This window comes from Burkholderia sp. PU8-34 (assembly GCF_053427725.1).
The window spans coordinates 341,010-397,127 of the sequence record NZ_JBSAXC010000003.1 but is presented as its reverse complement, the minus strand read 5'-3'; the positions used below and the strand labels follow the sequence as shown (position 1 = coordinate 397,127).

Here is a 56,118-nt window from a genome sequence, read left to right as displayed (position 1 = left end):
GCTCGTCAGCGCCCATTTGAACTGTCGCACGAACTCCTCCAGGTGATGCTGCACAACCCGGTACAGATTAATCAGCTCACCGTTGACATCGTTGACCACCTCGACCTTCGCGGGCGGACGGAGAAAGTACAGCGCCGCACCGCCCGCGAACACCTCGACGTAACAGTCGTGTGCAGGAAAACGCGGAATAAGATGGTCTGCAAGACGACGCTTGCCGCCGATCCAAGGAATGATGGGAATTGCCATTGTGAAAGCCGTTTTTAAACTTGGTGTAGAATCCGGCCCGCCTACGTAGGTAAGCAGGGCCTTGGCCGATTCACTGGCATAGACAGTGGAAAGGCGACCTGGAGGTGTGTTCCCGCACGTCCTCCGGTCGCCCTGTTTCTTCTCAAACTCTTGTAGAATCACGCCCGCCCGTACGGAGGAGATCCTTCCTCCAGGGTAGTCAGGGCGTTGCTCGCTCATTGTGAGAGCGGTGAACGAGTGGCCGGACGTCGGGCTCTCTCCAGCACCGTCCGGTCGCCCTGTTCTCTCAGCGCTACGCCACCATCACGGCACTCTGTTGACGGATCCCAGCGAAACCGCCTTCGGGTCGATTGGCCCGCCCGTCACCGTGATATCCGGCGACACAGCGAACTGCGTGATGCGGTCCGCCTGCTTGTCCGCCCGCGACGACGATCCGAAGAAATACTCCTTCGAGCCGATCACCATCGTGATCAGGACGCCGAGCAGCGTGTCGAGCGTGCTCTTCACGACGTCGGGCATCTTGATCTCCCCGATTGCCAGATAGAACTCCAGCCCGATCACCACGAACAGCGCCATCGTGTACATGTAGGCGAGGTTCCGCGCGGTATGGTCGTGCTCGGCCGCCGCGTATTGACGCGCGCTCGCGCGGTCGTCCGCCGCTACCTTGTCCGCCTGCACTTGGATACCCGCCATGCTTTCCGCGTGCGCGAATCCGGCCTGCCGCATCTTCAACTCGAAGTCCGCATCGGCCTGTTTCAACGCGAGTAACTGCTCTGGCGTCACCGACTGGCCGGCGAGCGTCGCCTTCACGGCATCCACCGATCCGTCGGCGAAACCGAGCTTGTCCGCGATCGTCGACGCAGCCATCGCCGCAATACCAGGTACGCCACCAGTCAGCGCCGTGACGAGCCACGGCGCAACAGTCTTGAGAATGTCGAGCATCGTTACACCCCCAGCGCACGATTTAGCTGCCACCCGTATTCGAACGTCTCGTTTTCCGGGCGGCGCTCGGCCAGCTCGATGTAGAACACGGACTGCTGCGAGGCAATCATTCCGTACAGGACGCGATGCCCGTCAGCACCTCGCTGCTGCAGAAACGCCTTCAGCGCCGCGATCGTCATCGGCCCGATGCCGCCGTCGACCGAGATGTCCGGGAACGCCTTGCCGTTCTGGTTCAGCACGTTCAACGCCCGCTGCAGGAACTTGACGCCCGTCGCCGGGCCGGCGTTCACGCCGATGTCGAACAGCTTCTCGGCGAGCGTCGACGAGATCGTATCGACCTGATCGAACCTCGGCCGCCGCCAGTACCGCGACTCATAGATCGCGGCGGCCATCACGCGAGGCATATCCATCATCCGCCCCGTATACCCGAAGGCGCGCGCCTCGGCGGCCGTCACGCCCCACATGGTTCCCTCGAGTTTCCCGAGATACCAATTTCCGCGATCGTTCGGATCGTTCGAGAACCCGCCTTCGCGCCCGATCAATGCGTCGATCTTCGAAGTAACGTTCATTGCCTCCCTCCTCGGCCCAAGGCCTGTTCGAGCAAATCGATGCGCTGCTGCTGCAGCCGGTTGAGCGCATCTCCTTCGTTGATGTGCGTGAAGACCCAGACGATCGCGCCAACCAGAAACGTCTGCACCACGCCCAAGCACACGCCGAGCACCCACATCGCGCCCGTCGCTTTGTTCTTCATCGCGTCGACCTTCCGGTCGACGTCCGCGACCTTGGCAGCCAACTCGCCGCGCGCACGCTCGTCCGCACGCGAGCGCCCCCAGAGCAGATTGACGTCGTCGCGCATCGTCTCAGCACGCACCGCCATCTCCGCGAGCCGCCGGTCGAGATCTGCGAACGGCTGCACCGATCGCTTGATGTCCTCGACACTCGTCGCGATGGACCGCATTTGTTGCGTCAACGTCGCAATCTGGACGGCAAGCCCCTCCTGCTTTTCGTCACCCATCAAATTCCCCGTCAAAAATGAAAAAAGCCGCCCGAGTTACCTCGAGGCGGCTGCCGATATCGACGCGTACGTGAATGACTACGAAGGCGCCGGCACTACCAGATCGATCTTCTTCGTCGGTTTCTTGCCATGACCGACCTTCGCCTTACCCTTGTTCCCTCCATTCAATGTCACGACCGTGATCCACCCGCGCGACGCGTACGTGTGCTCAACCGACTCGATCAGGAACTCGCCGTCAACGCCGGTCTTGAACCCCTTCAGCGCGATCGTCTTTTCCGCCGACAGATCTGCCCGGCCGCGCATCGTCAGCCGGCTCGTCGACGTGTGACGATTGAGCGTCGCCAATCGCGACGTCGCCCCCGCTGTCGCGGCCTCCGGACTGGCGAACGCGTGGCGCTCGGTATGCACCGCGGATGCACCTGGCGGAGCATCTGGATTTGGGATCGTGAGATCGATCTTCTTACCTGACTTGCGGTCGTGTACCTTTGTGCGAACGGCCGCAAAGCTCGCGCGGTCCGGAAAGTTGATGTCGTAGTCGAGCAGATCGCCGGGCGCGAGCGTCACTGCCGGCAGCGGCTTACCGCTCGCGCTCTTGCCGCCGCCTCGCGGCAGCACGATCAGCTTTCCGGCCTTGACCGTCGCCGTCGCACCGTACTGCCGCGCAACGCGCGTGATGAAATGCAGATCGCTCTCGCCGAACTGGTCGATACGCGGCACGACGACGTCGACGTCACACGCGACCGCCCATTTGTTGCGACGCGCGACGTCCCCGACGATGTCGGCCAGCTTCGCGTTCGACCAGCTCCCGTATCGCTGCGTCTTCGACGTCGCGCGCATGTTCGCCGGCTTCCCCCGGATCACGACGCTGGCCGGGGGGCCACGCACGCCGACCTCGTCGACGGCATACTCGCCGAGCATCGACAGCCCCTGCCCCTCCCATCCGATCGACACCATCAACGTCGCGCCCTTCGGCGGAAACTCGATGCGGCCGTCGCGATCGTCGAGCGTGATCGTGCACTCGTCCGCGTCTAGACCGGGTTTGTCGACCGCGCGGATCTCCAGCACGCGATCCTGAATGACCTTCGTCACGTCTGCGCCGTTCGCGACGACCTGAAAAATCGCTTCCATCGCACCCCGCTATGTCCAGAGCTGGACCGATTCAACACGCGGCGCGTCGAGATCCGGCAGCAGGATCTCGACGCCGGCCGGGAACGGCTGCGGCCGAGCCGCAAGCCCCGGATTCGCGTCGTACACGGCCTCGACCGTTCCCTGCAGCGTTCCGTAATACCGAAAGCAAAGCGTGTCGAGCACGTCGCCATCAGACGTTCTTAAAGTCTTCGCCATAGCGACCGAACTCCACCGAAAATGTTTGCTTGCGCGGCAAGCCGTCGACGAGCAGCGCGTCCTGCTCCTCCTCGATCGACTGCAACAGCCAGCGGCCCAGCACTTCGCCGTCGCCCGTCGTGAGCTGAACGGGCTTCATACGCCCGCCGATTGCCCGCAGTCGGTTGATTTGCTTCGTACCGGCCCCGAGCGTCGGGAACACGACGCCCGACAACGTGATGGTCTCGCCCCCAACGCTTACCGCCTGCAACGCATCCTGACGGTTCAGGCGCTCCTGCGATGCCACGCGATACCGCGTCGCCCGTCGCAGCTTGTCGTGAGCAGCCGTCGACAGATTGAAGTGGAACGCGTCGCCCGCATCCGTCGTCATCGACATGAGGTGCGGCGTGCTCGACGACGCTTCGTCGAACAGTCCAGACAACATCGAACCGACACCTGTCGACGTGATGACGTCCATCACCGCCGAGTCCTTCAGACCGACCGCCGCGTTGAACTGATTCCACGCCCCGCCAAGCGCCGATTTCACGCTGTCGGCGGCAGCCCGCACAAGGGGGAAATTCGATCCGTCGACGGCCTTCAAAATCGAGCCGATAGACGCCTGCGTCGCGTTGAAGCTGCGCACGACCGCGCCGACCTGCGGAAACAGGTCGGACGCCACGGACAGCGCGCTCGTCGCGCCTGTCAGCAGTTCAGCCGCACTGTTCAGATTGCCGGTCGCGAGACGCTGCAGCACGTCGACCGTCGACATGCTCGCCGCACGATTCCGCTCGAATATGCGGACCATCTGACGCACGCGCTCGGTCGCGATCCCTGCCTGCGTCGCAGCTCCCGTGATCTTCCGAATCACATCCATATCGCCTCCCTTACATATGCGGCGAGTCGAACATTGCCGTCCGACTGTTCGCCTTGCGTTGATGCTCGTCCATCATGCGCGTCAACAGCGGACTGACCTGCGCGAGGAATTTATTGGCCGCGTCGGCATCGCTCGCTTCGATCTTCACGTGGAAGACAGGCGCAAATGTGTTCGTCTGCTCGATGCGCGGCCCCGGTCGAGCGCCGACACCCGCCCCGTCTGGCACGAGCGCCTTCGCTTTCGCGAGCGCGGCGACTTTCGCTGGCGACTCCTCGGGCTCGCGATCCAGCACCTTGCGCGAGATCGCGCTGAACAGCTTGTCTCCGGCAAACGTCCCGACAGCGCCGCCGATCACGCCGAGCACCGCCGAGCCAATCGGTCCGCCGAGTGCGCCGACCATCGCGCCAACCTTCGCGCCCATCACGCCACCGGCAAGGCTGCCCGCGATACCTGCGAACCGGTTCGCCTTCTGCGTGTTGGTATCCGTGCTCGACGCGACCGCGTACGCTTCGCGCGCCGCAAGGCCGACCTTCAGCACCGTGCCCGCCACCGCCAGTTTCCCGGCGTACGGAGCGACCCGACCGAACAACGCACGCCCCGCGTTGAAGATCCGCCCAAGCCTTCCGCCCCGAGCCGCCGCACGACGCGCAGCTCGACCGGCACGCCCGCCCCCCATCAGATCACCAGGACCGCCACCATCGACGCCCCCGCCGGGCATGTTCACGACGAACACGCGCTGCACGCCACCAGCGGCACCCGCAGCCCCGCCAAGCACGTCCAACGCGCGCCCGACTCGACCACCTGCCCCGCCCGAGCCTCCGGCAGCCCGACCACCGCGCGCGAGGACCGTGCCCCGCGCAATGTCGAACACCCCGCGCCCGATGCTCCAAAGTGCCTTTGCACCGCGCATAGCGAGAACTGCGCCCGCGACGCCGACAACCGCAGCCGTCGCCTTCGGTGCGCCATCCGCAGCGGACTGGATGCCGCTCCCTAGCCGTTTTGCCCCTTCGCCGACGCGATCCGTAATCGGACGCAGCGCGTCGCCGATGCTGCGCATCGCGTCGTCCCATCGCTGCCCGACCTCGCTCCAGATCTGCTTGGACGTCTCGCGACGGGCCTCCAGATCCTTTTGGATCTCGCCGCTCGCCTGCTGCGCATTGCGCTTCAGGTTCGTATACAGCTCCGCGTTCTGCATGTACGCCGTCAGCGCTGCCTTGACCTGCATGTCATTGAAGAGGTCGCCGGTCTTCATCGTCTCGGCGAACGCGGCCATCTGTGCCTGACGCTTAGCCGGGTCCATCTCGGAATTGAACTGCTTCGCCGCCGTCGCGAGCTGCTTCGCCTTGGCCGGATCGACACGCTCGATGTACGCTCGCGCGAGCACGAACGACGCTTCCAGCGTCGACCAGCCCTTGCCGATCGCCTCGCGCATCTTTGCCTGATAGTCGACGCCGGCCTTCGCGTAATTGCGCTCGGTCTCGCCTGAGCCGATCTTCGAGAACCAGTTTTTAAGGTTGTTCGCCGCTTCGTCCGAACTGCCCGCCGTCTTCATCTGCACCTGGAGCATGGCCCCGAGCTGCGTCACGGAATCCTGCCCTGTGATGCCGATCTTCTTCATCTCGGCGAGCAGCACCGGGAACCATCGCGCCATGTCGACGGATTCAAACGACCCTTCCTTGCCGAGATACGCGATCGCTTCGAGCGCCTTCGCCATCTGGCGCGGGTCGACGATCTCCGCGTTTTGCTGCAACGCTTGGATCATCTTCGCGGTCTCGACCGTCGTCGCGCCTTGGCCGATCGAGAACTTCGCGACCAGCGGAGCGAAGTTGAGCGCCCGATCGAGATCCATACCGCCCGCGACCATCTGATTGACGGCGTCGGCCAGCTCGTTGCGGCCGATACCGTTTGCCGCTGCGTCACGACGGATTCGCACGCCCATCGCGGCCTCTTCCTGCGTGCGCGCGACGCCGGCCTTGATCGCGATGTCGCGAATAATCGCCTGATAGTTCGCGGCGATCGTCGCCGGTACCGCGACCGCCGCTGTCAGCTTCATCGCATCACCGATCACGCCACGTCCGGCCTCTTGCCCGGCTGCCAGCCGCTCGTGACCGGCCGCCTTCAGATCCAGCCCCCGAGCCGCCCGGCCGAGCCGCGCATAGGCGCGATCGAGCCGGTCGACCTCGATGCCCGCATCCCGTAGCGACTTCAGGTTACCGTCCAGCTTGCGGCGGATACCGTCCGCCGCGCTGTCGCCCGCCAAGTGCAGCCGGCGGAACTCGTCCTGCAAGCGCATCGTCTCGCCGATCTGGCGCTGCCAGAGCCGAGAGTCGTTCGCTCGCTTCTTCATCGCGTCGATCTTCGACGATGTGTCGGTGATCGCCTTCCCGAAGGTTGCCGACACGGCCCCGCCGATCACGATGCCAAGTGCTAAGTCTTTCGCCATCTCGGCCTCCTTAGTCCGTCAACCACCAGAGCATGTCGTCGACCGTCATCTCGTCGATCGACGTCGGCGACATGCCGTACTCACGCACCAGCCGATTCGCCAGCGCCTTGAGCGTCTTTCGGTCCAGTTTTGCGTACGGATCGAAAGGAGTAGTAGGCGTCCTGCACGCGCTCATAGTCGGCCATGTCCATCGCATCGAGATCGCTCGGCGCAACATCAGCGAGCGACGCGAAGAGGATCAGCTCCTGTTCCTCGGTATCGTTGGGCGCGAGCTTCTGCGCACCGCGCATATCGCGCACCTTCGGCCGGCGCATCGTGAAGGTGTCGCACTCGACACCGTTAAGGGTGATCGGATAGTCGAGCTTGATCGCGACCTTTTCCATTGCGGCTCCTGAAATGAAAAATGGCAAGCCGTCGGCTCGCCATTGATTGAATAAAGTAGCTTTGCTGCGTGCCCGTCGAATGACGGTTACATTCCGAGTCCCTTACGGACCTCCGCGAGTTGATCGACGCCGTTGATCACGCGCTTGCACGCGAAGATGTCGATCTCATGCACGATCGCTCCGGCGACCTCCATCTTGTAGTAGTCGCACGCAACGCTGAACTTCGCGTCGACCTTTTCACCGGGCTTCCATTCGCCCGGATCGACTTCGTACAGCATGCCGCGCAAATACACGGCGACATTCTTCGTCTTGCCGCTACGATCCATGAAGACCGCGCGGAATACGCCGTTGAATGCCCCCTGATCCACTAGCCCGAAGAAGCGCAGCACCTCGTATTCCATCGTCGCCATCGAGAACGACGCTTCGAGCGCTTCCATGCCCTGATCGACCTTGGCCGTCCCGTCCATGCCGCCCGCGCGGAAGTCGTCCGTCTTGATCTTCAGCTTCGGCGGCGTCATGCTCGTTGCGCGGCCGGCGTATCCCCGCCCGTCGACGAACGCATTGCAGTTGTGCAGAGTTTCCGGAATCATCACCCCTCCCTTAGATCTGGTTATCGAGCACTTCGGTCAGCCACTGATTCGTGACCTCGAAGCGGAAAATCGGGTTCTCGGCCGGCGGGACATCCGTGAAGCGAATGTTCCAGTACACCTTGCCGTCTTCGAGCTGGCTCGCCGTGTTCAGCAGCGGGTCCGGATAGACCTCGAAGTTGATCACTGCGCCCTGACGCTTCAGGTCGCGCATGAACGCCTGCAGGCCCTCGGTCACGTCGCTGACGTACGTCGCCGTGATGCCACGGTCCACCGCCCACTTGTGGCCGGCTTGAACGGCGTCCATCACGATATCGAGCGTCCGCACGCGCGTGACGAACTTCCATTTCGGATCGGCCGACAGCGTGCGGTTCCCCCACAGGCGATACCCGCCGTCACGAATGATCGTCGTGATGTTTGCGTTGTTCAGCAGGTTCGCTCGGCACGTCTCGTCACCGTCGAGATATTCGATCGGTCGGCCCGTGCCCGTGATCTCGACGATCTCCTTGTTCGACGGCGACGCCCAGAAGCCGATCTTCGCGTCGGTCTGGCAGAACAGCCCCGCCGCGTACGTCGACGCAGGCAGCGAGATCTCACTGTTCGTCGTATTACTCCACGCCTTCGCGCCGGGGTCGACCATGTACAGGCGCTTGCTCCCGAAATTCTTCGCGTATGCGATCGCCGCCTCGTCGTCTGCGTTCGGACCATCGATCACTGCGATTGCGCGCAGCTTGCCGGCGAGCGAGTCGGCTGCCGTTGCGACCGGCTGCTTGGACGAGTGCCCAGGTGCGATCAGCAAACGCGGTTGCGTGTTGAAGCGCGACTTCGCGTCGAGCAACGCCTGCATGCCGGTGCGCGCACCGCCGGCCGAAACGCCGCCGATGATCGCCGACGTGAGCTGCGCCGCGTCGGCCGCTGCAGGCACACCGACGGCGACGATGACAGCGCTACTCTGTGCATAGATCGCGCGTGCTGCCCGTGCAATTGCGCTCTTCGCGCCGAACGCTCGAACCGCTTCGCCGTAGCTCGTCAGTTGCACCGGCACATTCGGCTGCGCAAGATCAGGGCCGGGCGTGTAAGTGTCGGCCATGCCAATGACCGACGACGACGGCACCGCAATCGTGCGCGGGCCGCTATCGACAATGGTCGTCGTGATGCCGTGAAAAAAGGAAGTCGCTCCCATGCGGATCTCCGGAAATAAAAAAGCCGCTCATCAGAGCGGCCGGAAATGAAACGACGCGGACTGCGCCGGCAAAGCTACTTTTTGACAGGCGCGTTCCCCACCGGTACCTGCTCCGGCTCGACCGCACGGTCCTGCATCGCGACCTCAGCCGCAACGCGGTCCGCGTCGGCCTGCTGCGCTTCCGCTTCACGCTGCGCCGCTTCCTCGGCCTCGCGTGCCGCTTTCTCCGCACGCTCCGCCTCGACTGCAGCGAGAATTGCTTTCGGATCAGGTTCGGACGGCCAGACGATGTTATTGGGAAACGTCGGCGATTCGACGACATGAGTCAGCGCAACCTGATAGTCGGTCCATGCGTCGAATGTTGCCTCTTCGAGATCCGACAGCCTTCGCGTTACGCGCGCATCCGACTTGCCGAGGTTCTGCTGTCGGGCCTTTTCCAAGCGGGCGAAGAAGTCGTTCATCGCCGCCTCACGCACCTGTTCGGCGACGGTCTGCTCGTCGACTGTCCACGTCTCGTCACGCCAAACATGCTCCTCAGACGGGCGCGGCATTTCGGTCAGCCCGGCTTCTTCAGGCTTCACTCCGGCCACAGTAATCTCCGCGGCGGCACCGGAGTCGGTCCGATAGAGACGCACTCCCCGATAGTCGGGCAGCATCTCCCACCGGTCGTCGCGCCAGAACGGCCAGGTGCGCGGCTCACGTTCAGGAATCGGTTCGAGCGTGCAGAAGGCCGGAACCAGAAAGCGCGTGGAATTCATCGGGTCGACATCGGCGAGAAAGCTCACGATGTACTGCCCCGTCAGACTGTCGTATTGATTGCAAAGCATGCTCTACCCCTTTAATTAGAAGGCACGGATCATGGCGAGCACGGCGATGTTGCGCATGCGCGCCTCTGCGCCCCCATCGACCGCGATGCTGATCGTGTGCGAATGTGCACCGGCCCCGCCGATGCCGACGTTGTGCCCATGCGCGCCGTCTCCGGCGATCGAGATCCCTGTGCCGGACGCGGTCGACCCGAAGGTATCGCCCCTATCCCAGTTGTAGGGGCCACTACCTTGGCCATAGCTCGTGGCAACCACACCGACGCGGCCGATGCGCGTCGCGTGCGCGTGGCCCGGATCGTTGACACCGTGACCGTGCCAACCCTGCGCATCAGTCCACGCGTGGTGCCCGTGGTCGCCAACTGCGCTGGCCGACGCACCGTGCGCGTGCGAGCGATTCTGGCTGTCCTGCCACGTCCCGACTCGACGGCCGGGATCAGCCCCTCGACCGACGTCGGCACACCGGATGCCTTCGCCACGAAACTCGGGAATCCGGAACGTAGTCGCCCCGTCGCCGTTCGAAAATGAACCGAAGTTCCAGTTCGCCCAATCTTTCTCCTCGACCAGAGCGCCACTACCTTGGGCGTACGCCCACAACGCCGGATAGTCGGCGCGATTCAGCACCGCTCCGTTCAACGTCAGGCATCCTGCGCGCGGCGCAGTGCGTGCTTCGAAAATGATCTGCCCGATCGACGCGGACGCAATCGCATCAACGACGAACGCCGTCGACGCCGCGTTGTTCGAACGATCACCCGCTGCAGGCGTCGGCACCTGCACCCCGCGATCAAAGATCGTGCCTTTGTTGGCCGTGAACCTCACATTGACCTGACCGTTGCACGTCACGCCGAAGTCGCCGTCTGCGATGTGGTAGAAGCCGGTATCCGGTGCGCCGTCCTTGTCGAACGCCAGTGACGGATTCTGCGGCGTGCCTTCAGACAGGAAAATCCGCGCACCCGCAGCCAGCCAGAGCGCCCCTTTGAGAGTCCCACCATTGTTCAGATCAAGCGGCGTCAGGTTTCCTGAGTGCCATACAGGCTTGCCGTTGACGCGAAAAGAGCCGTCGGCCGCGTAGAACTGGAACGACCCGGCGTTACCCCCCCACCAGCCTACCGAATTGGCATTTCCGTAAAAGTAGCCGTCCGCTGCACCGACCCGGATTTGACCTTCGCCAGCCCCCGGCCCCACGGACAACTGACCTCCGATCTTCGTCCCAGCGCCGGTTCCGTCGATGACGACATAACCGGTATCCAACGACCATGAAAACGGCCGGTACGTGTTCCAGGTGCCCAGCGGATCGCCCTTCTTCGTCTGCAGCCAGTAGACAGACGAGTCATCATGGCGCAGCAGCACCCCGTAAACGCCGCTGGCGGCCCGAAGTTGGCCCCCGTCACCCGAGTCCATTCCGGTAATCTGGATGCCGTTCGAAAACGACGCACGGTATGCAACTTGCAGGCCGTCCCGACCATTGTCAGCCATCGTCCCCAACAACACACGCCCCTGCGAAGTCAAACGCATCCGCTCGGCACCGCCCGAAATCAACGCGAGCCAACCATTCGCGCCCGCCGGTCCGACAAAACAGTTGCTGCCCCGTACCTCGAGGTGAGAAATCCCTTGTGCCCCGATCTGCAGGTACCCGTCTCGCGGCGAGAACATGCCCGTATCCGGATCGTTGTCAAAGCCGTAGCCGGCGTTATTGGCGTTATTCGGCGTGATTGCGCCCGTCTTCGCCATCAGCACGCCCTTCATCGTGCCGCCTGCAATCGGCAGGTTGTCGTTGCCGAGCGCGTCTACTTGCCTGCCAAGCGCGTTGACCCGCTTGTCGTTGGCATCCGCCCTCCTGTCGTTGGCGTCAGCCCGATCTTTGAGGTGCCGCGTCCGATTGGCAAGTTGCTTTGTCGGCACGTTGTCGACCCCATCAGGACCGCCCTGTACCGGATCCGACGTCTCGAACTGATAGACACCGTCCTCCCACTTACTTTCTTCTTCCAGATTGGCCATGTACCGATCATCCCTCGCGTAAATTGACCATTGCGCGTCGCGACACCGTTGTGTCGGATCGCGACCTCAGAAAAGTCGAGCCATGCGAGCCGGCTGCGAGCCGGCGCATAGCGCTCGATTGCCCGCTTCAGGTTCTCGCCCTGATCGCGTGTCACCGGCCGCCGCAGCTTCACGACGTACTCGGCCCACACCGTCGAACCACCGTGCAGATACCGACCGTCACGCATTGCCGAACCGTCGCGGCGCTTGATCTGCCGTCCCTCCTGAATGTCGATCTCGCCGAACCCGAGCCGCCGGACAATCTCGCGGATCGCCCACGGCGTACCCTTGCGCTGGTAGATCGCCAGCGACGACTTGATCAGCTCGCGTCGTGCGTCGTCGGCCTCGGCTAGCTCCCACCCGTCGACCGCGAGCGACCACGCGAGCCACGGCAAGAAAGCGACCGGGCAGCGATCCGCATCCCACAGCGTCCGAATCACATCCGGGTCAACGCTCGGTCGCATCACATGCGCGAGCGCAGCCTCTAGGCTCGTCTGGTTCGTTGGCAACAATGCTTCAGTCGTCATCGTTCACCTTCGAATTCAGCACGATCGACGTGCATCGCGCGAACTGGTCAACCGCGCACACAACATCTGCCGCAGGCGACTTCAAATCGACACGGACGACGCCCGACTCCTTCGGATGAAGTGCGCCCGTAACCGCCGATCGCGGCATGCCGACACGCAGCCCCTCGCCCGCAGCGACTGCGATATCGAGATCCGTCCGTCGAGCGGCAAGCACAACGCCGGGATCGGGACCACGACCGACATAGACATCCGCGACGATCGAGTAATTGACGGGCCGAGCGGCCACGACCAGCAGCGTGTCGTTAAGCGGTCGGCGATCTTCCGGCGAAAGCGCACGCCGCACCGTGTCGAGCAATGCAGCACTCGCGATTCCACCGTTCGAATACGACTTCACAACCACTCGCACCACGCCCGGCTCGAGACGATCGACGCGCACGTCGGCGACGTCCGCCGACGCGTCCATCGCAAGCGATCGATACGAGCCGAACGGCCCCGCCGTCGACGACCGCTCGATCCCCATCTGCGTGCGCAATCGCAAGCGATCATCGCGCTCGACCGTTGCTGGAACAGGCGGATGCGCCTCCGGATCGCCGGGATCGACGGTCTCCCGCCTCAAATTCCAGAGCACCGCGAGGTGTTCAAGGTCCGCGCCCGTTGAGTACGCCAGCAGCACGGCGCGACCCGCATCGTTGACGCGCGCTCGAAACCGAACGTCCTCGTATGCGGCCAGCTCCAGCAGCTTGACGACCGGATCGGACTCAAGCGCTGCCGACCAGTCCGGATAGATGCGCTTGAAGTGCTCCAGCTTGCGCTGATACACCTCCTCGAAGTCGAGCGTTTCGACGAGATCCGGCGGATCAAGCGCCGACAGATCGATCACTGTCATATCGTCACCTCGAATACAACATCGTCTCCGCTGTAGCGGCCGGCGATCCGAAAAGTTACTTTGCCGTCCACGACAGACAGCGCATTCACGCGATCAAGCGCGATGCGCGGCTCCCATCGGCCGATCGCACGAGCGGCTTCCGCCTGCGCGGCCGAGATCCACCCGCGCGTGACGGGCAAGTCGACCATCACGGGAAGATCCGAACCGTATTCGGGCCGCTCCCGTCGTGTCCCCTTGCGCGTGCTCAGAATGTCCGCGATGCTCTGCACTAGATGATCGAGTCCGCCGATCAGCCGGCCCGTACGTCGGCACATCCCGACCAACGCGACCATTACTGCACCCTCGTATCGACACGCTCGAAGTCAGCGTGAGAATCCAGATATTTGATGTGCGCCGGCTCCGTCACGGTCGCCTTGCCAGCCAGTACCGCAATATGCGAGCCGTCCGGAAACACCACCACGCGACTGCGAAACGCGGTATCGATGTACGTTACGGGAGTTGCCACCGTGCCTTGCTGTGCGTCTTTCGCCATAACTACCCCCACAAACGAAAAACCCCGCACGGGGCGGGGTCCAAAGTCACTTTGATATGTTCACACTGGCGGGCTGACCAGTTCGCCATCGCCTTGCTCACGGTGCCTGTGCTCGATCAGCGACTTACCACCCGCAACGACGTCGTCGGTGTATTCAGCACCGCCCGCGATCTTCATCGCGACACCGCCACCCTCGCCCGGCTTACCCTGCATGCCGCCGTTGAACGTCAGCAATTTCTCCGTCGTCTGGTTGCCGGTGAACGTCGAGTCCGGTACGTCGACTAGTAGCTTCGCGCTGCGCAATAGCGCACCGTCCGCCTTCAGCTCGAACTCGGTTTCGCCGATACGGAACACGATCCGACCACCGGCCGGCACCGACAGCATGTATTCATGACTCGCATGGTTGTACTGCTCGAACGCGCCGTCCGGGTAATCCGTCGACGTCTCGTCCGGACTGGACCGGCCCGAACCGCCGTGCTGCTCGGTGTAGTAGCCCGGCGCAACGAATGCACCCGCGAGATCGCCTGACGGCGCCCATAGAGCCACTTCCTCGTCGATCGACGGCGGCCGCCACTGCCTGACCTTGCCCGCAGCCCCGGCCTGCCATTTGAGCCAGTCGCTCACCCAATCGCCGATCCGGACCCTCACGCGCGGCGGGTCGTACGTGATCGCCTCGACGATGGCCGACTGCGTCAGGCACGCCATCCGGCGATCCATCTCGCCAAGCTCGAAGTCGCTCACACGTCACCTCGCATCCTGATCCGCCGGATTCCAATAACGGTCTTCGTGCCCCGGCCCGGTCTCCGGATCGAGACCCCACAACACCGAACGGCCCTTCGTCGGCGGCTCGAACACGTCGCCCAGGTCGAATTCGTGCACCCATTCGACGAGCCAGACGAGATACGTGTCCAGCTCCGGGCGAAACGGATCTTCGCCGGCAGACCCAACCTGTTTGCCGGGCGTCACGGGCAGCCCCCACGTTGTCCCATGCACCGTTTGCAGCACGCGGGCCGACAGCTCGCGCACCTGCAGGTCGCCATCGTCCACAAGCGGATCGACGATCACGCGGGCCTGCATGCGCGCGATCAGCGGCACACGGCCCGTTCCGTCATCGTGTCCCGGCTCCAGTTCTGCCAGCTCGATCGCGACGAACGGCGTTTCGATCGATTTGCCGATCTTCGGATACGCTTGGATACGCTCGAGATCCGGCAAGCGCGCACGCAGGCCGGCCTCGATTCCATCATGCAGTTGTTTCAGGTTATCGAGCACGGTTCGCCGCCTTCTGGATTTCGTAGTTCACTTCCTGACGCAGCACCGTCATCAGCCGCGCCTCGCACGCCTGCGCGGCCCGTCGAAACGCCGGATCACCAGTTTCCGACCACTCGACCGTCACTACCTCGAACGGTGTACGCGCCTTGCCGGTCCGCCGGTAGATCGGCCCGTCCGGCTGCGCCTTCGTCTTGCGCCACGCGCCCTCGAACAGCGACTTGCCGGCCCGGATGCCCTTCTTCGTGCGTCGGACCGAGCCGAGCCGGTGCGCCTCGATCGGGTTCAACCCGAGCCACACCTTCCCGGTATCGGCCGACCGCATGAAGAAGTACATCCGCTGCCGCAGCAGCTTCTGCTGGATGCCCGTCGCGTTGCCGACCTCCTTCGCGGTCTGGCTCCGAATCCACACGCCCGTCTTGCGCAGCGTCCGACGCCATGCCGCCTGCATCGCAGCAGGCGGCAGGCCCGCGAGCGCTTCGAGCGCCCCCTTCGCATCGATCTCGATCTTCAGCAGATCCATCCGTCACCTCAGAATCAGGACTGTCCAGCCCGTGCCCGTCGCATGAATCTCGAAGACACGGAATCGCTCGCCACCCGCGACAACGATGCTGCCCACGGATACATCCGCTGCATCGTCGTCGGTGATGTCGAGGATCGGCGCAACGAGCTGCGTGCGTTGCGTCCCGAGATCCGGGCCGAGCCAAGGGGCTTTGAACATGCCTTGCAGCGGCTTACCGTCGATCGTCACGTCGTCCGACAGGTCTCGCTTCACGGCCGTGTCGACGTCGGCCATCAGATCCCGGAATGCCATGTCACACCTTCAGCTTGACGATCGCCTTCGGGCGCGTGCACAGGTGGATCGGGTTCGACTGCGCCTCGATCTCGACACCCTTGCCGAAGTCCATCAGCTCCTGCTTCGCGTAGTACGGCAGCCCGGTCGTGTTAACTGCCTCGACGTAGTCGGCCGGCGCGAAGCGCGTGATAAACAGCTCCGGCACACCTTCCGGCACCGCATACGCCTCGTCGTCAGCCACATAGCCGATGTCGCCGACGCGACCGCGATAGCGCTCGAACGTGCAGCCGCCGAAGTCGAACGCTTCGCGCGCATCGCCGCGCAACTGCGCAGCCATTACCGAAGCGAGATACGTTTCCTTCACCGACTTCGCAGAGATCAGCTTGTTCCAGAAATTGCGGCCACAGAGCACACGCACTCCCGTGTACGCCGTCGCACCGAGCGCGTCCTCGATTGCGTCCTGGACCTCGACGCACTTCGTGCGAATTTCCGTGTCAGCCTTGCCCAGCTCGAACTGGATCACGGTCTGCTCGATGTTGAAGTACTTCAGCAGATCGATCAGCACCGTCTTGCCGTCCGCGTCGAGCACCGCACCCTTGATCGCGCCGATGCGATGGAATTCGTGCGTTGCATCGAGCTGGCGGCGCATCTTCGCGAGCCGGCGATTCACGACCGTTTGCAGCGCCTCCAGCTCGGTCTCCGAACCGAACGCGCGCAGGTTCTGGATCTCGTCTGCCTTGATAGCCGCGCGTTGCGGCAGGTGCACGGTATTGAACGGGATCATGCTGCGCTTGCTGCCACCCACGACGGCAGCCGGCGAACCGCGCTCGCCGGCCGCGACGAGCGACAGCGTGTCGCCGTCGCGCTCGATCTGGATCGTTGTCGTCGTGATGCCGTCCTCTTCGAACAGCCCGAGCGTGCCGATGCGACCGGGAACGTACGGCTGCTCGTTGATCGCAGCACTCAGGGACGACAGCGAAAACGCATCGTCTTGAAACAGGGCGATATCCGCCATACAACCTCCGACATGAAAATGGATACAAAAAAGGCCACGCGCAATGCGTGGCCTTGAATGGCGCCTGATGCGATCAGCGAACGATCACGTGCCGCTCGGCGAGATCACCGCGACCGGCGGCATCCAACCCGGCCAGCAGCCCGCCAGCGACCTCGGCGAGCCGGACGATCCCCGTCGCCGGACGGGACGATTCGGACGCCGCCAGCGGGGCGTAGAGAATTGCTGCCGCGACTTCAGAACCGTCATTTGCCCCGTTGTCGTACGGCGCATACTCGCCGGTACTCGTCACGCCGAGCACCTGCCCTGCCGGCAGCGCAGCGCCCGCCTTGACGACGATGCGCTCGCGCGAGATCTGTCCGTTGCCCTCCGACACGAGAAATTCGGCCGGCAGCACCCCTTGTTGCTTCACGTTCGACATGAGTTTTCCCCTCCTCGGGTTACGTCAAAGTTACTTGCCGCTCTTGCGAGCCGCGTAGATCGATGCCGCACGCGGCGCATTCGCGACCACGGACGCGTCTTGCGGCGCAACCGGGGCAGCACGATGGTTGATCGGCTTCTGCGACGCCGTCACGCGCTCGAACAGTCGCGCGCGAACCTGATCCGGCGTCAGACCGTCCGCGACGAAGCCGGCAGTCAGCTCGGTCAGGCTCGCGGCCAGACAGATGCCCGCGATGTCCTGTGCGCTGCGGATCGCAGCGTCGACCGTCGCGCGGTCGCGCAGGCCCGTCGCCAGCACGATGCCCTCGGCGCAGTGCTCGATCCGCGCATCACGACACGTCGCATACACATGCGACGCCAGCGCCGTCACGTCCGGCGTCTGTGTCGACTGCGGCGCAGGATCGGCCGGCGGATTGGGTTGCGGATCGGGCGGCGGCACCTCGCCGTCGTCCTCCAGCACTGCCCGGATCTCGGCAGGCACCGCCGAGAAGCGTGCTGCGAGCCGCGCTGCACCCGCGTACGCCGCGATGCGAATCGGATCGGCAATCGCGTCGCAAAACCCTTGCTCTTTCGCTTGCGCTGCCGTTAGCCAGGTCTCGGCATCCATGATCGCGCGGACCTCCTCCTCGGTCCGACCGCTGCGCTCGACGTAGGCCGCCAGCATGTTGTCGGACGTGCTATCGAGGAGATCGGCGAGCTTGCGCAAATCTCCCGCTTCGCCGGCCGCAACCGTGTGCGGGTTGTGAATCATCAGCATGGCGTTCGACGGCATCTCGATCGTGTCGCATGCCATCAGAATCAGCGACGCGGCCGACGCGGCAACGCCGTCAACGCGCCCCGTCACCTTGCCAGCATGCCGACGCAGCGCGTTGTAGATCGTGAACGCGTCGAACACGTCTCCGCCCATCGAGTTGATCGCGACGACGATCGATGTCGCGGTCGCCGCCACCTCGTCGAGCTTCGCAGCGAACAGATCAGCGTCGGTACCCCAAAATCCGATGTCACCGTAGATTTGAATCTCGGCCACCTCCCCGCCGTCCGCATTCGCTTGCGCACGGATGTCCCACCACCGTTTCTTCCCTTTCATTCGCCATCCCCACTAGAAAGATCGCCGGCCCCGTCGACCGGATCGAGCGTGTCATATCGAATCCCGAGCCGACGCTCCCGCGCGAGATCGTCCGCGTTCTCCTGGTCGACCTGCTCCGGATCGTCACCTCGCGCGAGCACTGCACCCGATCGGCTCGCCAGCCCGGAGCGGATCTCCATCCGCTTCGCGGTGACGTCCTGCACCGGATGGATATACGGCCAGCCCTGCGGCACCCATCGCACGCGCAGATAGTCGCGGCGGCTGCGGTAGTAGTCCGGCATCGGCATCGCGCCCGACAACGCGCACGCGTCCACCCACCAGCGCCAGACCTTCCGGCAGAACTGGTGAATGAACACGTTCCACTGGATCTGTTCGACCGATCGCCGGAACTCGTTCAAGATCACGCGAAGCACACGATCGCTGACATCACGCAGATCCCCCGTCATGACTTCGTACGGCATGCCGACCGATGCCGCAGCCGCCATAAGTTGCTGTCGCATGAACGGCCCGTAGTCGGTGCCTGCTCCCGGCGGCGCAGCAAATTTGACGTCTTCACCCGGAGCCAGCTCCTGCATGCTCCCCGGTTCGAGCGACACGACCGGCGAGAAGCCGTCAACGTCGTATTGCATTGCGCCACCCGTGACCGGATCACCCATCATTCCCGGTTCGGTCGGTGGCTTCGTGATGAAGCCGGCAAAGAGGTTGCTGACCTCCTGCCGAAACAGCACCGCGTCGTCGAAGTTGTCCAGCGACTTGAGCCGCAGCAGCACCGTCGACAGCTCGGGAACGCCGCGCACCTGTCCGGGCCGAAGCGCGAGGAAGACGTGTGCGATCTCGTCGGCCGGCACGCGAACCGTCTGCATGTTGTTCATCGACGCACGGCCATACTCGCCGGGGTGACGCTGCAACAGGTGATACGCAGCCCGTCGACCGTCTGCATCGAACTCGACGCCGTTGACGATCTCCCCGCCCGTCACGATCTCGTTCTTCTCCATCGGCAGCAGGTCGCCTTCGAGAAGCTGGATCTGCATTGGGACAGATAAACCGTCGCGCAGACTGCGCAACCGGCGACGTACCAACACCTCGCCGTCGCTGAAAAACGCGCGCGCGGCGAGCGTCTGCACCCCGGCGATGTCGAACAGCTCGTCCGCGTCGATCTCCTGCCCGCTGTCCTCCCAAAGTTGCTTTTGCATCTTGCGCACCGCATCGTTCGGATGCTGCGGATGCGCTTGGATGCCGTTGCCGATCGTGTTCGAGACGAGCCGGGTGATCGCCGTTTTCGCCCACGGGTCGTTACGGATCGCGTCGCGAGCGCGGGACCGCATCAGCGGCAAGCTTTGCACCGCCGCCGCATTCGGTCCCGCGCCCGATACCCGCCACGACTTCGCGCGTGCCCCGACCGTGCTCGCCGACTCGTAGGCCGCCGCCTTCAGCCGCGTCGGCACCACGAATCCGCGCTGCGCGAGTGACGGATAACCGCGCTTCATCGCACCCCCTTGCCCGCATGACGAATCCGGACGATCGACGAACGTCCGGCCACCCCATTCAGGTCTCGAATGATCTCGGTACGCGCTTCGCGCAGCTCGGCGATCGAGCGATACTTCACGCGCCGGTCGGCATACTGCACCTCCAGCTCGCCCTTCGCGATCGCGGACTGGATGCACTCCAGATCCTGCCTTGTGTATCCCATGAACGCCTCCTAGCGCCGCGTCAGATAGGTCGACCGTCCGATCCGACGCCCCTGAATACGCGAAACCCCGCTCAGTGGCGGGGTTTCGGCGGGTTTTGCTTCCTGCGGCGACGGCCGCGGAGCATCTGTATCTTCCGGTGCATCGGGTGGGTCCGGCAGCGGGTCAGCCGGCAATGCCGACGGCAGCGTTTCCAGCACAGGAACAGCGTCGAATAGCGACACCTGGGACAGGCGCTGCTGCTCGATCTGCCAATGCACCTCAGACATCAGGTGCACCTTGACGCAGCGAGCCGCATGCAACGCGTAGCCTTCGCAGTCCAGCGCCTCGTTTCTTGCACCGGCCTTCTTCTGCCACACGCGCTTGCCGCCTCGCGGCCCCGGCACCTTGACCTCGGCCGTGAGCTGCGACAGGTAGTCGGCCCGCACCTCGCGATACCAGTGCATGCGGCCCGGCCCATCGCCTTCGAGCTTCAGTCGATTTTCGAGTATCAGATCCTTTGCTCGGCTTACCCCGACCATGTAGGGACGCAGTCCGTACTTGGCCGCCTTGCTATTGTTCCGCGTCGAATCGATCGATGCCTTCGGTACGCTGAAGATCTCCGCGTCGACGTTGCTGCTACCTTTGACGGCCATGACGTTAAAGCCGGCCTGCTGCGCCGCTCGCACATACTTGTATACGGCGTCCGACGTCGAACCGTCCGACGAGTCGATCGACGTTGCTCGCACACGCAGCAGGCCGCCGTTTTCATGCCGGTATGCGTGCGTGAGAAGCGTCGTCAACGCGCCCCAAACACCACCCGTCAACGGATCTTCCTGTTGCTCGAGTACGTTGCCGTGGATCTCGCCCCACGCGACGAGCCAGCTTTCCTCACCGCGCCCCCATGCCCGCAGGATGATTGCGAGCCGGTCGTGCTGTACGTCGACGCCCAGCGTCAGCAACAGACCTCCTGCCGGCACCGTGAATGCCGCGTAAGGCAGCGCTCGCTCGGCGAGCACGTCCAGCTCCGGCAGTTCGCTCTTGTATTTGTACGGCCGCCCCTGCGAGTTGTTCACGAACGATCGCATCTTTGTGTCGTCGCCCTCGCGCAGCGCCTTCTCGGCCGTCAACCATTTCTTCACCAGCTCGGCCATGGTTGAGCCGGGGAACGGCGAGACCAGCTCGTTGATACGAAATCCAGCGACACCATGGAACGGCGCCGTCGCAACCCAGCGCCCACGACGTACCGCGCGAATGCGCATCGAATCGTCCCACAACGTACCGCAATGCGGGCAGGTATATCGGGCCGACCCAGGACGCGCCCGGCCGAAGACCTCGTGCGCGACCTCGGTGTCTTCGCTCCAGGTCACGTTCTCCCATGCCAGCTCATGTTCTTCACCGCAGTCCGTGCACGGGACCAGATAGACACGCTGATCCGAAGTCGAATACGCCTGCTGGATTCGCGACAAGCCGTCGACGGTCGGCGTGCCACCAAAGATGACTTTGCGGCGACTGGCCGAATAGCTCTTGGTCCGCTCCTCCAGCAGCGTGATCGAATCACCCTGATCACGCACGTTCGTGTTTGCGTCATCAGGTTCTTCGACCGCCACAACCGGGGCTGGGGTCGATTTGACTGCACTGGGCGAATTCGACGTCACGAACTTCAGGAACCCACGCGAGAACGTCTTGTGGTACCACAAGTTGTTCTTGTCCCGACGAGACTGGATCGGCAGTTTCGACAACAGCCGAGGCGTCACCTCGATCATCGGCGCGAATTTCTCCTTGCTGAAATCCTTCGCCGCCGCCTCCTTCGGGAACATCACGATCATCGGGCATGGATCGACGTCAATGCGCTTGCCAATGTAGTTCAACAGCACCCCGTCCGTCCAAGCAACCTGCGCCGATTTCATGCAGACCACCTTCTGCACGGTCGGATCGTCAAGCGCGTCGTGCATGCCAAATACCCACGGCGTGATGTTGGGGTTATAGCGCCCCGGCTTCGCCGCCGCTTTCGCATTCATCCGGCGATGCCGTCGTGCCCATTCCGTCGTCCCAATCCGTTCCGGCGGACGAAGTAATCGAGCGAGCCGGCGAATCACTGCTTGAACCGTCTGCGCCGTATCGAGATAGCTGCTCAAGAAATTCATAGATATGCTCGTTCAACCATTCAACGTCGACGTCGACGCCGTACAACGTTCGCAGCTCCTGAACCAGATTGTCTGGCAGCGCGAGCAGTTCGGTTTGAAATGCGGTAACCATCTCACCGTACGCGTGTTCGAGCTGCTTCACATTGACGAGCTGTCCCTTCTTCTCCGCCAGCGTGAGCAGCTTGAGCTGACGATCGACGCGCTCGGTCATCGCACGTTCGGCGACGAGATCAATCCCGGCTTCACTTCCACGGCCGGCGGCGATTTCGCGCAGGTGCCGGATGTACGCAACGCGGATCTCGTCGATCGACGCTGCACGGTAGTCGAGCCGGACCTTATCGACGAACCGCGAAACGGCCGACTGATCAAGGTCCAGGTGCTCGGCGATCTGCTGCTGAGTCGGCATGAATATGACCCCCTATGGAGACTCGCCAGTAGAGAAAAAGCGCGGGTCTGCAGCCCCGCGTCTCGGCGACCCCTGAGGGTCCCCGTCTGCTCAAAAAGTAGGCATCCCCGACTGGATCGTGAGATCCGCGATCGCGCGGTCGCCCGCACGGTCCAACGCCCACACGATGCGGTCCATCGCATCGTCAAACACGAAGCACCGCGCGGTGACGCGCCCCATGCTTCGATCTTCATCCCACGTCGACCAGACCTCACGCGGCCCGGCGCTCGCCGACTCGATTCGCATTTCAGCGCCCCAATACAAAAAGCCCCGAACGCGTTTGCGATCAGGGCCTGCTTGTCCGATTTATGAGATACCCATTCGGGCACCAGAATCCGCCGTGTCAGAATGCGACCTCGGGGCCAACCACACAACACCGGAGCAATAATGGATAAGCCGGAAATTGAGCAACTTCAGGCGGAAGTTCACCGACTTCGCGCCGAAGTACAACTACTCATCAAAGGTATGCAGCTTCGCGATGCGAATGTCGCAGCCACCACGACCATTGTGCAAGCGCTTGCGAATCTCACGATGTTGTCGCCGAACTCATGGGAGCCGCTAGCCGCCGTGCTTCGCGAAGCGTACAAAGTTCGCCGCGACCAGTCCGGTGTCACTGCTCTCTATCGAGAGCAGTTCGACGCCGCGTTCAGAGCGACGCTTCCTGATCACCTAAAACCGCTCGTGCTGAAAGATTAACTCTTTCCCGCACACGTACTTCACTTAACGCGTCTGCGATCAGCCCCGAGCAGACGCGCGCCCGGACCATGTCCGGGCCTTGACTGTCCCAGCGCGCAAGTTCGCACTCGGCGAGGCTCGCAGCGCACAATAGCGCTCCCATCACACGCACCAGAAACTCAGCCATATCAGCATCCGCACAATCCATCTTGAGATTGCCCATATTGCTGTCAAATGCCCAAACAGCCGAACGCTGACCATCAAAAATTTCTACTCGCACGATACCCCCAAATTCAAATGCCCCGAGCGAGTGAACGCTCATTACCTTTGGTTATTCATTTCTCACAGCACGGTGACAACGGCCCCGCCATCACGTCGTCGCCGCTGGTCGTCTTGCCGATCAGCTCAGATCAGATCCTCGACAACGATCTCGCGGTACGCGCGTAGCATCTGCGCAGCCGCCTGAACCGGATACATTCGCCCGACGCCGGTTCCCATACCTGGAGCGAGCAGGCTCTGCATTCCCCTCATCCGCGCAATGCGAAGTGCCGCGCGAAACGCACGATAGGCGTTATCGGTATCACCGATGAGCGCCGGGACGCGCATCGTCGGGGCTGCAATCATGATTGGAATAGCCCGGTCGCCCGTTTCAATCGCGACGGCCTCGCCGACCGGCAATTCGCAGCCGGGTCGATCCGCGATGCACTGGATCAATCGCCGCTCGGTCGACAAGCCGAAGCGGCGGCGGTAGAGAAGGTCGATTCCACCGTCCATCCAGCCGAAGCTATTCGCCGGACTGACGATCGCGTCGGCGGACTGGGTCAGGATGTCGGTACGCAGCACGGTCACATCGGAGACGCCCGCGAACGCTTCAGCGAACGATTGATACAGCGGTTCAATAACCGCGCAGAGAGTCAGTTTCATGTCGAAGGCCCAATACAAAAAGCCCCGAGGGCTTGCGCACTCAGGGCTTTGGAATTTATTTCGTAGGGACGAACGCCCCCACACAACCTAACGGGCTCCTCATATCGTTGTTTTGTCCCGAGAGGTTTGCACGACTAACGCGCGGTGCCAGCGAATATCCAGTAACGCGGTAAAGGATGTCCGAAGTTTACGCGATCTGCTCTTGGAATGAAAGATGTTTCATTCTCGCAATTGACGGCGCATCGTGTCAGACACCGAACCGTCGACTGCATCGAGCAATCCGAGCATGTCGTGAAAGCGCCATGACCAATTGCGTCGGTACTCCTTCAGAGTCACGCCGAGCGCTTGCGCACGCGCTGCGTCGTCGATAGGCCGCTTTCCGGTGCCGCCGCAATCGGAGCAAATGTGCCGCCCCTTGACATCCGAAGTCGGCGTCAGCGTTACGCGTCCCATACCGCTGCATACGCCACATCCTTCGTACTCCCTGAAAACGAGCGGCCCGTTGCGACCGTGATAGAACGGGATGCGCTCCTCCGAGACACACACCTTCCCTCTGCCAGCGCAAACCAGACATCGCGTCGTGACCTGCGGCAATTTAGGCGATCGGCGAATGACGCCGCGTCCCTCGCAGGTCACGCACTGATCGTTGACCCACTCGTCAAGCAAGCGCAAGGCAAATCGCTCGATCACGTCCACGTTCGCACGCTCGACAGCATTCCCGGCACGCTGTTCGCGACGCTCGTCGCGCTTCATTCCGGAGAACTTGCCACGCTTGAAGCGCCCTGAGGTTCGCATCATCTGCGCCAACAATAGCGTTGCACGTCGAACCATCTCGGGTTTCGCCTGTTGCGCGGCCTTGATCCGGACCAGCAAGCGACCGAGATCGTTCGCAAAGGCGAGTGCGCCCAAAGTAACTTTCGGATCGGCAATCGGGTCGGTGAACTGACCACGAACGCTCATTGCAATGCCTGCCCGCTCTTTCAAATCGATCACGACTCTCTCCTAATCGTCCTAATGTCTCAATGTCCCGAGGGAAAAGGCTTGCAGGGGTGCGCGCCTGCGACATGCGCGACTTGCGCCGCTCACGTCGCGCATGTCGCGCCCCTGCACCCGCGCCCGAGACCGCGCCTTGGGACGTTGGGACATGGGACGTCCACGGCGCGCCAAGGCTGGTCAAGTGGCGCGCCTGCCGTGCAGGCACAGCGCGCCATGCCATCACAGCGGACTGTCGTCATCACCCGCCGCGACCAGTTCACGCTCGACTTCCGGCTCTTGTTCTTCGTGCACGTAGTACCAGCCACGCGAACCGGTCGACTCGCGCTTGCGCACCCAACCGAGCGACTTCAGCGCCTTGCCGATGCGGCGCTGTTCTGCCAACGTCCATTTCGAAGTGTCGAGCTTCAGGATGTCCGCGAGGATTTCTTCCATCGTTGTGCGTGTCACGAATTCCAGGGCCTTGGCGATCTTGTCCTCGTACACGTCGCCCTCGTAGCGCTCCGCTTGCTCGATCTCGAACAACGGGCGTTCCTGCTCGTTCACGTGCCACACGACACCCGAGCGGTACAGGTGCACGGCCTCTGCCCAAAGCTGATCACGCACGGCCACGATGCCGTCGATGTCGACCAGACCACCGACACGCAGCGGCCAGTAGCGCCGGTTGCCCGATTCGTCCTTCAGGTACGTGTCGAAGTTGACGGAGCCGGCAAACACGCACTGGCGCGGTACGTCGGTCGCACGCTTGCCGTAGAAGTTGCGGAACCGGTCGACGGCCGTCGCGAAGAAGCTCTTCACGGCCGACGAGTCCGCCTTGTTCAGCGAATCCAGCTCGGCCAGCTCAATCACCCACTTGCCGGCCAGCACCGCGTACGTATCCTTGTTGCCGATCTGGATCGGCGTATCGGTGAACCATGGAGCGCCGGCCAGCACCTTCAGCGCCGTCGACTTGCGCGCCCCCTGCTTGCCTTCCAGGATCAGCACGTTGTCGACCTTGCAGCCCGGCTCCATCACGCGCGCGACGGCCGCGATCATCCATTTCATGAACGCGAGCTGCACGTACTCGCTGTCGGCCACGCGCAGGTACGTCGACGGCATCGATCGCACGCGCGGCACGCCGTCCCATTTCAGCCCTTCGAGGTATTCGCGCACGTCGTGGAAGTGAGTCGCGTCCGCAACCAGCAGGACCGCGTTCATCACGATATCGGTACGCACCGAAAGGCCGTACCGTTGCGACAACCAGAGCACACAGCGCTGATCGTCCATATCGGTCCACTCACCCGTCGTGCCCTGCGGGAACGGCGGCGCACAGCGCTTCATCACCCGACCACCAAAGTCGTCCTGCTCGATGACGCCCTGCCATTCCTTGTGATTCGACAGGATCAAGTGGACGTTGCCGAGCGTCGGCAGCAGCGTGCCCTTGTCGGAGCGCGCGAGATCCTGCTCCCACGTGTGTGCGCCGTTCTCCGCCTCGCGGCCTTCCCATTCCGACTGTTTCGCGGCAGCGGACGTCGCGACAGGCTTCGATTGCGACGCGTCCGCGGTCGACATGGCGATCGACGCCGACCGGATGTCTTCGTTCGCTGGCGCGATGACGCGCAAGATGGCCTTCTGCATCTGCGCCTCAACGGTCTCGAAGCCCTCTTCGACGTGCAGGTCGTTGAAATCGGTCAGCTTGCGCTCGCCACGATTGGTGAATACCGGATAGACGACGCTCACGTCGTCGACCTCGGCTGCCGCCTCGTACGCGCGCTTCAGACCGGTGTTCTCGAAGCGCTTGCGACGAAGCGGCATCACATCGTTACCGTAGCTCACCTCAACATACGGCACGCCGTTGTCGTCACGACGACGCGACGCGGCGATCATGTACCACGTGTTCTTCGCCTCGATCCGGACCGGCTCCGCACCGAAGACCAGTTCGCCACGGAAAGCGAATTCATCGGTGAGCCAGTCGCGCATGCGCTGCTCGATCTTCCAATCGTCGTCGGCGCAGACCAGCACGTGCAGGTCCGGGTACGTTGCACGCAGGTAACGCACGGCCGGGAGGATGCCGCCCGCGTCGAAGCAGATGTCAACCGCGAACGCGTCGTCGATCGCCATACGGATCGCGCGCGCGGTCGCATAGCCTTCGGCGACCAGCACGATCTGGTCGTCCGCGCCGACCTCGCCAAGCAGATACGATGCGCCCTTCTTCTCCATACCCTTGTTGAAGCGCTTCGCGCCGTCTGGCGTGATCTTCTGCAGGCCGACGAGACGCGCTTCGTCGCCATATTGATACATCGGCACGAAAATCATGCCGTCCGCGTCGAAGCGCACGCCCTCGGCCGTGATGTGCTTGCGCTCCAGGTAGGCGGACTCGCCATGCTCGGTTGCACGGCTCCATTGATCGCGCGCCCTGTTCGCGGCGAGCTTCGCTTGCCGTGCCTCATGCTCGGCCTGCTCGCGCTCGGCCGCTTCCTGGCGGCGACGCGTTTCCGCGAGCGCTTCCTCGCTCAGCGGTGCGCCGCTCCATTCGAAGCGCTCGGTGCCGGGATCGTCGCCCGAGAAGTGTCCGAACGTGCCGCCATAGCCGATCACGACACCTTTGCTGACGACCTCGCGCAACTGATACCAGTATTTCTTGCGCGGGCCGTACCGATGATGTCTGCCGTCTGCGACTGGATGGCCGGCGGGCAGGTCAGGATGACCCGCCGCACGCAATTGCTGAATGATCTGGTCAAGTGTCGCCATACGAAGATCTCCTCTCGAAAAAAAAGTAGGTTTGGCCGCGTGCTGCGGCCAGATCACAAATCAGTGGACCGCGCCTGTAACGAGCGCTGCGTCGCGTTAGTGCCCACACCCGCCAGCGAGCAAAGCGATCCGAAGATCCCGTGCGAGCTTGTGGGAAAAGTTGCGCCAGATACCCCGACCGGCGGCATAGCATTGCCGGCTGGTCTGCACGCGGAGGTAATGCGACGTGCCTCGCCGCAACGCACTGCTGGTTCCGTTCACATTCATTTCGGCCTCCGGTTATTTCCCGCGCAGTCGACGCCACTCAGCGGTCATGCGCTCGTCGAATGCGGAAAGGTCGGCTGCGCAGAGTAGGCCGACGATCTGATCGCGGAACGCATGACGCTCCGCCTTGGTAGGCAGCGCCGCACACATGCGAGCAGCGGCCACGTTGAATGCGCCAACTCGACCGATGCGCTGCGCTTCCGCGAGGAACACGGCAATGCGATCGGGAAACGTCGACATCACGTCAGCAAGGAACCGGACTGCCTGATCCGGAGCGGTATCGAACCGATGGGCGAGCGCTGCCGTTGCGCATGCGAGCTGTTGAGCGCTTCCGCAGCACAGCTCAACCTGCTCACGCGCCACGCGGCAACACCCCATGCCGGGCTTGAATCGCTCCATATCAGCGACGACGGCGTTTTGCGAGGTTGCGGGCTGCGTGGATCAGCCTCTGAAACAACCGCTGCCCCTTGCGCCCCGTCGCGATGATCTCCTCGGCCTTGCGGTCGTCGATCCGCTGATCTTCGAGCGCACGAGTCACGTCGTCAGCAACGCGGCCGACGTGCGCCTGCAAGTGCAGCGTGGTTGAGACAAGATGCATCGTGCCCGGCTCAAGCGCTTCGTCTGCCCCGTGTTCGTCGACGTGCTCGGCAACGAGACCGAAACGAGCATTCAACGCGTGCAGAGCATCGAGCGCGTGTCCCGTTGCTTCTGCCTTCTCCTGCATCCACTCGACGAGCAGCTCGAACATCTCCATCGACAAGCGGCTGTCGCCGACGCCACGCAGGCGCAGACGCAATGACTCAGTCGTGACGCTTTTTCCGCGCCGTACGGTCAGATAGTTCGCCGCGTCGGCGACGCCGCCGGGCGTGTTTCGAACGGACGTGTAGAGCACGTCCAGCCATTCGGTACTGTCGTATCGGCAGGTCATCGTTGGAATATTTGGGAATGAAGGACTTTCATCCTGTCGCGAGCCGCACGCCCTACTTACGATGCAACCCATGCGACAGAACGAAAAATCAATTTGCAGCAGTGGTCGAGAGAAGATCGTGCCCCTTGCAGCTCTCGAAGTAGTCGAAGAGAACTTGTACGGTCGATATGCGCGGATCGAGATGAACTCGCAACGCGATCTTCGTTAGGGTTTGGTACGGAACGCCGCAATTACGAGCGACCGCTGGCCACTCGCCCTTCGCAGCATCGAGATGACGCAGCACGGTCGTGAGCATTGGTTCGTTACGCGGCGACATAGAGCGATCCTGAGATGAAAACGCCCCCGATAATATCCCTACGGGGATATTTATTCAAGAAGTCGCTTGCCTCAATATCTCGCAAGGGATTGTTCTTTTTCGGCAATATGCACGCATGAATAGGACGCCGCTACGAAAAATCTTGGCCCGGAATGTTCGCCGTCACATGGAGACGCACGAACAAGTCCGCACCCAAGTGAAGCTTGCAAAAGCAGCAGGGCTTGCGCAGAGCAGCATCGCCCGCGTCCTTAAAGGTGAAATCGACACGCAGCTCTATGTGATCGAAGCACTGGCCGATGCCATTGGCGTCACCGCGAGCGCGCTTCTTACAGACAGCGAATCCGAGCAGGAGGTGCTTCGCTTTGACCGCACCCGTGTCGCCACCCTTCCTGCGATCGAAAAGGCAAAGATTGAGAGCTTTATCGAGTTCGTCATAAGCCAGTCGGACGTGGCACATGTCGAACAGGACGGTTCGGTAAGCATCCAGGAAGACATTCCGGCAACAGCCGGATCGAAGCGGCGCGCAAGTGTGGCCGCTCAACGCCCATTATCAAATGACCCGTTGAGCGATGAAGAATCAGTCCACACCACCAAACCCCGAGCGCACCGACGACAAAGCAAGTAACGTCTACGTCCTTCTCCGCCACAACCCGCGATCGCGCCATCGCGCGATACGCCAGTTCCTTCGCGACTTAATCAGCCGGCACGAAGCGGCATCGGCCGTTGCTGTCGCGTGCGTGATCGTTCAATCCGACGGGGCCGTCAACATTTCCGCCAAGGGAATGGACTCAGATTTGGCTGGAGACGTACTCGCCGGCCTTGACCGACTGTCAGCTCGCATTCGCCACCAGATTTCGGGAAACGTTACAGATCGTGAACGCCAGCGAGGCTTCGCAGCATCAATCGTGCTCGCCGCGCTTGCGCTATCGGTGTCCGCCTACTTCAACCCCTTCCCGTGGCTCGATAGCCTGATCGTGCTGACAGCACACTTGATCGCGAAGACCACGAAGCAGTAAGACCACCCCCTCAACTCAAACTCACTCCCCCGTAGGGATATTCTTCGAACTAAATATCCCTATGGGGATTGACACACAAATATCCTTATGGGGATACTCCGGTGTCGCGTCATCCGACGCTCAACCGGAGAACCACCATGAAAACGACCGATCTGCACACGGATACCCGCCGGGAATGGCTCCGCAACGAGCAAGTTCCTCGCATTACCCCGTCCGAACCGGCCCGCCAAAGCAACTTTGAGAAGTCGAAGATGTTCCGCTGGACGGTCGTCGCCGCCCTGCTGTTTGTCGTCGTGAACGTGTTCCAACACGACCCGGTCGTCGCGCCGACGACCGCCTACCACGTCACCGCCTAACTACCCCGATCCTGCCGGGGCGACCGCCCCCGGCGTCATGGAGACCACCATGCCGCGTATAAAAGTCATCGCCGAACCCCTTTTCGATGTCGAGCGTCGAGATACCCTCTCGCTGCGCAGCGTTGTGCGTTACGACCGCAACGCAAAGCGTCCGACGACTCCGGTCCTCATCGGAAAATTCGTCGTCGGTCGTCGCCCGCTGGGCGACAGCCTCCACACGCTTTACATGATCCTCGACGGGGCAGAGATCGCGGGCACGCAGATCTCAATCCCGAGCGAAAGCGATTGCGCCAGCGCGATCAAGCGCTTGCGTGAAGCGAAGCGCGCGGCGGGTATGGCAGCATCGGATGCGATTAACAAAGCAAAGAGACGCGGCAAGACCCGCACTGCGACGACGCGGGAGGTAGCGTAATGGACGACCGCACGCAACAACTCGACCTGACCGCGCCGATCCCGACCGGGAACATCAAGGCCGCAGCAGCCGCAGCCGGCGCCACGTCGGCAGACCTGTGGATGGTCCCTTACGAGCAACTTCACTATGACCCGGCGGACAACGTTCGCACGGTTGATCCCGAGTGGGTAACGCACCTCACTGCGCTGATCGTCGAGAACGGGTACGACAAGGGATCCCCGCTGCATTGTTACGCGCGGAAGGTCGACGGAAAGGATCTGCTCTACGTCTACAAAGGTCAGCACCGCTACGTCGCGGCCGGCAATGCAATCAAAGCCGGCAAGCAACTCGGCAAGATCCCCGTCGTCGTCCGTGACGCCAAGACGGTCAACCGCGCTGATATGGTGATCGACGGCTACCTCAGCAACGACAGCAAACGGTCGTCACCGCTTGAGCTGGCTGCCGTCGTTGCCGAACTGCGCGACATTCACGCCATGACCCTCGCCGCGATCTGCAAGCGCTTGAATATCACCGACCAAACGATCCGCGACGTCGCCCTGCTCGAACGCGCGCCGGTCGAACTGCACCAGATGGTTCGCGACGGCGCGGTCGCTGGCACGCTCGCGATCGAACAGATCCGCGAACACGGGGCAGACAAGGCACTCGATCGGCTGAAAAAAGGTGCGGCGAAGGCCGCCGCGTCTGGCAAGGCCCGCGTGACGAAGAAGCACCTCGATGCCGCACCGGTGCCGACAACGGACGCGGACGTGCCTGTTGAGACACAGGCGCCGGCGCAGGGGTCGAGCCGCCCGGCCGGGGCCACGTCCACCAAGATCAGCGAACCGCGTGCAAAGCAACTTTTGCAGGCACTGCAGTCTGTCCTGCATGACCCGTGTTTCGGAAAGCTTTCGCCGGGAACGATCGAAGGCGTCCATCACGCGCTGAATGGCCTTGAGGATCTGCTCGATCTTCCGGAGCGGCAGACGAAGCATCCAGTCCACGTCCCCAACAAGTATGGCGTGTACGCGGAGTGCGAAACCCTGCGGTCGCCCAAGAGCAAGAACCCGCGACACGCAGATCGCCCCGCCGAAATTCACATTGCACAACCGGAAGAGGGAGCATGGATCCAGTCGTTCACGCTCCAGATTCAACCGGGCTATATCGGTGGGTTGCCCTCTGTACGCCAGGACACAATCATCCACCCGACGCGTGGCGAAGCAATCCGCGACGCAGTCGCCCACATCGCCCGCCTCATGCAGCACGCGGATCGCGCAAAGTCAAAGGACGCCCCGATCGTCAACGCATGGCTTGACAGTCTGTATACGATGCCCGACCCGGACTGGACGGCCGAAATGGCACAGGAGGCAGCCAAATGACCTCGCGCCCGGCCCTATCTACCCCACGTCCGCTGCCGCGAAAGCGGGAACACGCGAAGAAGCGCCCTGCTATCTCACTGGCGAGCGTTAACGGCACTTCGATGCAGTCGAACAGCAGCGGGCTGACGCCCGCAAAAGCGATCCAGATAGACGAAGCCTCGGCGGAGATGATCGAATGTCAGCGCCGAGCAATTCGAGGTGTGAAGTGAACAATCGGACAGAACGCCTACTGCGCCTCCCGACAGTCCTCGAAATGGTCGGCCTCGGCAAGACAACGATATATGACATGATGAAGTCTGGCGACTTCCCCAAACCACGACGTGTCCGCAATCTATCCCTATGGGTTGAATCTGAGGTACAAGGATGGATCAGGGCGATTTCATCGCCCTCTGCATCGGCCGGCCAATAGACCGGAGCATCACCAAAAGAACGGACGGACACCCGTCCGTTCTTTTATTTCGCAGTTCTATGTGGAAAATGAGAGGCCTCTACCGACCCGAAGGCGTCGTTCGACCGCGGGAAATCGAGTGGCCGGTCAGCGAGCCTCACCGGCCACCCGCCCCACGGTTGCCGTTCGAATTTCGTTGACCGACGACTGCCTTGTAACGCAAAGCGGTCCCTGCTACTGAAGCCTGTAGTTTCTCGCGCAGGATAGCGTCCTATTGCGCTCGAAGTTGTTCGACGAAATCCGCATACCCCACCGCCCATCTCTCGCGGCTCATTCGGTGGTAGCGCTCTTTTTTAGTGTTCGACCTGTAACTCTGCAACCAACTCCTCTCTGCTCGCGTCGGCGTAGTCATCGCGCTTGAGTTTAAGGTTATCGAGCATAAAGCCGTGCGTCAGTTCGAAGCCATCAAGCAGTGTGTACCAGTTCATGACATATAGCTTCATGCGCGGGTCATCAGTCACGAGGCCTGGGTCGTTGCGCAAGACGTGAGCGTTCAAACGACTGGTGATAATGGAGTCCGCAGAGGAAATCTGGCGCCCAAGGAGAATGAGCTCAAAGTGCATCTTGTCTGACTTGAACTGTGGCTCACTAGCGATGATTTCCGCGTAGTCCTCGAGCTGCCGAAGGTGCTTCTTGTTAAGCGATATCGCTGGCCGTTTTATCTCCACCACGATGCATTTGTAGACCCTGTTCCCCAGTGAATCAAAGGCGGGAAACTTTCGCGCCATGAAGAGGTCGACTTGCCGCTGTGCACCGGAAAAATCTGCCTCTTCATCTACGTCTTCCATGCTCAGCGGAGACCTTGCCATGACTTCATCTCGCATGCGACGAACAATCTTAGCGAAGGTGTCCTCCTCCGCGCCTATGGTCTCGTAGCGCGGCCCGAACAGCCATGTGTTGCTCTCGATAATCTTTTGCAGGTCAGGCGTCTCGAGAACCTCGCGGTAGTGTTCATTCATCACATACCGCAACTGCTGTACTGCGGTAGCCCGTCGTTGCAGCACCTCGATGCTAGCGACGATATTTTCGAGCGTTGTGCGATGCAGTTGCTTCGCTAGGTCTTGCATCGCCTTCGCATCAAGGTCGAGCGCGCTTTCTAGCAGATCGAACAGGGCGTCGTTCTCATTCGATATGGCGAGCCTATCTAGAAGTCGAATGATGAGCTTCGCCTGCTTCTTGGTGGTGTTATGGAAGACGCGGGGTTCAGCGATGTAGATGTTTCGCACCAGATCGCGGGTATGCTGGTGCCGCCATGCCTTCTCCGTGTCATCCATTCCTGCGTAGCTCGGGAAGTAGCCTTCATCTTCGTAGCCCTGCACGACCTCCTCGGCTCGTACGCGCAGGAAATCGTCATAGATAGATTGGCTCAAGCGGTCCAACTGTGACTTGAATTTCTTCCAGGTTGACGATGCCGGTGTGTGCGCTTCCAGAGTCAGCAGATCCTGCTCTTTCGAGAAGGTGTCAGCCCATGCCGATGTCACGCATATGCTGGTGAAAAAATTGGGCTTCTGGTTGAGCGAGCTCAGCACTTTGTAGACCGGTGCACCACTGGAATTGAGCAGGTATAGGTATGACTTCTCCGAGGTGGGTCGTTTCTCCCAGCGAATCACCTGAGCTTGGAAGATAGCGTCCTCGGCTGAAATTTCCTTCTGAACCGTTTCATGTTTGGGAACCAGAACGGGAATTCCGTTCAGCATCACCTGCTTCTCCGGATGCACGACAAGGTACCAGCCGAACTCGGCCGAGAACTTCTCGCGAAGCTCGTCCAACTCCGGCAGAGCGCCCGTGAAATGCGTGAGCTCCACCAGTGTGCCCTTTCCTTGCGTCAGTAGCACCTGCTTCTGCTCGGACCTCTCCAGAAGCCGCCCTTCAAAATCTTTAATGGTCGGTTCGGCGACGTCGATTACTGCATCGACGTTGTTGAACCTGGTGAACCATGATGCGTTACGGCAAATCAGATGGAACGCGAGGCGCCCGCGACCATGCTCACCTTTCATCGAGAGGTTGGCCTTCTTCGCCGAGTCGTTGAAGCTACCAAATGTGTCGTTCAAGGTATCGAACTCTATGCCGTCACCATTGTCCAGTACGGCGACATGCTCCACGCCGTGCATATCGTTCTCGACCACTGTGACAGATACGAAGCTCGCGGCAGCATCGAAGCCATTCCAGACAAGCTCGAACAGCGGTTGCCAAGGCTCCACATTCTTGAAGTGCTTCTTGATACCGGAATTGCCGATGGCGGCGCTACCCTTGAAGGCAGTATTCTTTTTCATCCGTTCCCCCGTCATATTTCGGACGATTTTTGCATAATTCCTCGGGTGGAGGGGGGACCGTTCCCAAGCTGAAGTCGACATTTGGGTTCTAGAGTGCTGACGTCTGCAACTGGCCTGCCGGTCGGATGCAGTTGGCCGCTTTCGAATGTGCCAATGACGTTCGAATGTCGAAGCCACCCTTCCGTCGACCGTCGCGTCATGGCCGACTGCAGACATCTGTCGTCGCGCGGGTGTAGGTACATCGCCAACTGTTCGTTGGACTCTTTGCCGCGCTTCCCCCGGCATTCCGCAATGAGCTATTTCTATCTCAGCGTCAAGCCCATAAAAAGCGGGTATTACAGCGGGTACCCCAGCTCGAACGAAATAGACTTTCCGTTTAATTTCAATACGTTACTCATCACATTCATCATGCAGCTTCCACATGACAATATGTCTGATCACTTCGTTCGCTCCAGTTCGTGAGGGTTCGCCATTTTCGCCGGAATCCTTGCCGGCCGGAACATTCCCGGCAGTCGTTCATTCGCCCGCATTCGCCGACATTCGTCGACCTTGACGCCAGCGGGGATCGCCCCGCACGTCCAGCGAAGATACTCGCCTTTTCACCGCACCGCACCCCGATGTCGAGCCCCGATGGCAACCTGGGCAGCATACCGGCGTTCATCACGCGGACTCACCGCACCCGCACCACCACCTTCCCGAATGCACCGCCCTCGAGATGCCCGAGCGCCGCCGGCAGTTCCGCGAACGCGTACTCGCGCTCGATCACCGGCTTCAGTTGCAGCCAGTCCACCGCGCGCACGAGATCCTCCAGCGCCCGCCGGTGCGCGACGCCGATCCCCTGCACCGTCGCGCGCCCCGTCAGCAGCGGATACACCGACGTCTTCAATTCGTCGCCACCGAGGTTGCCGATCACCGACACGCGGCCACCCAGCGTCAGCGCCGCCAGCGAACGGGCGAAATTGTCGCCGCCCGCGAGTTCCAGCACGTGATCGGCACCGCGTCCGCCCGTGAGTTCGCGCACCGCGGCCGCCCAGTCCGGCGTACGAGCGCGATTGATCCCGTCGGTCGCGCCGAGCTGCTTCGCGCGCGCAAGCTTCTCGTCGCTGCCCGACACGACGACCACGCGCGCGCCTTGCGCATGCGCGATCTGCACGGCGAACAGCGCGACGCCGCCCGTCCCGATCACGACCACCGTGTCGCCCGGCCGCGTCGCGCACGCATCGGCGAGCGCGTACCACGCGGTCAGCCCCGCGCACGTCAGCGTGCTCGCCTGAGCGGTATCGAGCGTGCGCGGCGCGGCGACCAGCGAATCCTCGCCGAGCACCACATATTCCGACAGCATGCCGGGCCCCGGCACGCCGAGCGGCACGCTGCCGCGCGGTTGCCTGCCGTCCTGCCAGCCCGTGAAGAACGTGCTGATCACCGCGTCGCCCTGCGCGAATTCCGTCACGCCGGCGCCAGTCGCAACCACCTCGCCGCGCATGTCCGAGCCCGGAACCAGCGGAAACGACACGGGCATCCCCATGCCGTCGCGCAGGATCAGCAGGTCGCGGTAGTTCAGCGCGACGGCCTCCACCCGAACGAGCACCTCGTGCGGGCCCGGCGCCGGGATCGGCGCATCGACGCGTTGCAGGTTCTCAAGACCGAATGCCGGCGACTGCCAGCGTTGCATGAAGGAAGACATCGCGTACTCCGATAAAGAAACCTTGGAATTCGCAGGATAATGATTCCCTGAACTGCCATGTGACGCGATTCGATCGACATAAAGTAGACAAAATGGAACCAATCTCGCATGACCGGCTGGCCGGCATCAGCGCGTTCGTCGCGGCCGTCGATGCAGGCAGTTTTGCGCAGGCGGCGGCGCGCCTCGGACAGACGCGTTCCGCAGTCGGCAAGGCAATCGGCCGACTCGAGGCGCGGCTCGGCACGCGCCTGTTCGTGCGGACCACGCGCAGCCTTGCGCTGACCGACGACGGCCACGCGTTCTACGAACGCTGCGCGTTCGCGCTGGAGGAACTCGACGCCGCGCAGCACATGCTGGAAGCGGGGGGCCGGGAAGCGGCCGGACGGGTCCGCGTCAGCGCGCCCGTCGTGTTCGGCCGCCATCATGTCGCACCGCTGCTTCTCGATCTCGCGGATCGGCATCCGCGGCTGCAGTTCGAGGGGAATTTCACGGACCGCGTGATCGACTTCGCCGACGACGGCATCGACGTCGCGATCCGCAGCGGCACGCTGCCTGACAGCGATGCGCTGATCGCACGGCCGCTGGGCATGCAGGCGATGGCGGTCTGTGCATCGCCTGCCTACCTGCGCGCGCACGGCGCGCCGCGCGGCATTGCCGATCTCGCCGCGCACCGCTGCATCGTCTATCTGCATGGCGGCCGCGCGACCCCGTGGACGATGGCCGGGCCGGACGGACGAATTGCGCAGCCCGCGCTGACTTACCGTCTGGGTTTCGACGACATCGACAGCCTCATCGCGGCCGCGATGCGCGGCGCGGGGCTCGTCCACGTGCCGCTGTGGCTGGTGCGCGACGCGTTGCGCAGTGGCGCGCTCGTGCGCGTGCTGGGCGACGCGTCGTCGGTCGGAACGCCGCTGCACGTGGTCTGGCCGGGCACGCGCTTCTTGCCGTACAAGCTGCGCGTGACGATCGATGCGATGCTCGCCGCGATCCCGCCGCTGCTCGCGCCTTAGGCGACCGGTTGCAACGGGCCGAATGCGGCGGTCGCGCCGACCTGCATTGCAGGCTGCGGCGAATCGCCGAACGCGAACCTGCCTTCGCTCACCCTGCCACGACCCGGTTCCGCCCTTCCCGCTTCGCCTGGTAGAGACGCTCGTCGACCGCGCGCAGCAACGCATCGACCGTGCTGCCGTCGATCCCGTATTGCGCGACGCCGACGCTGACCGTCACCTGCACGCGCTTGAAGTCGAGCCCGAACGGCGAACTCGAGATCGACGAGCGTACGCGTTCGGCCGTCATCCGCGCGCCCTCCAGCGGCATCTCCGGCAACAGCGCCATGAACTCCTCGCCGCCGACCCGCGCAAGCCCGCCTGTCGGCCGGATCGCCTCCAGGCACTGCCGCACGACGCCGCGCAGCACCTCGTCGCCGATCTGGTGTCCGTACGCATCGTTGATGTTCTTGAAGTTGTCGAGATCGAGCGCGAGCAGGCAGAACGGCGTGCCGTCGCGTTCCGCGCGCTGGATCTCGCGCTCGACCTGCGCGATGAACTGCCGGCGGTTCGACGCCCCCGTGAGCGGATCGGTCGCGGCGAGATACTCGAGCTTCTGGTTGGTGCGGCGCAATTCCTGCAACGCGCTCTCGCTGCGCGCCATCGATTCCGACAGGCGGCTCATCAGGTCTTCCTGGCTGTAGATCGCCGAGAACGACCGTGTGGTCTGCAGCGCCTGCACGACGCCGTAGCTGAGCAGAAAAAATCCGCCCGCGAAGATCGCATGCGCGAGCCACCACATGTGGTTCCATGGTTTGCCGAGGATGAATGCGAGCGACGACAGCGCGAACGCCATGATCGACATCCCGTAGATCACCATCAGCGGCGAGCGGATGCGCCTCGCAAGCAGCACCGCGACGTTGAGCAGCGAGAACACCATCGCGCCGCCTTCCATCGACAGCCGCGTGCCGAGCGCACCGGCCACCGGCGAATACGCGATGTACGCAACTGCAGCGTCGACGATTGCGAAAAAGGCGATCCACGGCAGCCAGATGCGCAGGCTGGTGCGCTTGTCGAGGCGATCGGACGGCCGCGAATACGACATCAGGCCGATCAGCAGCAGGATCGCCATCACGAGCCTCGACGCCGGACCGTACAGCAGGAACAGCCAGATGTTGTGATGCGCCATGCCGGTGAAGAGGCCGTGCAGCGCATAGATCATCGCAAAGCCCAGAAAGCCGAGTGTCAGCCAGCGCAGCAGCGGCTCCCCGGACGAGCGGTAGCAGACCCACGTCACATAAGTGACGAATGCGCCTTCGAGCGTCGCCGCGGCGATCGCGACTTCGTGAAACGCATGGCTTTCAAATGTCAGGCGCGGGTCGCCAAAGAACCACAGATAGGCAATGAGATAGGCCGGCAGCAACCCAAAGCCGACCAGCAGACAGTTCGCGTAGATCCTGGCGACGGCGCTGACGGCGCGCGGCGGCTCGCCGGCTGAAAAAGTCGTGCTCACTTCGGCCCCCGATCGATCCGTTGCATGGTTCGAATGCGAGGGCGTCCGATCACGATGCGCCGCCCGCTCCAGATTCCGGGGCACGGCCGCGGCTGTCGGCGCGACGCGCGACGCGCGATCCGGCCCATCCTGCCGAAAGGCAAATGACAGAGCCTAGTATAGGTGGGGCGATTCGTTTGACAAGTAAGGGGAAACAGCATCGTCGGGGTAGCACGGATTGATTCGCGACCGGATCGGATCGCGGAATCGAACGCGTTGCAACGCTGCCGACGCGAATCGGGCAGCGTGACGGGCGGTCGCGCAACAGCCGCCCGTCACGCAAAATTCATACGATCTCGAACAGGCCGGCCGCGCCCTGCCCGCCGCCGATGCACATCGTCACCACCACGTACTTCGCGCCGCGCCGCTTGCCTTCGATCAGCGCGTGGCCCGTCAGGCGCGCGCCCGACACGCCGTATGGATGGCCGACTGCGATCGCGCCGCCGTTCACGTTGAGCCGGTCCTCAGGAATCCCGAGCTTGTCACGGCAGTACAGCACCTGCACCGCGAACGCCTCGTTGAGCTCCCACAGCCCGATATCCTCGACCTTCAGTCCCGTCTGCTTCAGCAGCTTCGGCACCGCGAACACGGGGCCGATGCCCATCTCGTCCGGCTCGCAGCCGGCAACCGCGAAACCGCGGAACACGCCGAGCGGCTGCAGGCCTTCCCGCTGCGCGGTGTCGGCGCTCATCACGACGCATGCCGCCGCGCCGTCCGAGAACTGGCTCGCATTGCCCGCGGTGATCACGCCGCCCGGCACCGCCGAACGGATCTTCGAGACGCCTTCGAGCGTCGTGTCCGGCCGGATCCCTTCGTCGGCCGTGACCGTCACTTCTTTCGTGAACAGCCGGCCGGTCGCCTTGTCGGCAATGCCGGCACGCACGGTAATCGGCACGATCTCGTCGGCGAAGCGTCCCGCCGCCTGGGCGGCCGCCGCCCTCAATTGCGACTGCACGCCGTACTCGTCCTGACGCTCCTTCGCGATCCCGTAGCGCTTCGCGACGTTCTCCGCGGTCTGCAGCATGTTCCAGTAGATCTCCGGCTTGTGCTCGAGCAGCCACCCTTCGTACGCCATGTGCCGGTTCATCTCGTTCTGCACGCACGAGATCGACTCGACGCCGCCCGCGACGTACACATCGCCTTCACCCGCGATGATCCGCTGTGCGGCGAGTGCAATCGTCTGCAGTCCGGACGAGCAGAAACGGTTCACCGTCATGCCCGGCACGCTCACGGGCAGCCCTGCGCGCAGCGCGATCTGCCGCGCGATGTTGCCGCCCGTCGCGCCCTCCGGGTTCGCGCAGCCCATGATCACGTCCTCCACGCGCGCGGGGTCGAGCTTCGCGCGCTCGACCGCGGCGGCGACCACGTGGCCGCCGAGCGTCGCGCCGTGCGTCATGTTGAAGGCGCCACGCCACGATTTCGCCAGCGGCGTGCGTGCGGTCGATACGATTACGGCTTCCGTCATGTGAGTTCTCCTGTCGATCAGAGTTAGCGCTTTAGCGCTTACTCTGATCCCATGCTTCGCGGTCGATCAGAGTTAGTGCTTTAGCACTTACTCTGGTCCCATGCTTCGCGGTCGATCAGGGCTGGCGCGCCAGCGCGCACGCTGATCTCATGCAAAGCTGCCTGTTTGATGAATCGAGTGAGTCGATGCGCTACGCCGCCGGACGCGCGCCGTCCGACGTGACGCGCGACACGCCAGCCGCCTGCAATTGTTGCCATGCGTTCGCGAGCGATCCGTTCAGGTCGATCGCGCGGCACGCGTCGTCGATCACCGCGGCGTCGAAGCCGGCCGCGCGCGCGTCGAGCGCCGACCACGCGACGCAGTAGTCGGTCGCGAGCCCGCAGCACCACACGCGCTTCGCGCCCAGCTCGCGCAGGTAGCCTGCGAGGCCCGTGCGCGTCGTGCGATCCGCTTCGACGAACGCCGAATAGCTGTCGACCAGCGCATCGCTGCCCTTGCGGATCACGAGGCGCGCGTGCGGAATGTCGAGGTCGCGATGCAGCGCGGCGCCGTCGGTGTCCTGCACGCAGTGCACGGGCCACAGCACCTGCTCGCCGTATGGCAGCGTGAGCGTCGAGAACGGCTCGCGTCCCGCATGGTTCGCCGCGAACGACACGTGCTCGCGCGGATGCCAGTCCTGCGTCAGCACCACCTGGTCGAAGCGTGCGGCGAGCGCGTTGATGACCGGCACGACCGCGTCGCCGTCGGGCACTGCGAGCGCGCCGCCGGGCATGAAGTCGTATTGCACGTCGATCACGAGCAGAACGTCGTCGGTTCGTTTCATCGCTACTCTCCTGTCGACCAGAGTTAGCGCTTTAGCGCTTACTCTGGTCCCATGCTTCGCGGTCGACCAGAGTCAGCGCTTCAGCGCTTGCTCTGATCCCATGCCGCCGCGCAGCGGCGTCCTCAACCGTTGAAGCCGCGCCCGGCCGTCGCGAGCTCGGCGATCGACGGCGCGAGTTGCCACGCGTCGCCGTTCGGCGCCGCCGCGTAGCGGCGGATCGCCCGCTCGACGTTGTAGAGGCCGACGGTGTCCGCGTACAGCATCGGGCCGCCGCGCCACAGCGGGAAGCCGTAGCCGGTCAGGTACACCATGTCGATGTCGGACGCCTTCGACGCGATCTTTTCCTCGAGAATCTTCGCGCCTTCGTTGACGAGCGCGAACACGAGCCGCTCGACGATCTCGTCGTCGCCGATCTTGCGCCGCTCGACGCCGTGCTCCTTCGCATACTCGACGACCATCTCGTCGACGAGGGCCGACGGCTTCGCGTTGCGCTCGCCCGGCACGTAGTCGTACCAGCCCGCGCCGGTCTTCTGGCCGAAGCGGCCCTGTTCGCACAGGCGGTCGGCGATCCTCGAGTAATGGAGGTCGGGCTTTTCGACGTAACGGCGCTTGCGGATCGCCCAGCCGATGTCGTTGCCGGCAAGGTCGCTCATCCGGAACGGGCCCATCGCGAAGCCGAACTTCTCGATCGCGCGGTCGACCTGCGCGGGCAGCGCGCCTTCCTCGAGCATGAAGAGCGCCTGGCGGATGTACTGCTCGATCATCCGGTTGCCGATGAAGCCGTCGCACACGCCGGACACCACCGCGGTCTTCCTGATCTTCTTCGCGATCGCCATCACGGTCGCGAGCACGTCCTTCGCGGTCGCGTCGCCGCGCACCACTTCGAGCAGCTTCATCACGTTCGCCGGACTGAAGAAGTGCATGCCGACGACGTCCTGCGGCCGCTTCGTGAACGCGGCAATCCTGTTCACGTCGAGCGTCGACGTGTTCGACGCGAGGATCGCGCCCGGTTTCGCAACTTCGTCGAGCTTGCCGAAAACCTGCTCCTTCACGCCGAGTTCCTCGAACACGGCCTCGATGATCAGGTCGGCCTCCTTCAGGTCGCCGTAGGACAGCGTCGGCGCGATCAGCGCCATGCGCGCGTCGAGCTTCTCCTGCGTGAGCTTGCCCTTCTTCACCTGCGCGTCGTAGTTCTTGCGAATCGTCGCGAGGCCACGGTCGAGCGCGTCCTGCTTCGTCTCGAGCAGCGTGACGGGCAGCCCCGCGTTCACGAAGTTCATCGCGATGCCGCCGCCCATCGTGCCCGCGCCGATCACCGCGACGCGGCGGATCTCGCGCACCGGCGTGTCGGCCGGCACGTCCGGGATCTTGCTCGCCGCGCGCTCGCCGAAGAACGCATGCCGCAGTGCGCGGCTTTCCGGCGTCATCATCAGCGCGACAAAACCCTCGCGCTCCGCGACGCTGCCCTTGTCGAAGCCGTTCAGCACGCCGGCCTCGATTGCATCGATGCACTTGTGCGGCGCCGGGAAATTCGGCGCTGCGGCCTTCGCCGAGTTGCGTGCGAACTGGATGAAGCCCGCTGCATTCTCGTGGACGATCCTGCGGTCGCGCACGCGCGGGTGCGGGCCCGCCTGCGCGCCCGCGTTGCGTGCGAACGCGACGGCCGCGTCGAGCAGGTCGCCTTCGGCCATCTCGTCGAACAACCCGCTCGTCGCGAGCTGCTCGGACGGCACCGGCACGCCCGATACGATCATGTTCAGTGCGGTCTCGAGCCCGACCGCGCGCGGCAGCCGCTGCGTGCCGCCCGCGCCCGGCAACAGGCCGAGCTTCACTTCGGGCAGCGCAATCTGCGCGCCGGGCGCCGCGATCCGGTAGTGCGCGCCGAGCGCGAGCTCGAGCCCGCCGCCCATCGCGACGCTGTGAATCGCCGCGACGACCGGCTTCACGCTCGCTTCCACCGCGCGAATCACGGTGTGCAGCGTCGGCTCCTGCAGCGCTTTCGGGGTATTGAATTCGGTGATGTCGGCGCCGCCCGAGAATGCGCGGCCTGCGCCCGTCAGTACGATCGCGGTGACCGCCGGATCCTGCGCGGCGCGATCGAGCCCTTCCATGATGCCGGCCCGTGTCGACAGGCCGAGCCCGTTCACGGGCGGATTGTTGAGCGTGATGACGGCCACGCCGTCGCGAGTCGAATAATCCACTGCCATCTGTCTGCCTCCATGCATCGCGCGCCAGGTTGGCTGCGCTTCATTGTGCGCGGGTGAACAGCCGCTTGTCCAAGACGAACGGAGGCAGCATACAACGAAAAAGCACGGTCGTTCAATTCGATTTTTTCGCGCAATCGGGGGACGGATCCGCGCGCGGGATCGCGCGGCCAACCGGCCCCGATGACCCTTCGGAGACAGCCGGCACACCGTGCCGGCATCCGGCCGGCAACGCACGGCGCGTCCCGCTCCGGCACGCCGGCCGCCTAAGAGCCGACGCCGCCGGTCGTCGGTCGCCGCCTACGAGCCGCCGTCAGCAGGTCGCCGCTGGCAGCACGTAATCGCGGAACATCTCGCGCAGCTTCAGCTTCTGCAGCTTCCCGGTCGCCGTATGCGGCAGCGAGTCGACGAACACGACGTCGTCGGGAATCCACCATTTAGCGACCTTGCCCTCGTAGAACGCGAGCATCTCGTCACGACTCACTTCGACGCCCGAGCGCCTGACTACAACGAGCAGCGGCCGCTCGGTCCACTTCGGATGCGGGTACGCAATGCACGCCGCTTCGGCGACGGCCGGATGCGCAATCGCGACGTTCTCGATGTCGATCGAGCTGATCCACTCGCCGCCCGACTTGATCACGTCCTTGCTGCGGTCGGTGATCTGCAGGAAGCCGTCCGGATCGATCGTCGCGACGTCACCGGTCGGGAACCAGCCGTCGACGAGCGGCGACGCGTCGCAGTCGAAGTAGCGGTCGATCACCCACGGGCCGCGCACCTGCAGCTCGCCGAACGCAATGCCGTCCCGCGGCAGCTCGCGGCCGTCGTCGCCGACGATCCGCATGTCGACGCCGCAGATCACGCGCCCCTGCTTCTCCAGCAGCTTGCGCTGCTCGTCGACCGGACGCCGCGACTGCGCCCAGTTCAGCTTCGCGAGCGTGCCGAGCGGCGACAGCTCGGTCATCCCCCATGCGTGGATCACGCGCACGTCGTATTCGTCCTCGAACGTGCGCAGCATCGCCGGCGGGCACGCGGAGCCGCCGATCACCGTGCGGTTCAGCGTCGAGAAGCGCACGCCCGCCTCGCGCATGTAGTTGAGCAGGCCGAGCCAGACGGTCGGCACGCCCGCCGAGAACGTCACGTGCTCCGCTTCCATCAGTTCGTACAGCGACTTGCCGTCGAGGTCCTTGCCGGGCAGCACGAGCTTGCCGCCCGTGAGCGGCACCGAATAAGGCAGGCCCCACGCGTTCACATGGAACATCGGCACGACGGGCAGCACCGCGTCCATCGCGGACAGGTTCATCGCATCGGGCAGCGCCGCGCCGTACGCGTGCAGCACGGTCGAGCGATGCGAATACAGCACGCCCTTCGGGTTGCCGGTCGTGCCCGACGTATAGCAGAGGCCCGACGCCTGCTGCTCGTCGAGACGCGGCCAGTCGTAGCGGCCGTCCTCGGCTTCGACGAGCGTCTCGTAACTGAGGAACGGCGTCGCGCCGGACGGCAGGTGCGCGTCGTCCGTCATCGCGATCCAGCCCTTCACGTTCGGGCAGTGCGGCGCGATCGCGTCGACGAGCGGCGCGAAGTTGAGGTCGAACAGCACGTAGCGGTCGTCCGCGTGATTGACGATGTACGCGATCTGCTCGGGAAAGAGGCGCGGGTTGATCGTGTGGCAGACGGCGCCCATCCCGCTGATTCCGTAGTACGCCTCGAGATGCCGGTAGCCGTTCCACGCGAGCGTGCCGACGCGCGTTCCCGCGTCAACGCCAAGCCGCGCGAGCGCCTGCGCGAGCTGCTTCGCGCGCCGTTCGCAATCGCGATACGTATAGCGGTGCAGGTCGCCCTCGACCCGCTTCGACACGATCTCGACGTCGCCCGCGTGCCGCGCGGCATGCGCGATCAGCGACGACACGAGGAGCGGCATGTCCATCATCTGGCCCAGCAACGGCTTACCCATCGTCTTGTTCTCCCTGAAGGACGCGAATTCGGTGTACAGCCTCGAGCCGGCGCAAGCCCGTCTGCAGCGTGAACGGGCGCTCGGGCACGACGCGCGCGCCGCCATGCGGGCGGCGCGGCGCCGCCTTACAATATCGGCTTACCCAGAGGCGCTCAACATGTCGTTTTCCCGAAGCGCAGCCGAAGCGGCTGACACCCTCCCCGACCTCGCCGCCACGCTCGGCGCGCCCGCCGACGGCGCGTTCGTGCAGCTCGGCGCGGCGTTTCATACGCGCCTGCCGGCCGCGCCGCTGCCCGCGCCGTACGTGGTCGGGTTTTCCGACGAAGTCGCGACGCTGCTCGGCCTGCCCGCGTCGCTCGCCGGGCATCCCGAATTCGCCGCGCTGTTCGTCGGCAATCCGACCAGCGACTGGCCCGCGGACGCGATGTCGTACGCGTCGGTCTATTCGGGCCACCAGTTCGGCGTATGGGCCGGCCAGCTCGGTGACGGCCGCGCGCTGACGGTCGGCGAACTCGCCGGCACGGACGGCCGCCGCTACGAGCTGCAGCTGAAGGGCAGCGGCCGCACGCCGTACTCGCGGATGGGCGACGGACGCGCGGTGCTGCGCTCGTCGATCCGCGAATTCCTGTGCTCCGAAGCGATGCATCACCTCGGCATTCCGACCACCCGCGCGCTGACCGTGATCGGCTCCGACCAGCCGGTGGTCCGCGAAGAGATCGAGACGTCGGCCGTCGTCACGCGCGTGTCCGAAAGCTTCGTGCGCTTCGGCCACTTCGAGCACTTCTTCTCGAACGACCGCCCCGACTTGCTGCGCCAGCTCGCCGACCACGTGATCGACCGCTTCTATCCGGCGTGCCGCGATGCCGACGATCCGTATCTCGCACTGCTCGAGGCCGCGACGCTGCGCACGGCCGATCTCGTCGCGCAATGGCAGGCGGTCGGCTTCTGCCACGGCGTGATGAACACCGACAACATGTCGATCCTCGGCGTGACGATCGACTACGGCCCGTTCGGTTTCGTCGACGCGTTCGACGCGAACCACATCTGCAACCATTCGGACACGCACGGCCGCTACGCGTACCGGATGCAGCCGCGCATCGCACACTGGAACTGCTATTGCCTCGCGCAGGCGCTGCTGCCGCTGATCGGGCTGCAGCACGGCATCGCCGACGACGACGCGCGCGCCGAGCGTGCGGTCGAGGACGCGCAGGCCGTGCTCGCGAAGTTTCCGGAGCGCTTCGGCCCCGCGCTCGAACGCGCGATGCGCGCGAAGCTCGGCCTCGAACTCGAGCGCGACGGCGACGCGGCGCTCGCGAACCAGCTGCTCGAAGTGATGCATGCAAACCATGCGGACTTCACGCTGACGTTCCGCCACCTGTCGCAACTGTCGAAGCACGACGCGAGCCGCGACGCGCCGGTGCGCGACCTGTTCATCGACCGCGACGCATTCGACGCATGGGCGAACCTCTACCGCGCGCGCCTGTCCGAGGAAACACGCGACGATGCCGAGCGCGCCGCCGCGATGAATCGCGTGAACCCGAAGTTCGTGCTGCGCAACCATCTGGCCGAAATCGCGATCCGGCACGCGAAGGAAAAGGATTTTTCAGAAGTCGAACGTCTCGCGCAGGTGCTGCGCCGGCCGTTCGACGAACAACCCGAATACGCGTCGTATGCGGCGCTTCCGCCCGACTGGGCCGGGTCGCTCGAAGTGAGCTGCTCGTCGTGACGCCCGCATAGCGACCGATCCCTCAGGAGAAACCAGACATGTCCCACGATTCCGACGACAAGTCCTACCCGTACCAGAAGGACGACGCCGAGCTGCGCCACCGGCTCACGCCGATGCAGTACGAGGTCACGCAGCACGCGGCAACCGAGCGCGCGTTCACCGGCGAATACACCGACACGGAAGACGCCGGCATCTACAAGTGCGTCGTGTGCAGCACCCCGCTGTTCGAATCCGGCGCCAAGTTCCACTCCGGCTGCGGCTGGCCCAGCTACTTCAAGCCGCTCAACAGCGAGGTCATCGACGAGAAGATCGACTACACGCACGGGATGGTGCGCGTCGAGGTCCGCTGCAACCACTGCGGCGCGCATCTCGGCCACGTGTTCGAGGACGGCCCGCGCGACAAGACCGGTTTGCGGTACTGCATCAATTCGGCTGCGTTAAACTTCGAGTCCCGACCCGAACACGAATAAGCGGCGCCCGGGCGCGAATCGGCTGGCCGCCCCGAGCGGGCGGACCCGATACGCGACGGCGCCTGGCGGGTCCCTACAACGGTGAAAGGCCGCGCAAGCGGCCTTTCACGCAGCTGCGAGCACCATGAAATTCCTGTTCGATCTGTTTCCGATCATCCTGTTTTTCGCCGCCTTCAAGGTGTGGGGCATCTTTACCGCGACCGCCGTCGCGATCGTCGCGACGCTCGCCCAGGTTGCCTGGGTCGCGTTCCGCCACCGGAAGGTCGACACCATGCTGTGGGTCAGCCTCGGCGTGATCGTCGTGTTCGGCGGCGCCACCCTCGTCCTGCATGACGAGAAATTCATTCAATGGAAACCGACTGTGCTGTACTGGCTGTTTGCAATTGGCCTGTTTGCCGCGCGCTATGCGTTCGGCAACAACCTGATCGAAAAGATGATGGGCAAGCAGCTTACGCTGCCGCATCCCGTCTGGGACAAGCTCAACGTCGCGTGGGCGCTGTTCTTCGCCGTGCTCGGCGTCGCGAATCTGTACGTCGTACACAACTTCACCGAATCGCAGTGGGTGAACTTCAAGCTGTTCGGCACGACGGGCGCGATGGTCGTGTTCATCATCCTGCAAAGCCTGTGGCTTGCGAAATACCTGAAGGACGAGTGACATGACAGACGCCTTCCTCCACGCATCGCCCGACGCGCGCATCGCGCTGATCGAGGCGCGCCTGACCGCCGCGCTCGCGCCCGTGTCGCTCGCGGTGCGCGACGACAGCGCGCAACACGCAGGCCATGCAGGCGCGGCCGCGGGCGGCCACTACACGGTCACGATCGTGTCGGCCGCGTTCGCCGGCAAGCCGCGCGTCGCGCGGCACCGGCTGGTGTATGATGCGCTCGCCGATGCGATGCAGCGTGGCATCCACGCGCTTGCGATCGTGGCGTACACGCCAGAAGAATTCAATGCATCTTCAATCCAGTCGTCCCATTAGGAATTCCCGATGATCCTGAAATCCCCCCGCCTGTGGGCCGCAGCGGCCGCTCTCGCAGCGGCGCCGGCATTCGCCCAGAACATCGCCGTCGTCAACGGCACGCCGATTCCGAAGTCGCGCGCCGACGCGATGGTCGCGCAGCTGGTCCAGCAAGGCCAGACCGACAGCCCGCAGCTGCAGCAGGCCGTGCGCCAGGAACTCGTGAACCGTGAAATCCTGATGCAGGAAGCGATCCGCCGCGGCATCCCGAGCCGCGCGGACGTGAAGGCGCAGGTCGCCGTCGCGCAGCAGACCGTCGTGCTGCGCGCGATGATCGAGGACTTCCTGAAGACGAACCAGCCGACCGACGCCGAGGTGAAGGCGCGCTACGACGAGCTCGCGAAGGGCGTGTCGAGTCGCGAATACCATCTGCACCACATCCTCGTCGACAACGAGCAGCAGGCGAAGGACCTGATCGCGAAGATCAAGGGCGGCGCGAAGTTCGAGGATCTCGCGAAGCAGTATTCGAAGGATCCGGGCTCGGGCAAGAACGGTGGCGATCTCGACTGGTCCGATCCGAAGGCGTACGTGCCGGAATTCGCGGCGGCCGCGCAGAAGCTGCAGAAAGGCCAGATGACCGACGAGCCGGTGAAGACCCAGTTCGGCTGGCACGTCATCCGCGTCGACGACATCCGCAACGTCGCACCGCCGCCGTTCGACCAGGTCAAGGCGCAGATCGCGCAGCAACTGGTGCAGCAGAAGCTGCAGGCGTTCGAGGAAAGCCTGCGCCAGCAGGCGAAGGTGCAGTAACGCCGCATCCCGCATTACTGCGACGGATACGAGAAAGCCGCTCCGAGGAGCGGCTTTCTTTTTGCCTGCCTGCGGGGCAGGCAGGCACGGAAGCAACGGTGCGCAGATGCCGGCCGGCGAATCCGGCCCGCCGCTCGGCCCGCTATGCGGCGTAGAACGATGCGTGATACCGCACGTCGCCCGCAGGACGCGGCACCGTGTCGTCGAACGACAGCGCCATCAGGTATTCCGGCGGCGCCTGCGGAAACACGATGTCGCCGCCGGGCCCGAAGCCGAAACGCGCGTAATACGCAGGCTCGCCGAGCACGACGCAGCCGCGCGCACCGAGCCGCCGCAACGCATCGAGGCCCGTGCGCACGAGCCCCGCGCCGATGCTCTGCCGCTGGCAGTCGGGCAGCACCGCGAGCGGCGCCAGCCCGTACCAGCCGGCGTGGCTGCCGTCCCCGATCGTCACCGGCGAAAACGCGACGTGGCCGACGATGCGCGCGTCGCGCTCCGCGACGAGCGACACGCTCAGGCAGCCATCCGCCCGCAGCGCGTCGACGATCCGCTGCTCGAACTGCCCGCCCTGCCCATCCTGCGATTTGCCGCCGAACGCGGCGGCGATCACGCGGGCGATCGCCGCGGCGTCGGACGCGCGCTCGTCGCGCAGCGTCACGACATGGACAGGCTCGTGCGGGTCGAACATCGCGTCAGCCGATCCAGCGGCGTGCGTTGCGGAACACGCGCAGCCACGGGCTCGCCTCGCCCCAGCCTTCCGGGTGCCAGCTCATCGTGACCGTGCGGTGCACGCGCTCCATGTGCGGCATCAGCACCGTGAAGCGGCCGTCGGCGGTCGTCACCGACGTGATGCCTGCCGGCGAGCCGTTCGGGTTGAACGGATAGCCCTCGGTCGCGTTGCCGCGATGGTCGACATAGCGCATCGCGACCGCGACGCGATCGATGTCGCCCTGCTGCGAGAAGTCCGCAAAGCCTTCGCCGTGCGCGACCGCGACCGGAATCCGCGAGCCTTCCATCCCCGCGAAGAAGATCGACGGCGATTGCTGCACCTCGACGAACGAGAAGCGCGCCTCGAACTGCTCCGACTTGTTGCGCGTGAACTTCGGCCACGCTTCCGCGCCCGGGATCATCGACGAGATGCTCGACAGCATCTGGCAGCCGTTGCAGATGCCGAGCGCGAACGTGTCCTGCCGCGCGAAGAACGCCGAGAACATGTCGGCGAGATTCGCGTTGAAGCGGATCGTCTTCGCCCAGCCCTCGCCCGCACCCAGCACGTCGCCGTACGAGAAGCCGCCGCACGCGACCGCGCCCGCGAAGTCCGCGAGCGTCGCGCGGCCGGCCAGCAGGTCGCTCATGTGCACGTCGTGCGCATCGAAGCCCGCGCGGTCGAATGCGTAAGCCGTTTCGAGGTGCGAGTTCACGCCCTGCTCGCGCAGGATCGCGACGCGCGGACGCGCGCCCGTTGCGATGAACGGCGCAGCGATGTCGTCGGCCGGATCGAACGTCAGCACCGGCGTGATGCCCGGATCGGCCGCATCGAGCAGCGCGTCGTATTCGGCGTCCGCGCAGGCCGGGTTGTCGCGCAGGCGCGCGATGCGCCAGCTCACTTCGCCCCACGCGCGATGCAGTTCGGCGCGCGGCGCATCGAAGATCTTCTTCGCGTCGCGGTACACCTCGATCACATCGCGCTCATTGACCGTGCCGATCACATGCGAGCACGCCGACAGGCCGAACTCGCGCAGCGCGCCGAGCACCGCGTCGCGGTCGGCCGCGCGCACCTGTACGACCGCACCCAGCTCTTCCGAGAACAGCGCGCGCAGCGTGCGGTCCTCGCGGCGGCCGCTCGTCTGCTTCGCCCAGTCCTTCGCGTCGCCGTAGTCGGATTCGTGGTTCTCGTCGAGCGTCAGCATGTCGACGTTCAGCGACACGCCCGCGTGGCCCGCGAACGCCATTTCGCAGACCGTCGCCCACAGGCCGCCGTCCGAGCGGTCGTGGTACGCGAGCAGCTTGCCTTGTGCATTCAGCGACTGGATTGCCGCAAAGAAGCGCTTCAGGTCTTCCGGATCGTCGACGTCCGGCGTCGCGTCGCCGACCTGCTGCGTGACCTGCGCGAAGATGCTGCCGGCCATCCGGTTCTTGCCGCGGCCGAGGTCGATCGCGATCAGCACGCTGTCGCCGGCGTCGGCGACGCGCTGCAGCTGCGGCGTCAGGTGACGGCGCACGTCCTCGACCGGTGCGAACGCGGAGATGATCAGCGACACCGGCGCAACGACTTCCTTCGCGACGCCCTGCTCGTCCCACTTCGTCTTCATCGACAGCGAGTCCTTGCCGACCGGGATGCCGATGCCGAGCGCCGGGCACAGCTCCATGCCGATCGCCTTCACGGTGTCGAACAGCGCGGCGTCTTCGCCGGCGGTGCCGCACGCGGCCATCCAGTTCGCGGACAGCTTCAGCTTGTCGAGCGACTCGATCGGCGCGCTCGCGATGTTGGTGATCGCCTCGCCGACGGCCATGCGGCCCGACGCCGGCGCGTCGATCACCGCGAGCGGCGTGCGCTCGGCCATCGTCATCGCTTCGCCCTTGAAGCCCGCATAGTCGAGCGCGGTGATCGCGCAGTCGGCGACCGGCACCTGCCACGGGCCGACCATCTGGTCACGCACCGACGTGCCGCCGACCGAACGGTCGCCGATCGTGATCAGGAACGACTTGCTCGCGACCGTCGGGTGCTTCAGCACGTCGACGGCGACCTGCGCGAGCGGGACGCCCGTCACGTCGACCGGCACACGCTCGGTGGTCACGCGCGTGACGTCGCGGTGCATGCGCGGCGGCTTGCCGAGCAGCACTTCCATCGGCATGTCGACCGGATATTCGTCGACGCCGGTCGCTTCGTCGTCGACGAGCCGCAGCTGGCGCTCGCCGGTCGCGACACCCACGACCGAGAACGGGCAGCGCTCGCGCGCGCAGATCGCCTCGAAGCGCGGCAGGTCGGCCGGCGCGATCGCCAGCACGTAGCGCTCCTGCGCTTCGTTCGACCAGATCTCGCGCGGCGACAGGCCCGATTCCTCGAGCGCGACCTTGCGCAGCTCGAAGCGCGCGCCCTTGCCGGCGCCGTCGACAATCTCGGGGAACGCGTTCGACAGGCCGCCCGCGCCGACGTCGTGAATGCTGAGGATCGGGTTTTCCGCGCCGAGCTGCCAGCAGCCGTTGATCACTTCCTGCGCGCGGCGCTCGATTTCCGGGTTGCCGCGCTGCACCGAGTCGAAGTCGAGCTCGGCCGTGTTCGCGCCGGTCGCCATCGAGCTCGCCGCGCCGCCGCCCATGCCGATCCGCATGCCGGGGCCGCCGATCTGGATCAGCAACGAGCCTGCCGGCACGTCGTGCTTGTGCGTGTGCTGGTCGGCGATGTTGCCGAGGCCACCCGCGATCATGATCGGCTTGTGATAACCGCGCACCTGGCCGCCGACGTTCTGCTCGTACACGCGGAAGTAGCCGCCGAGGTTCGGGCGGCCGAATTCGTTGTTGAATGCGGCGCCGCCGAGCGGGCCGTCGATCATGATCTGCAGCGGCGACGCGATGCGGTCCGGACGGCCGTACGGGCCGTGCTGATCGTTCGGGTTGCGCTCGCCGACCGGCTGCGCGGCATCGCGCGCGTTTTCCCACGGCTGGCGTGCGTCGGGCAGGTCGAGGTTCGACACCGTGAAGCCCGTCAGGCCCGCCTTCGGCCGCGCGCCGCGGCCCGTCGCGCCTTCGTCGCGAATCTCGCCGCCCGCGCCGGTCGCCGCGCCCGGGAACGGCGAGATCGCCGTCGGGTGATTGTGCGTCTCGACCTTCATCAGCGTGTGCGTGAGCTCGGTGTGGCGGCCATAACGCTCGCCCGGCTCGCCGGCCGCGCCCGCGTTGCGCGGGAACCAGCGTTCCGCTTCCGCGCCCACCATGATCGACGAGTTGTCCGAATACGCGACGATCGTGCCTTGCGGGCTCAGCTTCTCGGTGTTGCGGATCATCGCGAACAGCGACATGTCCTGCGCTTCGCCGTCGATCGTCCACTGCGCGTTGAAGATCTTGTGGCGGCAGTGCTCGCTGTTCGCCTGCGCGAACATCATCAGCTCGACGTCGGTCGGGTTGCGTTCGAGCTTGCGGAACGCGTCGACGAGGTAGTCGATCTCGTCGTCGGCGAGCGCGAGGCCGAGCTCGACGTTCGCGCGTTCGAGCGCGCTGCGGCCCTGCGCGAGCACGTCGACCGTCGTGAGCGGCTTGGCCGGCAGTTCGTCGAACAGGTGCTTCGCGTCGTCGCGCGACGCGACCGCGCTTTCGGTCATCCGGTCATGCAGCGCGGCCGCGACCGCGGCGCGCGCGTCGTCGGACAGCGCCTTCTTGCCGCCGAGCAGGCCCGACTTCAGCGTGACCGTGTACTCGACGCCGCGCTCGATGCGGCGCACGTGCGTGAGGCCGCAATGCTGCGCGATGTCGGTCGCCTTGCTCGCCCACGGCGACACGGTGCCGAAGCGCGGCAGCACGACGAAGGTTTCGGCGCTGCCCTTCTCGGCCGCCGGCTCGAACGGCGCGCCGTAGTGCATCAGCGCGTCGATGCGCGCGCTGTCGTCGGCCGACAGCGGCTCACTGGCGTTGACGAAGTGCAGGTACTGGCCGCGGACCGCGACGATGTTGGCGTCGATCTGCTTGAGCGTGTCGAGCAGACGGGTCTGACGGAAATCGGAAAGGGCCGAAGCGCCGGGAAAACACGAGAAGTGAGCCATGGGCTGGACTGACGTCGATGAGTCGCGCAAAGCGGCGACGTGGGGCGAAAGGAAGGCCGTAATTATACCCGGAAGTCTGCGCCCCAAGGCCCGTCCGGTCGCCGGGCACGCACGCCGACGCCAGGCCGTCGTCCGGGTCGCGCCCATTTGGCGCTATCATTGCCGGCTCACCGGGCCGCGCACGGCCCGTCACGCGAATCATCACCGGGCGGCCGAGCCGCCGCCCGTCATCGAAGCAATCCATGGATGTCATCGTCATCGGCGGCGGAATCAGCGGCGTCGCCACCGCCTACCAGCTGCGCGCGGCCGGCCATCGCGTATGCGTCGTCGAGCGTCACGCGACCGTCGCGCAAGGCGCGACCTACGGCGATGGCGGCCCGCTGCTGCCGAGCCCGCTCGACGTCTGGTTCGGCCCGACCTTCATGCGCCAGCGCCAGCCGCGCGACAGCGGCATCGTTTACAAGCCCGGGCTGAACGGCCAGGTGCGCCGCTTCGTGAAGCGGCTCGGCGCGTTGCGCGAGCCCGACGCGTTCGCGGCCCAGTACACACGGCTGCGTCCGCTGATCGACGCGTCGCGCGAAGCGATCGCCGACATCGAAGCCCGCTTCGACCTCGAATTCGAACAGAAGGCCGGCGTGCTGCACGTCGTGCGCGACGCGCGCGACTGGGAAGCCGCGCAGCCCGCGCTCGAGCTGTTGCGCACGCTCGACCTGCCGCACCGCACGCTGACGGCAGCCGAATGTGCGGCGCTCGAGCCGTCGGTGCCTGCCGAGCCGGCGTTCGCCGGCGGCGTGCTGCTCGAGACCGAGCGCACCGCGAATTGCCCGCTGTTCGCGAAGCTCGTCAAGCAGGTGCTCGACGAGCACGACGTGCAGTTCCGCTTCGGCGCCGACGTCGCCGCGATCCGCACCGACTCGGGCCGGGCCGCGGTCGAGCTCGCGCCGCCAACCGGCAACCGGCTTGCGGCCAATGCGCGCGAGGTCGACGTGATCTCCGCCGACGCGATCGTGATCGCCGCAGGCGCCGGCAGCCTCGCGCTGCTCGAGCGGCTCGGCGTGCGCGTGCCGCTGCATCCGATGCGCGTCCATACGCTGACCGCACCGGTCGCGTACGAAGAGCATGCGCCGCACCTGACCGTCGTCGACTCGATCAAGCGGATCGCGATGACGCGCACGCACCAGCGGATGCGGATCGGCGGCGGCGCGGTGCTGCAGAGCCTGCAGGACACCGCCCGACCGCTCGCCGAGCCGCTGTCGCAGGCCGCGCTCGCGCTGCTCGGCCAGGCCGTCCACGACTGGGTGCCGGGCGCCGCGAAGATCTCGGCCGCGCTGTCGTGGCAAGGCACGCAGTTGCTGTCGCCGGACGGCATGCCGGTTGTCGGTCC

Annotated in this window: 58 protein-coding genes and 1 pseudogene (2 of these 59 running past the window's edge); 14 read left to right on the top strand and 45 right to left on the bottom strand. The window is 64.3% G+C overall.

The genetic code is table 11. The features are described from left to right. The 29 genes and pseudogenes from ACV22Z_RS10160 to ACV22Z_RS10020 all read right to left on the bottom strand — a co-directional run. Positions 1–246, bottom strand: partial view of a DNA adenine methylase gene (locus tag ACV22Z_RS10160; protein ID WP_448076164.1) — the start only. It extends 543 nt beyond the left edge of the window; only the first 246 of its 789 coding nucleotides appear in the window; its start codon is at positions 244–246; its stop codon lies off the left edge, out of view. Positions 247–549: 303 nt separating this feature from the next. Next, positions 550–1,188 carry a hypothetical protein gene (locus ACV22Z_RS10155; protein ID WP_448076163.1) on the bottom strand — a complete coding sequence of 213 codons (639 nt, stop codon included), beginning with the start codon at positions 1,186–1,188 and terminating at the stop codon, positions 550–552. 2 nt (positions 1,189–1,190) lie between these two features. Then, positions 1,191–1,757, bottom strand: coding sequence for a glycoside hydrolase family 108 protein (locus ACV22Z_RS10150; protein WP_448076162.1), 567 nt, complete (start codon positions 1,755–1,757; stop codon positions 1,191–1,193). Next, on the bottom strand, positions 1,754–2,203 hold the full coding sequence (locus tag ACV22Z_RS10145; protein ID WP_448076161.1) for a hypothetical protein: 450 nt from the start codon (positions 2,201–2,203) through the stop codon (positions 1,754–1,756). The genes ACV22Z_RS10150 and ACV22Z_RS10145 overlap by 4 nt, the downstream gene beginning before the upstream one ends. 78 nt (positions 2,204–2,281) lie before the next feature. Continuing rightward, entirely contained in the window at positions 2,282–3,331 is a 1,050-nt protein-coding gene (locus ACV22Z_RS10140) for a phage late control D family protein (RefSeq protein WP_448076160.1), read from the bottom strand. Between the two features lie 9 nt (positions 3,332–3,340). Further along, positions 3,341–3,547: a tail protein X gene (locus ACV22Z_RS10135; RefSeq protein ID WP_069227262.1), complete on the bottom strand. Its 207-nt coding sequence runs from the start codon at positions 3,545–3,547 to the stop codon at positions 3,341–3,343. After that, positions 3,522–4,400, bottom strand: a complete 879-nt coding sequence (locus ACV22Z_RS10130) for a phage tail protein (RefSeq protein ID WP_448076159.1) — start codon at positions 4,398–4,400, stop codon at positions 3,522–3,524. Before ACV22Z_RS10130 ends, ACV22Z_RS10135 begins: the two co-directional genes overlap by 26 nt. A 10-nt stretch (positions 4,401–4,410) precedes the next feature. Continuing rightward, positions 4,411–6,843: a phage tail tape measure protein gene (locus ACV22Z_RS10125; RefSeq protein WP_448076158.1), complete on the bottom strand. Its 2,433-nt coding sequence runs from the start codon at positions 6,841–6,843 to the stop codon at positions 4,411–4,413. 80 nt (positions 6,844–6,923) lie between these two features. Further along, on the bottom strand, positions 6,924–7,226 hold the full coding sequence (locus tag ACV22Z_RS10120; RefSeq protein ID WP_448076157.1) for a phage tail assembly protein: 303 nt from the start codon (positions 7,224–7,226) through the stop codon (positions 6,924–6,926). Between the two features lie 86 nt (positions 7,227–7,312). Beyond that, positions 7,313–7,816: a phage major tail tube protein gene (locus tag ACV22Z_RS10115; RefSeq protein WP_448076156.1), complete on the bottom strand. Its 504-nt coding sequence runs from the start codon at positions 7,814–7,816 to the stop codon at positions 7,313–7,315. A 10-nt stretch (positions 7,817–7,826) separates the two neighbouring features. Continuing rightward, positions 7,827–8,996 carry a phage tail sheath subtilisin-like domain-containing protein gene (locus ACV22Z_RS10110; protein ID WP_448076155.1) on the bottom strand — a complete coding sequence of 390 codons (1,170 nt, stop codon included), beginning with the start codon at positions 8,994–8,996 and terminating at the stop codon, positions 7,827–7,829. Between the two features lie 74 nt (positions 8,997–9,070). Then, on the bottom strand, positions 9,071–9,823 hold the full coding sequence (locus ACV22Z_RS10105; RefSeq protein ID WP_448076154.1) for a phage tail assembly chaperone: 753 nt from the start codon (positions 9,821–9,823) through the stop codon (positions 9,071–9,073). 15 nt (positions 9,824–9,838) lie between these two features. Beyond that, entirely contained in the window at positions 9,839–11,815 is a 1,977-nt protein-coding gene (locus ACV22Z_RS10100; protein ID WP_448076153.1) for a phage tail protein, read from the bottom strand. Beyond that, positions 11,812–12,381: pseudogene (locus tag ACV22Z_RS10095) on the bottom strand (phage tail protein I); the annotation flags it as partial. The gene ACV22Z_RS10100 and the pseudogene ACV22Z_RS10095, both read right to left, overlap by 4 nt. Beyond that, positions 12,371–13,267, bottom strand: coding sequence for a baseplate assembly protein (locus ACV22Z_RS10090; protein WP_448076152.1), 897 nt, complete (start codon positions 13,265–13,267; stop codon positions 12,371–12,373). The gene ACV22Z_RS10090 and the pseudogene ACV22Z_RS10095, both read right to left, overlap by 11 nt. After that, positions 13,264–13,599, bottom strand: a complete 336-nt coding sequence (locus ACV22Z_RS10085; protein ID WP_448076151.1) for a GPW/gp25 family protein — start codon at positions 13,597–13,599, stop codon at positions 13,264–13,266. Before ACV22Z_RS10085 ends, ACV22Z_RS10090 begins: the two co-directional genes overlap by 4 nt. Continuing rightward, complete coding sequence (locus ACV22Z_RS10080) at positions 13,599–13,799, bottom strand: hypothetical protein (protein WP_448076150.1); 201 nt, start codon at positions 13,797–13,799, stop codon at positions 13,599–13,601. Before ACV22Z_RS10080 ends, ACV22Z_RS10085 begins: the two co-directional genes overlap by 1 nt. Before the next feature lie 60 nt (positions 13,800–13,859). Continuing rightward, positions 13,860–14,540 (bottom strand): phage baseplate assembly protein V, encoded by a 681-nt coding sequence (locus ACV22Z_RS10075; RefSeq protein ID WP_448076149.1) that lies wholly within the window; start codon positions 14,538–14,540, stop codon positions 13,860–13,862. Positions 14,541–14,543: 3 nt separating this feature from the next. After that, positions 14,544–15,068 carry a hypothetical protein gene (locus tag ACV22Z_RS10070; RefSeq protein ID WP_448076148.1) on the bottom strand — a complete coding sequence of 175 codons (525 nt, stop codon included), beginning with the start codon at positions 15,066–15,068 and terminating at the stop codon, positions 14,544–14,546. Then, positions 15,058–15,588: a phage tail protein gene (locus tag ACV22Z_RS10065; protein ID WP_448076147.1), complete on the bottom strand. Its 531-nt coding sequence runs from the start codon at positions 15,586–15,588 to the stop codon at positions 15,058–15,060. The genes ACV22Z_RS10070 and ACV22Z_RS10065 overlap by 11 nt, the downstream gene beginning before the upstream one ends. Before the next feature lie 3 nt (positions 15,589–15,591). Further along, positions 15,592–15,879 (bottom strand): head-tail joining protein, encoded by a 288-nt coding sequence (locus ACV22Z_RS10060; protein ID WP_448076146.1) that lies wholly within the window; start codon positions 15,877–15,879, stop codon positions 15,592–15,594. A gap of 1 nt (position 15,880) precedes the next feature. Further along, positions 15,881–16,876 carry a major capsid protein gene (locus ACV22Z_RS10055; RefSeq protein WP_448076145.1) on the bottom strand — a complete coding sequence of 332 codons (996 nt, stop codon included), beginning with the start codon at positions 16,874–16,876 and terminating at the stop codon, positions 15,881–15,883. 73 nt (positions 16,877–16,949) lie between these two features. Continuing rightward, positions 16,950–17,294: a head decoration protein gene (locus tag ACV22Z_RS10050; RefSeq protein ID WP_448076144.1), complete on the bottom strand. Its 345-nt coding sequence runs from the start codon at positions 17,292–17,294 to the stop codon at positions 16,950–16,952. A gap of 30 nt (positions 17,295–17,324) precedes the next feature. Beyond that, positions 17,325–18,401, bottom strand: coding sequence for a head maturation protease, ClpP-related (locus ACV22Z_RS10045; protein WP_448076143.1), 1,077 nt, complete (start codon positions 18,399–18,401; stop codon positions 17,325–17,327). After that, entirely contained in the window at positions 18,398–19,888 is a 1,491-nt protein-coding gene (locus ACV22Z_RS10040; RefSeq protein ID WP_448076142.1) for a phage portal protein, read from the bottom strand. Before ACV22Z_RS10040 ends, ACV22Z_RS10045 begins: the two co-directional genes overlap by 4 nt. Then, positions 19,885–20,091 (bottom strand): phage head-tail joining protein, encoded by a 207-nt coding sequence (locus ACV22Z_RS10035; protein ID WP_448076141.1) that lies wholly within the window; start codon positions 20,089–20,091, stop codon positions 19,885–19,887. The genes ACV22Z_RS10040 and ACV22Z_RS10035 overlap by 4 nt, the downstream gene beginning before the upstream one ends. A gap of 9 nt (positions 20,092–20,100) precedes the next feature. Beyond that, positions 20,101–22,089, bottom strand: a complete 1,989-nt coding sequence (locus tag ACV22Z_RS10030; protein WP_448076140.1) for a phage terminase large subunit family protein — start codon at positions 22,087–22,089, stop codon at positions 20,101–20,103. Beyond that, entirely contained in the window at positions 22,052–22,621 is a 570-nt protein-coding gene (locus ACV22Z_RS10025) for a MarR family transcriptional regulator (protein WP_448076139.1), read from the bottom strand. The genes ACV22Z_RS10030 and ACV22Z_RS10025 overlap by 38 nt, the downstream gene beginning before the upstream one ends. Before the next feature lie 90 nt (positions 22,622–22,711). After that, positions 22,712–22,840, bottom strand: coding sequence for a hypothetical protein (locus ACV22Z_RS10020; protein WP_448076138.1), 129 nt, complete (start codon positions 22,838–22,840; stop codon positions 22,712–22,714). A 207-nt stretch (positions 22,841–23,047) separates the two neighbouring features. Here ACV22Z_RS10020 and ACV22Z_RS10015 point away from each other — a divergent pair, with 207 nt between their 5' ends. Then, on the top strand, positions 23,048–23,356 hold the full coding sequence (locus ACV22Z_RS10015) for a hypothetical protein (RefSeq protein ID WP_448076137.1): 309 nt from the start codon (positions 23,048–23,050) through the stop codon (positions 23,354–23,356). On the opposite strand, the gene ACV22Z_RS10010 is transcribed toward ACV22Z_RS10015, so the two are convergent. The 7 genes from ACV22Z_RS10010 to ACV22Z_RS09980 form a co-directional block, all read right to left on the bottom strand. Further along, entirely contained in the window at positions 23,307–23,657 is a 351-nt protein-coding gene (locus ACV22Z_RS10010; protein ID WP_448076136.1) for a hypothetical protein, read from the bottom strand. The two genes, ACV22Z_RS10015 and ACV22Z_RS10010, sit on opposite strands and share 50 nt — an antisense overlap. 83 nt (positions 23,658–23,740) lie before the next feature. After that, positions 23,741–24,259: a macro domain-containing protein gene (locus ACV22Z_RS10005; RefSeq protein ID WP_448076135.1), complete on the bottom strand. Its 519-nt coding sequence runs from the start codon at positions 24,257–24,259 to the stop codon at positions 23,741–23,743. Positions 24,260–24,478: 219 nt separating this feature from the next. Further along, positions 24,479–25,252: a hypothetical protein gene (locus ACV22Z_RS10000; protein WP_448076134.1), complete on the bottom strand. Its 774-nt coding sequence runs from the start codon at positions 25,250–25,252 to the stop codon at positions 24,479–24,481. 222 nt (positions 25,253–25,474) lie between these two features. Further along, positions 25,475–27,982, bottom strand: coding sequence for a VapE domain-containing protein (locus ACV22Z_RS09995; RefSeq protein WP_448076133.1), 2,508 nt, complete (start codon positions 27,980–27,982; stop codon positions 25,475–25,477). A 279-nt stretch (positions 27,983–28,261) separates the two neighbouring features. Then, positions 28,262–28,645, bottom strand: a complete 384-nt coding sequence (locus ACV22Z_RS09990; protein ID WP_448076132.1) for a hypothetical protein — start codon at positions 28,643–28,645, stop codon at positions 28,262–28,264. A gap of 1 nt (position 28,646) precedes the next feature. Beyond that, positions 28,647–29,174, bottom strand: coding sequence for a phage regulatory CII family protein (locus ACV22Z_RS09985; RefSeq protein WP_448076131.1), 528 nt, complete (start codon positions 29,172–29,174; stop codon positions 28,647–28,649). Positions 29,175–29,262: 88 nt separating this feature from the next. Next, a complete protein-coding gene (locus ACV22Z_RS09980) occupies positions 29,263–29,490 on the bottom strand; it encodes a hypothetical protein (RefSeq protein ID WP_448076130.1) in 228 nt (75 codons plus the stop codon). Positions 29,491–29,605: 115 nt separating this feature from the next. Between ACV22Z_RS09980 and ACV22Z_RS09975 the strand changes: the two genes are divergently transcribed. From ACV22Z_RS09975 to ACV22Z_RS09950, 6 genes are all read left to right on the top strand, one after another. Next, on the top strand, positions 29,606–30,115 hold the full coding sequence (locus tag ACV22Z_RS09975) for a helix-turn-helix domain-containing protein (protein WP_448076129.1): 510 nt from the start codon (positions 29,606–29,608) through the stop codon (positions 30,113–30,115). After that, positions 30,060–30,506, top strand: a complete 447-nt coding sequence (locus ACV22Z_RS09970; protein WP_448076128.1) for a hypothetical protein — start codon at positions 30,060–30,062, stop codon at positions 30,504–30,506. The genes ACV22Z_RS09975 and ACV22Z_RS09970 overlap by 56 nt, the downstream gene beginning before the upstream one ends. Before the next feature lie 137 nt (positions 30,507–30,643). Continuing rightward, a complete protein-coding gene (locus ACV22Z_RS09965) occupies positions 30,644–30,862 on the top strand; it encodes a hypothetical protein (RefSeq protein WP_448076127.1) in 219 nt (72 codons plus the stop codon). 37 nt (positions 30,863–30,899) lie between these two features. Further along, positions 30,900–31,274, top strand: coding sequence for a beta-hexosaminidase (locus ACV22Z_RS09960; RefSeq protein ID WP_448076126.1), 375 nt, complete (start codon positions 30,900–30,902; stop codon positions 31,272–31,274). Further along, complete coding sequence (locus tag ACV22Z_RS09955) at positions 31,274–32,629, top strand: ParB/RepB/Spo0J family partition protein (RefSeq protein ID WP_448076125.1); 1,356 nt, start codon at positions 31,274–31,276, stop codon at positions 32,627–32,629. The genes ACV22Z_RS09960 and ACV22Z_RS09955 overlap by 1 nt, the downstream gene beginning before the upstream one ends. 175 nt (positions 32,630–32,804) lie before the next feature. Next, entirely contained in the window at positions 32,805–33,038 is a 234-nt protein-coding gene (locus ACV22Z_RS09950) for a helix-turn-helix transcriptional regulator (protein WP_448076124.1), read from the top strand. Between the two features lie 332 nt (positions 33,039–33,370). Here the strand turns inward: ACV22Z_RS09950 and ACV22Z_RS09945 are convergent, their stop codons facing one another. Together ACV22Z_RS09945 and ACV22Z_RS09940 are read right to left on the bottom strand one after the other, a co-directional pair. Beyond that, complete coding sequence (locus ACV22Z_RS09945; RefSeq protein ID WP_448076123.1) at positions 33,371–35,350, bottom strand: ATP-binding protein; 1,980 nt, start codon at positions 35,348–35,350, stop codon at positions 33,371–33,373. Between the two features lie 670 nt (positions 35,351–36,020). Then, positions 36,021–37,034 (bottom strand): zinc-dependent alcohol dehydrogenase family protein, encoded by a 1,014-nt coding sequence (locus tag ACV22Z_RS09940; protein WP_448076122.1) that lies wholly within the window; start codon positions 37,032–37,034, stop codon positions 36,021–36,023. Positions 37,035–37,126: 92 nt separating this feature from the next. On the opposite strand from ACV22Z_RS09940, the gene ACV22Z_RS09935 reads away from it, so the two are divergent. Continuing rightward, the gene (locus ACV22Z_RS09935; protein WP_448076121.1) at positions 37,127–38,044 is read left to right on the top strand and encodes a LysR substrate-binding domain-containing protein; all 918 of its coding nucleotides are present in this window, start codon (positions 37,127–37,129) and stop codon (positions 38,042–38,044) included. Between the two features lie 88 nt (positions 38,045–38,132). Here the strand turns inward: ACV22Z_RS09935 and ACV22Z_RS09930 are convergent, their stop codons facing one another. From ACV22Z_RS09930 to ACV22Z_RS09910, 5 genes are all read right to left on the bottom strand, one after another. Further along, positions 38,133–39,533, bottom strand: a complete 1,401-nt coding sequence (locus ACV22Z_RS09930; protein ID WP_448076120.1) for a sensor domain-containing diguanylate cyclase — start codon at positions 39,531–39,533, stop codon at positions 38,133–38,135. 325 nt (positions 39,534–39,858) lie between these two features. After that, positions 39,859–41,037: an acetyl-CoA C-acyltransferase gene (locus ACV22Z_RS09925; RefSeq protein ID WP_448076119.1), complete on the bottom strand. Its 1,179-nt coding sequence runs from the start codon at positions 41,035–41,037 to the stop codon at positions 39,859–39,861. A 190-nt stretch (positions 41,038–41,227) separates the two neighbouring features. Continuing rightward, on the bottom strand, positions 41,228–41,860 hold the full coding sequence (pncA, locus tag ACV22Z_RS09920) for a bifunctional nicotinamidase/pyrazinamidase (RefSeq protein WP_448076118.1): 633 nt from the start codon (positions 41,858–41,860) through the stop codon (positions 41,228–41,230). Positions 41,861–41,982: 122 nt separating this feature from the next. Then, positions 41,983–44,067 (bottom strand): 3-hydroxyacyl-CoA dehydrogenase NAD-binding domain-containing protein, encoded by a 2,085-nt coding sequence (locus tag ACV22Z_RS09915; protein ID WP_448076117.1) that lies wholly within the window; start codon positions 44,065–44,067, stop codon positions 41,983–41,985. Positions 44,068–44,377: 310 nt separating this feature from the next. After that, positions 44,378–46,015: a 3-(methylthio)propionyl-CoA ligase gene (locus ACV22Z_RS09910; protein WP_448076116.1), complete on the bottom strand. Its 1,638-nt coding sequence runs from the start codon at positions 46,013–46,015 to the stop codon at positions 44,378–44,380. 157 nt (positions 46,016–46,172) lie between these two features. Here ACV22Z_RS09910 and ACV22Z_RS09905 point away from each other — a divergent pair, with 157 nt between their 5' ends. From ACV22Z_RS09905 to ACV22Z_RS09885, 5 genes are all read left to right on the top strand, one after another. After that, complete coding sequence (locus ACV22Z_RS09905) at positions 46,173–47,741, top strand: protein adenylyltransferase SelO (protein WP_448076115.1); 1,569 nt, start codon at positions 46,173–46,175, stop codon at positions 47,739–47,741. 38 nt (positions 47,742–47,779) lie between these two features. Continuing rightward, complete coding sequence (gene msrB, locus ACV22Z_RS09900) at positions 47,780–48,211, top strand: peptide-methionine (R)-S-oxide reductase MsrB (protein WP_448076114.1); 432 nt, start codon at positions 47,780–47,782, stop codon at positions 48,209–48,211. A gap of 124 nt (positions 48,212–48,335) precedes the next feature. Next, a complete protein-coding gene (locus tag ACV22Z_RS09895) occupies positions 48,336–48,866 on the top strand; it encodes a septation protein A (RefSeq protein ID WP_124602255.1) in 531 nt (176 codons plus the stop codon). 1 nt (position 48,867) lies between these two features. Then, positions 48,868–49,188: a BolA family protein gene (locus ACV22Z_RS09890; RefSeq protein ID WP_448076113.1), complete on the top strand. Its 321-nt coding sequence runs from the start codon at positions 48,868–48,870 to the stop codon at positions 49,186–49,188. A gap of 9 nt (positions 49,189–49,197) precedes the next feature. Beyond that, on the top strand, positions 49,198–49,977 hold the full coding sequence (locus ACV22Z_RS09885) for a peptidylprolyl isomerase (protein WP_448076112.1): 780 nt from the start codon (positions 49,198–49,200) through the stop codon (positions 49,975–49,977). Between the two features lie 142 nt (positions 49,978–50,119). Here the strand turns inward: ACV22Z_RS09885 and ACV22Z_RS09880 are convergent, their stop codons facing one another. Continuing rightward, a complete protein-coding gene (locus ACV22Z_RS09880) occupies positions 50,120–50,665 on the bottom strand; it encodes a GNAT family N-acetyltransferase (protein WP_448076111.1) in 546 nt (181 codons plus the stop codon). Positions 50,666–50,669: 4 nt separating this feature from the next. Then, complete coding sequence (gene purL / locus ACV22Z_RS09875; RefSeq protein WP_448076110.1) at positions 50,670–54,734, bottom strand: phosphoribosylformylglycinamidine synthase; 4,065 nt, start codon at positions 54,732–54,734, stop codon at positions 50,670–50,672. A gap of 242 nt (positions 54,735–54,976) precedes the next feature. Between purL and ACV22Z_RS09870 the strand changes: the two genes are divergently transcribed. Then, positions 54,977–56,118: the 5' portion of an FAD-dependent oxidoreductase gene (locus ACV22Z_RS09870; protein WP_448076109.1), read on the top strand. It continues 163 nt past the right edge of the window; the window shows 1,142 of its 1,305 coding nt (coding positions 1–1,142); it begins with the start codon at positions 54,977–54,979; its stop codon lies beyond the right edge, outside the window.

Bases quoted from the DNA above. Each gene is read 5' to 3' on its own strand.
- ACV22Z_RS10155 (WP_448076163.1), bottom strand. From the start codon at position 1,188: ATGCTCGACATTCTCAAGACTGTTGCGCCGTGGCTCGTCACGGCGCTG.
- ACV22Z_RS10150 (WP_448076162.1), bottom strand. From the start codon at position 1,757: ATGAACGTTACTTCGAAGATCGACGCATTGATCGGGCGCGAAGGCGGG.
- ACV22Z_RS10145 (WP_448076161.1), bottom strand. From the start codon at position 2,203: ATGGGTGACGAAAAGCAGGAGGGGCTTGCCGTCCAGATTGCGACGTTG.
- ACV22Z_RS10140 (WP_448076160.1), bottom strand. From the start codon at position 3,331: ATGGAAGCGATTTTTCAGGTCGTCGCGAACGGCGCAGACGTGACGAAG.
- ACV22Z_RS10135 (WP_069227262.1), bottom strand. From the start codon at position 3,547: ATGGCGAAGACTTTAAGAACGTCTGATGGCGACGTGCTCGACACGCTT.
- ACV22Z_RS10130 (WP_448076159.1), bottom strand. From the start codon at position 4,400: ATGGATGTGATTCGGAAGATCACGGGAGCTGCGACGCAGGCAGGGATC.
- ACV22Z_RS10125 (WP_448076158.1), bottom strand. From the start codon at position 6,843: ATGGCGAAAGACTTAGCACTTGGCATCGTGATCGGCGGGGCCGTGTCG.
- ACV22Z_RS10120 (WP_448076157.1), bottom strand. From the start codon at position 7,226: ATGGAAAAGGTCGCGATCAAGCTCGACTATCCGATCACCCTTAACGGT.
- ACV22Z_RS10115 (WP_448076156.1), bottom strand. From the start codon at position 7,816: ATGATTCCGGAAACTCTGCACAACTGCAATGCGTTCGTCGACGGGCGG.
- ACV22Z_RS10110 (WP_448076155.1), bottom strand. From the start codon at position 8,996: ATGGGAGCGACTTCCTTTTTTCACGGCATCACGACGACCATTGTCGAT.
- ACV22Z_RS10105 (WP_448076154.1), bottom strand. From the start codon at position 9,823: ATGCTTTGCAATCAATACGACAGTCTGACGGGGCAGTACATCGTGAGC.
- ACV22Z_RS10100 (WP_448076153.1), bottom strand. From the start codon at position 11,815: ATGGCCAATCTGGAAGAAGAAAGTAAGTGGGAGGACGGTGTCTATCAG.
- ACV22Z_RS10090 (WP_448076152.1), bottom strand. From the start codon at position 13,267: ATGACAGTGATCGATCTGTCGGCGCTTGATCCGCCGGATCTCGTCGAA.
- ACV22Z_RS10085 (WP_448076151.1), bottom strand. From the start codon at position 13,599: ATGGTCGCGTTGGTCGGGATGTGCCGACGTACGGGCCGGCTGATCGGC.
- ACV22Z_RS10080 (WP_448076150.1), bottom strand. From the start codon at position 13,799: ATGGCGAAAGACGCACAGCAAGGCACGGTGGCAACTCCCGTAACGTAC.
- ACV22Z_RS10065 (WP_448076147.1), bottom strand. From the start codon at position 15,588: ATGGATCTGCTGAAGATCGAGATCGATGCGAAGGGGGCGCTCGAAGCG.
- ACV22Z_RS10060 (WP_448076146.1), bottom strand. From the start codon at position 15,879: ATGGCATTCCGGGATCTGATGGCCGACGTCGACACGGCCGTGAAGCGA.
- ACV22Z_RS10055 (WP_448076145.1), bottom strand. From the start codon at position 16,876: ATGGCGGATATCGCCCTGTTTCAAGACGATGCGTTTTCGCTGTCGTCC.
- ACV22Z_RS10050 (WP_448076144.1), bottom strand. From the start codon at position 17,294: ATGTCGAACGTGAAGCAACAAGGGGTGCTGCCGGCCGAATTTCTCGTG.
- ACV22Z_RS10045 (WP_448076143.1), bottom strand. From the start codon at position 18,401: ATGAAAGGGAAGAAACGGTGGTGGGACATCCGTGCGCAAGCGAATGCG.
- ACV22Z_RS10040 (WP_448076142.1), bottom strand. From the start codon at position 19,888: ATGAAGCGCGGTTATCCGTCACTCGCGCAGCGCGGATTCGTGGTGCCG.
- ACV22Z_RS10035 (WP_448076141.1), bottom strand. From the start codon at position 20,091: ATGGGATACACAAGGCAGGATCTGGAGTGCATCCAGTCCGCGATCGCG.
- ACV22Z_RS10030 (WP_448076140.1), bottom strand. From the start codon at position 22,089: ATGAATGCGAAAGCGGCGGCGAAGCCGGGGCGCTATAACCCCAACATC.
- ACV22Z_RS10025 (WP_448076139.1), bottom strand. From the start codon at position 22,621: ATGCCGACTCAGCAGCAGATCGCCGAGCACCTGGACCTTGATCAGTCG.
- ACV22Z_RS10020 (WP_448076138.1), bottom strand. From the start codon at position 22,840: ATGGGGCGCGTCACCGCGCGGTGCTTCGTGTTTGACGATGCGATGGAC.
- ACV22Z_RS10015 (WP_448076137.1), top strand. From the start codon at position 23,048: ATGGATAAGCCGGAAATTGAGCAACTTCAGGCGGAAGTTCACCGACTT.
- ACV22Z_RS10010 (WP_448076136.1), bottom strand. From the start codon at position 23,657: ATGAGCGTTCACTCGCTCGGGGCATTTGAATTTGGGGGTATCGTGCGA.
- ACV22Z_RS10005 (WP_448076135.1), bottom strand. From the start codon at position 24,259: ATGAAACTGACTCTCTGCGCGGTTATTGAACCGCTGTATCAATCGTTC.
- ACV22Z_RS09995 (WP_448076133.1), bottom strand. From the start codon at position 27,982: ATGGCGACACTTGACCAGATCATTCAGCAATTGCGTGCGGCGGGTCAT.
- ACV22Z_RS09990 (WP_448076132.1), bottom strand. From the start codon at position 28,645: ATGGAGCGATTCAAGCCCGGCATGGGGTGTTGCCGCGTGGCGCGTGAG.
- ACV22Z_RS09985 (WP_448076131.1), bottom strand. From the start codon at position 29,174: ATGACCTGCCGATACGACAGTACCGAATGGCTGGACGTGCTCTACACG.
- ACV22Z_RS09980 (WP_448076130.1), bottom strand. From the start codon at position 29,490: ATGTCGCCGCGTAACGAACCAATGCTCACGACCGTGCTGCGTCATCTC.
- ACV22Z_RS09975 (WP_448076129.1), top strand. From the start codon at position 29,606: ATGAATAGGACGCCGCTACGAAAAATCTTGGCCCGGAATGTTCGCCGT.
- ACV22Z_RS09970 (WP_448076128.1), top strand. From the start codon at position 30,060: ATGAAGAATCAGTCCACACCACCAAACCCCGAGCGCACCGACGACAAA.
- ACV22Z_RS09965 (WP_448076127.1), top strand. From the start codon at position 30,644: ATGAAAACGACCGATCTGCACACGGATACCCGCCGGGAATGGCTCCGC.
- ACV22Z_RS09960 (WP_448076126.1), top strand. From the start codon at position 30,900: ATGGAGACCACCATGCCGCGTATAAAAGTCATCGCCGAACCCCTTTTC.
- ACV22Z_RS09955 (WP_448076125.1), top strand. From the start codon at position 31,274: ATGGACGACCGCACGCAACAACTCGACCTGACCGCGCCGATCCCGACC.
- ACV22Z_RS09950 (WP_448076124.1), top strand. From the start codon at position 32,805: ATGTCAGCGCCGAGCAATTCGAGGTGTGAAGTGAACAATCGGACAGAA.
- ACV22Z_RS09945 (WP_448076123.1), bottom strand. From the start codon at position 35,350: ATGAAAAAGAATACTGCCTTCAAGGGTAGCGCCGCCATCGGCAATTCC.
- ACV22Z_RS09940 (WP_448076122.1), bottom strand. From the start codon at position 37,034: ATGTCTTCCTTCATGCAACGCTGGCAGTCGCCGGCATTCGGTCTTGAG.
- ACV22Z_RS09935 (WP_448076121.1), top strand. From the start codon at position 37,127: ATGGAACCAATCTCGCATGACCGGCTGGCCGGCATCAGCGCGTTCGTC.
- ACV22Z_RS09925 (WP_448076119.1), bottom strand. From the start codon at position 41,037: ATGACGGAAGCCGTAATCGTATCGACCGCACGCACGCCGCTGGCGAAA.
- pncA (WP_448076118.1), bottom strand. From the start codon at position 41,860: ATGAAACGAACCGACGACGTTCTGCTCGTGATCGACGTGCAATACGAC.
- ACV22Z_RS09915 (WP_448076117.1), bottom strand. From the start codon at position 44,067: ATGGCAGTGGATTATTCGACTCGCGACGGCGTGGCCGTCATCACGCTC.
- ACV22Z_RS09910 (WP_448076116.1), bottom strand. From the start codon at position 46,015: ATGGGTAAGCCGTTGCTGGGCCAGATGATGGACATGCCGCTCCTCGTG.
- ACV22Z_RS09905 (WP_448076115.1), top strand. From the start codon at position 46,173: ATGTCGTTTTCCCGAAGCGCAGCCGAAGCGGCTGACACCCTCCCCGAC.
- msrB (WP_448076114.1), top strand. From the start codon at position 47,780: ATGTCCCACGATTCCGACGACAAGTCCTACCCGTACCAGAAGGACGAC.
- ACV22Z_RS09895 (WP_124602255.1), top strand. From the start codon at position 48,336: ATGAAATTCCTGTTCGATCTGTTTCCGATCATCCTGTTTTTCGCCGCC.
- ACV22Z_RS09890 (WP_448076113.1), top strand. From the start codon at position 48,868: ATGACAGACGCCTTCCTCCACGCATCGCCCGACGCGCGCATCGCGCTG.
- ACV22Z_RS09885 (WP_448076112.1), top strand. From the start codon at position 49,198: ATGATCCTGAAATCCCCCCGCCTGTGGGCCGCAGCGGCCGCTCTCGCA.
- ACV22Z_RS09880 (WP_448076111.1), bottom strand. From the start codon at position 50,665: ATGTTCGACCCGCACGAGCCTGTCCATGTCGTGACGCTGCGCGACGAG.
- purL (WP_448076110.1), bottom strand. From the start codon at position 54,734: ATGGCTCACTTCTCGTGTTTTCCCGGCGCTTCGGCCCTTTCCGATTTC.